Source organism: Emergencia sp., assembly GCF_048465375.1.
Lineage (GTDB): Bacteria > Bacillota > Clostridia > Peptostreptococcales > Anaerovoracaceae > Senimuribacter.
Genome location: NZ_DBFWLQ010000020.1, coordinates 56,653 through 113,046, shown reverse-complemented (window position 1 = coordinate 113,046; position 56,394 = coordinate 56,653). Strand labels below are relative to the sequence as shown.

Genomic DNA, 56,394 nt, shown 5'->3' with positions numbered 1-56,394 from the left:
TCAAGCTTCCATGGACATTGGCGGATGTGGATAACTGGAACAAGACACACCGTCTGGCAGGGGCGTTGTGGATATTAGCGGGTGTCTTTGTATTAGTCAAGCCGTTTCTGCCAATACAGTCAGGCCTTTGGTTTTTCTCTGTTCTGGCGGTCATGGTCTGCCTGCCAGTGCTCTACTCGTTTATTTTATATCTGCAAAAGGGGAATCGATAAATGGATCAAAAGCAAAGCTTGATGGACAGTTTTTGATCGCCATACTCAGCATCGATGGAACCGCCCATTTCTTCCGTCAATGCCTTTGCGATTGCAAGACCCAGGCCGGTGCTTTTCCGGCCGGTCTCGACAGTGAAGAAACGGTCAAATAGGCGGGCAGCGGTAACGGGCGACAAGTCGGAAGTGGTATTGGTAAAGGCGATTTCGCAGAAATCATTCATGGTAATTGCGAGGTCGCCTTCACTGTATTTTACTGCGTTACTGATGAGATTGGCAAAAATTCGTGAAAGAGCACCCGGATCCAGGTGCCGCAGCACTTTATTTTCGGGCAGTGTAATGACGGGGGTGATGCCCCTTGCTGTCAGTGCACTGTAACTGGCGGCGATGCTGTCTGCCAAAATGGCGTCAACTGCCACTGTCTCCGGTTTCAGATTTTCTTTGGTGGAGACTACGACAGAATAGCGGAAGAGTTCTTCCGTCAGCTGTTTCAAAACCTCCGTGCGGTTCTGGATTTGAGCCAGATAACGACAGGCATCCTTGGACTTTTCCTCGTCTTCCAGCATATCTAAATAACCGCAGATTGCTGTCAGCGGCGTGCGTAAGTCGTGAGAAATATTGGTAACTGCTTCCTTCAATTCTCTGTCGCCATGCAGATAACGCCGGCGCTCTTTTCGAAGCAAACGAAGCTCCCGATTGATTTCGGCTGCCAGCCGTTTCATGGCAGGGTCGCTGCTGGAAATACAGATCAAAGCGTTTGTCTCTTCTGTCAAAGCGAAATCAAGCTGCCTGCAGATTTCTTCCGCCGACTTCTTCATCAAGTGAACTTTAGCTATCAGGACAAGGGTTGTGATGCCGAGCGCCAGGCTCAGCAGTATGAGAACTGTTACCATGGGAACTCCTTATATCTGTTAAGATCAAAAACAAAGTAGTCCGATTTCGGACTATTTTGTTTTTGATAATAGGTATGTTTGTTTATCGAATGTCTTTTCTGCCAAATAAAAACATTCCAAAGGCGTTTGTGACAAAAATGATGACGGCTGAGTACAGCGGCATCAGCTTTAAGTGGAGGGCTGACTGTCCGGAAAGCTGCAAACACTGGCCAGAAGGCAGAAAATCGATGATAAATTGGAATATCTTTCTCGCGCTGCCTGCAATGTACTGCTTGTTGGGTACTGTTTCCGTGCGCGTCTGCCCATCGACCATCTGGTACACTTCAACCATAGGAGGACCTTCCAAACGCTTCATCAGGTAAAAACAGAGAAACATGGAAGCCATGACGATGATGAGAGCCAGACACACGCACACTGTTTTATTCTGCAGCACCATGGCAAGCATATTGAAGACTGCAGCGTAAGCGATGATAGCCAGCAGACCGTCTGCCATCAAAAGCAGCAATGTGCCGGTTTCTGATTGAAATCCTCCGAAAAGGGGAATACCGATCAGGGCGGTCACGACCAGATAAACCAGGTTGAAAAAAATACCGCAGAATACACAGGTAATGAAGTTGGAGAGATAGATGTCTTTCCTTCTGTGACCGACGATCAGTTTGTTGCGCAGAGTGCCGTCGCTGAATTCTGTGCCGATGAACATGGAACAGAAAGCGGCCATGACGATACCGGGCACCGCGACAAAGCCTGAAACTCCAAAACTGTTGAGGAAAAGGGCGTCCATGGGAATCTGCGTATCGTTGATATCCATGCTGCGCCAACCGGCGGCAATGGTGATGACGGCATATAAAATCGTAAATAGTAAAGCAACCTTGAATACAGTATCCTTTTTTAGACGGCCGAGATTGGCACTTAATAATCTACTCATGCTGTCCACCTCCGATCAAAGTCACATAATAGCTTTCCAAGCTTTCATCTTTTTCTCTGACGGCGTTGACTTTACAACCTTCGTCCGCCAAGGCCAGGGTCAGTTCTGTGATATTTATTTCACCGAACAAATCAGCCTGATTGCCTGGAAGAATGGTATACTCCAGCTGCAGTCTGTCGAGAACGCGGGCGAAAGCTTTCGTATCTGTCACTGTCAGTTCCATACATTTACGACAGGCCTTTTCCAAATCTGCTGCGCTGATTTCTTTGATCAAACGGCCGCTGTCAACAAATCCATAGTGGGTGGCCAGCTTTGATAGTTCGTCCAGAATGTGGCTGGACATCAGAACAGTCATCTGATATTTGTGGTTCAGCTTCAAGATCAGTTCGCGCATTTCAATGATGCCCTGAGGGTCGAGGCCGTTAGCCGGCTCATCCAGAATCAAAAAGTCTGGGTCTCCGGCCAGAGCGATGGCGATGCCCAGGCGCTGCCGCATGCCGAGAGAAAAGTTCTTGGCCTTTTTCTTGCCGGTGTTTTCAAGGCCGACGAGAGAAAGCAGTTCCTCGATCCCCTCAAAGGATGGCAGGCCCAGGACGCGATACTGCATTTTGATGTTGTCTTCTGCGCTGAGATCTTGATAGATGGATGGAGATTCTACCACCGCCCCTATGCGCCTTCGCACTTCGCTGATCTCGGGAGAAGTATTTTCCTGACCATAGAGGGTGTAAGTACCTCTAGTTGGATGCTGCAGACCGCAGAGAAGGCGAATCAAAGTCGTCTTCCCGGCGCCGTTTCTGCCCACAAGGCCGTAAATGGCACCTTTTCTGATGTGCATCTGCAGATTGTCAACTGCCTTGAAATCCCGGTATTGTTTTGTCAAATTATCAGTCTGTAAAACGTAGTCCATATTTTCATACCTCACTTTTGATTTGATACTGAGATTCTAGCAGGCAGGAGTTAAGAAAACGGTTAAGGTTCTGGTTAAGAAATCGTAAAGATTTATTTTTTCTGCAGTTGAAAACCGATGCCCCAAACCGCCTCGATGTAGTTTTTGCCTGTGCTCTGGCGGAGTTTTCTGCGCAAGTTGCTGATGTGAACCTTCAGAGAACTTTCCATGCAGTCGGGGGTGTCATCACTGATACGGTCCAATATTTGATTCTTCGTGATGACCTGGGCTGGGTTTTGCATGAGCATCTTCAGTATGGCATATTCCGTCTTCGTCAGGTGAATCATTTGACCGCCTGCAGTGACCTGGTGCCGATGAAGATCCAGAGAAAGTTCGTCAAAGTGCAGCACTGTCCGATTGACCGGCTTTTCTATGTTTCTAAGCTGGACCGCGATACGGGCCAGCAGTTCCTTGGTATCAAAGGGTTTTGTGATATAATCTGCAGCGCCGGACAGAAGCAGGTTTACTTTGTCCTGGGTATCTGCTTTGGCGCTGACGACGATGACGGGAACTTGTTCGATTTGCGAAAGAACCTCTTCGCCGCTGAGGCCAGGCAGCATCAGATCCAGAAGAATCAAGTCAGGCTTTTCGCCAGCCAGAAGCAGCAGCGCTTCTGTTCCAGAGTAGGCGCGCTGTACTTGGTAGCCCTCTCGCGTGAGAAGTTCCGCGAGCATATCGCTGATAGATACATCGTCATCGATGATGGCTATTTTCTTCATTTTGTATTACCTGCCTTTATTTTGATCTGTAACTGAGTGATGTATTCCGATTCGACGCTGGTGTCGTGATTGTCGATGATGTAAAGCTCCATAGGATCACCGTCTGCAGCCAATCCGCGCTTTTCAAGATCTGTAAAAAGGGATTTCCAGGCTACAGGAATGCGGTCATAACCGCCTTTGACGGTGGTGCAGAGGTAGTCTCCTCCGGCAATGACCGTGTCAAAATCATCATTTTCACCCATGATACAAAAGACTGAATTGAAGTGCCCGTAATTCCCCTGACGGATGTAATCCAAAGGGATGGTAGCACCCATATCGCCGTTGCCGATGATGTATAGCTGATCCTCATTTTCCTTTTGCAGCTTTTTGATGACAAAATCCAGGTCTGCATCTCGATAGACGTTCTCTGAGAGTTTGAGAATTTTCCGCGGCAAAAGCGATTTGATTTCTATTTGACCAAAAGTGGCTTCTGCCCGCAGGTGGTCCTGAATTTCTTCTATTCTGTCGGCGAGCTGGGTTTTCAGGCTTTCCAGGCTTTTCACTTTTTGGTCGATGGTGTCGATTTCCTCTTGAAATAGATTGAGGGTTTTGGCTACGTCAAAATCGGCGAGGTGATTTTTGATTTCAGCCATGGAAAAACCGATGGATCTGAGCTCTCGCAAAATATTCAAGGTCCTGATATCATTGATGCTGTACATCCTGTAACCATTATCGTCCCGGCGCGGTTTTAATATGCCGATTTCCTCATAATATCTGAGGGAATCTGTGCCAATCCCGTATAATTTGGATATTTCTCCAATTTTATAATATTCTTTCATATTTTTTAATAAACTCCTTTACATTGGTATTATACCAAGGTTTATATACGGTTGTAAACCTTTACAACTTGTTTAGACGGGACTATTATGATAAAATATGAATATAAGGAGTTGTGATATGAGAATATATTTGGATAATTGCTGTTATAATCGCCCATATGACGATCAATCACAAATGCGAATCAATTTGGACACGCAGGCAAAATTGTACATTCAATTAATGATTAAAGATAAAAAAATTGAATTGGTTACTTCATATGTTTTGGATTTTGAAAATAGTAAAAATAGAGTGATACAAAAGAAATTAGCAATTTCAACGTTCATGGAAGAAAATGAATCATATTATGTCGGAGAAGAGCGACAGGATGAAATCAGAACGATGGTCAGACAGATTATGGACACAGGTGTAAAGGAAAAGGATGCCGCGCACGTAGCATGCGCAATTTATGCCAAAAGTGACTATTTCATTACTACAGATGATCGCTTGCTAAAATACACATCTGATCAAGTTAAAATTTTAACGCCAGGAGAGTTTATCAGAGAAATCGAGGTGAAAGCAAATGAATAATACTGCAGAAATCATGGATATGGGGATAGCCTGCTTGATTGATCAACTGGGAGTTGTCAAAGCAGAGCAATTCATTGCTGCAATAAAGAGGGATGATTTTGACTATACAGTTTGGCAGAGAGAATACTTTGACGGTATGCAGCCGGGCGATTTTTTATTGAAAGCCGCGGAATACGGAAAAGAACATCCACATAAAGGAAAAGGAAGAAGGGTATAATAATAATTCTACTGAAAGCCGGGAATCTCTCTCGGTTTTTTATTTTTTTAAAAAACTCCTTTACATTGGTATTATACCAAGGTTTATACTGATAGTAAAGATAATGATAATACGACAGGAGTTGTTAGTATGACGAAGAGTACGAAAAAAGAAATAAAAAATAGATTTATCAAATATGTCATTCCATCGGTGGCAGCCATGTGGGTGTATACCATCTACACCATGGTTGACGGCATGTTCGTAGCCAGAGGCGTGGGAACGACAGCTCTGGCGGCAGTAAATATCGCCATGCCATTCATTAACACCGCCTTTGCTCTCGGCATTCTGTTTGCAGTAGGAGCAAGTACCAAGGCATCTATTTACAAGGGTCAGGGCAATATGGAAAAGGCGAACAAAGTGTTCACCATGAGTACCGTCACGGTCTTTGGATTAGCTTTGATCGTCGCCATCGCAGCGCTCTTGAACTTGGAGCGTCTGGCTCTGATGCTGGGTGCCGACGAGGCGACATTGCCATATGTAAAAGATTATCTGGGCATCATTATCCCTTTCGTCGTGTGCTATATGACCAGCTATAACTTGGAAGTGCTGATCAAAGCTGACGGCTATCCGCAGAAAGCTATCGCAACGACACTGGCAGGTGCAGCCACAAATATCATCCTGGACTACGTATTCGTCATGGTTCTCCACTGGGGTATCAAAGGTGCGGCTATTGCAACCGGTATCTCACAGCTGATGACCTTGTCCATCTTCTTGGCTCATTTCTTGTCTAAGAAGTCGCAGTTCAGTTTTGTTAAAATCAAGTGGAACTTTAAAGAAGTGGCTTCAATGGCAAAAATTGGAGTGGCGGATTCTGTGACAGAGTTCTCCGTGGGTGCGATCATCTTTCTGTTCAATAATACATTGATCAGAGTTTCCGGTAATGACGGCGTAGTGATCTACACAGTCATCGCTTACGTTTCGCAGTTGATTTTGATGACCATGATGGGCGTCAACCAGGGCATGCAGCCCCTTGTCAGTTACTATCACGGCAGAGAAGAACACAAAATCCACAAATATATTCTGCGAATTGCATTACTGGTTGCCGGCACAGCTTCTATCGTCGCTTTTGCCTGGGGCGTGCTCTATCCAAACCCTGTGGTTGCCGTGTTTATCGATAGGAGCGCAGACGCAGTATTATATGAAAATGCAGTGGATGCCTTTAAACTGTTCTCCTTCTCTTTCCTGCCGCTGGGTGTCGTGGTGATTCTGGCCGGTTACTTTACGGCGCTTGAGAGACCAAAGTCGGCTATGACCATTTCCATCTGCCGAGGCCTGGTGCTGGTAGTCATTTCCCTGGTCATCATGACGATGTTGTTTGGGGAAATCGGAATCTGGCTGTCCATGGGCGTTTCGGAAACCATCGCCCTCATTCTGGCAGTCACTATGTATAAGAAAAAACTCCAATAAAATAGTAAAATAAAATAAAATCCAGAAAAATGACGACGTGAGTCGTTATTTTTCTTTTTTGAATTGGCAGAATCTAGCTTGTTTGCTGAAAAGAAGTGAGTGGTAAAAGTGCACTATAGAATATGCAGTTCATGGTTATACTAAGAGATATAGAAAAAGAACATAAATTTTTAGGAGGATTTAAAAATGAATGAAGAGAATCGTATCTCATCAGATAATTCGCTGAGTCTCAGCAAGCTGGTAGCCATGATTATCGGCTCAACCATCGGAAGCGGTATCTTTACGACTACAGCAGACATGGCCAGCGGCGGCGCGCACACAGGCGCGGTACTAGTCGGCTGGGCAATCTGTGGTGTCGGTATGACTGGACTGACCATGTGTTTCTTTGGTTTAAATAAGCTAAGGCCGGATTTAACCAATGGCGTATATAGCTATGCCAGAGAAGGCTTCGGCGAGTTCGTAGGTTTTAATTCTGCCTGGGGTTATTGGGTCAGTGCGCTTTTGTGCAACGTGTCCTATACGACTCTGCTGTTTGGCGCATTAGGATATTTTTTCCCAATATTTGGTGAAGGCAATAATTTGATTTCGATTATCTGTGCTTCAGCAGTCATCTGGGCAATCAATCTATTGGTACTGCGCGGAATTAAGGAAGCCGCCGCTCTCAATGTCATTGCTACGATCAGTAAGATGGTCCCGCTTTTGGTCTTTGTGATTGCCGTAATTTTTGTCGGCGCATTTGACTGGGACACTTTTACGAGCAATTTTTGGGGAGATGGCACAATGCCAGTGATAGATCAGGTGAAGGCGACAACAGCTGCCACGGTCTGGTCCTTTATCGGAATTGAAGGAGCCGTAGTCCTGTCCGCCCGCGCGAAGAAATCCAGCGATGTGGGCAAAGCTTCTATGACTGGTTTCCTAGGCATCTTTATCATCTATGTATTGGTAGCGGTGATGAGCTTAGGCGTTATGACGCCGGAAGAAATGTCCACCTTGAAGAACCCGCAGATGGCTGGCATTTTAGAAGCTGCTGTCGGTCCGTGGGGTGCTACCTTGATCAATATCGGTGTCATTCTATCATTGGCTGGCGCGCTGCTGGGTTGGACGATTATCGCTGCGGACTGCCCATATTCTGCGGCAAAACAGGGCGTGTTCATGAAGGCCTTTGCCCGCGCGAACAAAAACGACTCACCATCTTTTTCGCTTTATATGACCAACGGCATCATTCAGCTGTTTCTGATCGTGATCTTTTTCAACGATTCCACTTATCAGGCATTCTATGGATTGAGCACGCTGATGATCATGGTGCCATATCTGTTCAGTGGTTTGTACTACGCCAAGGTTGCCTTTAAAAAGGAAGGTCTGGAGCAAAGTTCTGCCAGCCAGGTTGCCTGGGCCAGGTTCTTCGGCATCCTCGGTTCTGTCTATGGTTTCTGGATGCTGTATTCTTCGGGTCTGTATATGCTTCTGGTTACGACGGTACTCTACGCGCCGGGCATCATCGTCTACGCCCTGGGCAAAAGAGAGAACGGCAAAAAAGTCTTTGAAAAAAAATACGAGGTGTTTATCGCTATCGCCTTGGTCGCCTTAGCAATCCTATCACTGGTGCTGATCGCGAGAGGCACCATCAATCCGTTCTAAATGGAAACAAAGGATCACTTATTATTAGCTAGGAGACTCGCTGCGGCACTGCATTTGGGTTATGGTCAAAAAATCGCGTTCATACTTGGAAACTTAGTGCCGGATATCAACCCTCTGTCCTATTTATCGCTCAGCTGTGAGAAAAAATTTGACGGTCATTCTTACGAGTACAGAAGGGGGTTCATTGAAAAGTCTCTCAAGATGTCTAGCTGCAGCCGATGGATTGATTGGTATCGAGGTGGAGTTGCAGTCCACTACCTTGCAGATTCCTTTACCAGGCCTCACAATCGGAGCTTCTCCTACAGGTGGAAAGAGCATGTCACTTATGAGCACAGCCTCCATCAAAAGTTCCAAGGCCAGGTGAAAGAGCTGAAGAAACTCAATCTTGAATTTGGAGATCTGACAATACCGGGTTGGTATGAGGAGCAGCATGGGCGCTATCTTAGGGAGAGCAGGGGATGTAATGAAGACTGTCAGTTCATTATCCAGATCACGGCAGAATTCTGCAATCACCTTGACCGTTTATAAAAGAGCTTGATACGAAAGATCAAGCTCTTTCTTTATAACATAGGAAATATCGTCCAAAGGACGTATTTCCGTATGTTTCAAAGAACGTACCTTGCGAAGAGTCGCCCCCTTGTGGGCGACATGTGGAAATAGGAATCTTGGATTCCGTCATTTCCACGTTTTTTACTTCCATTGGTTCATAAATACAAAATGCGGGCACCTCATAGTAACATGAGATGCCCGCAGGATATACCGTGCCAATTTTGATATTAGTTCTTGCTCTTCTGATCGTTTATGATTTTGACGATTTGAATCAGCAGCGTCGGCGCAAAGGCCAGACCACAGATCCAGCCGATTTGTGCACCGGTCAGAGATGCAATGAGGAAAGCTTTTGCAAAGAACGGGACAAGCAGGATTGCAAATAATAAAATTGCACCGACAACAAATGCCCCGATGGTGTATATATTAGTAGTAATTCCAAGGCGGAAGATAGATTGTTTTCCCCTGGAGTTGAAACCGTGCCAGAGCCTTGCAAGGCATAGGGTTGCAAAAGCCATAGTGGATGCAGTCACTGCGCTGGTCTGCAGGCCTACATAAAAAGCTGCAATGGTGGCAGCACCGATTGCCAGCCCCTGCAGGCCGATCTGGAGCAGCGTTTCTCTGGTCAGAACTGACTCATTACGCGGGCGTGGTTTGTCGTGAATCAAGGCCGGGTTGGATGGCTCCATGCTGATGGCCAGAGCTGGCAGGCTGTCTGTAATCAGATTGATAAACAGAAGCTGTACTGCGGTAAACGGAGAAGGCAGTGCCATGATTGAGGCGAAAAGCACGACCAGAATTCCGGCTGTGTTCCCGGATAACAGGAACTTGATTGCGTTCTTAATGTTTGCATATATATTTCGGCCGTTGAGCACGGACTTGATGATTGTCGCAAAGTTATCATCAGTTAAGATCATGGAAGCGGAGTCCTTTGCAACTTCAGTTCCCGTAATTCCCATGGCGACACCTACGTCGGCACTCTTCAGCGCCGGCGCGTCGTTGACGCCGTCGCCAGTCATAGCAACGATGCAAGCTTGATCCTGCCAAGCCTGCACGATGCGGATTTTGTTATCCGGACTGACACGGGCATAGACGCTGATGTGAGAAAGCTTTTCATTGAGCTCATCATCGCTCATGGCATCTAATTCTGTACCGGTAACTGCGATATCCCCCTCTTGCAGGATACCGATTCGTTTCGCGATAGCAGAAGCTGTGATTTTGTGATCCCCTGTAATCATGATCGGCTTGATGCCGGCTTCCATGCAGTCAGCAACTGCCTGAGCAGATTCTGCTCTTGGTGGGTCCATCTCAGCAACCAGGCCGAGGAACTCGAAATTGGATTCATCGTCGAATTTTAACTCTCCATCGGAAGCCATGTTTTTGCGGGCGAAAGCCAATACTCGGAGCCCTTGGTTTGAAAGGTCAAAGTTAGACTGACGGATCTTATCCTTTTCTTCCTCACTGAGAGAAGCGGTACGTTCCAAAATGACATCCAGAGCGCCTTTGGTGTACATGATATATTGGCCTTCAATATTGTGAAGGGTGCTCATCAGCTTTCGATCTGAGTCAAAAGGCAGTTCGGACAGTCTCGGCAGAGCAGCTTTTACCTGTTCATAGTCGTCGTGTTTTGTCATATAATAGTCGACCAGGGCTGTTTCCGTTGGGTCGCCAGCAGTAGCACCATCCACAATGGCTGTATCATTGCAGAGAATGGATGCCTGCAGCAGGGCGTTTTCCTTTTCTCCATCTGCCAGCACCTGTTCCACTGTCATCTTGTTCTGGGTCAGCGTGCCCGTTTTGTCAGAACAGATGATGGAAACACAGCCCAAACCCTCTACCGCATTGAGCTGTTTGATGATGGCATTTTGATCCGCCATTCTCGAAGTCCCGATGGCAAGAGAAATCGTGATGATGGAGGAAAGCGCTTCTGGAATTGCAGCTACAGCCAGAGCCACGGCAAAGAGCAGAGAATCCGCAATGGCCATTCCTCTGTAGACGTTGAGTGCAAAGACGACAGCGCAGATCAACATAATGCCGATCGAAAGTTTCTTGCTGAAATTGTCCATCGTGATCTGCAGCGGCGTTTTTCTCTCGGCTGTGTTGTTCATCAGGTCGGCAATTTTTCCCAGTTCTGTATGGATGCCGACACCAGTAATGACGGCCAATCCTCTGCCGTAAGTAACTAAAGAGCCAGAGAAAACCATATTGGTCTGATCGCCTAAAGCAACTGCGTCACCATCGATGACTTCTGTCCTCTTATCGACCCCTTCTGATTCACCAGTAAGAGAACTTTCATTTACCTTTAGTGAGTAGCTTTCGATGATACGTCCGTCACCGGGAACAACATCGCCGGCTTCCAGTCTGACGATGTCTCCGCAGACTAGTTCAGCCGCGTCGATTTCCTGTGGCTGGCCATTTCTGATCACCTTTGCCACTGGCGACGACAGACTTTTTAAGCTTTCGAGAGATTTTTCCGCTTTCACATACTGAACGGTACCCAAAATAGCGTTCAGTATCAAAACGGCGATGATGACCGCGGTACTTTCAACATTTCCTGTAGACATGGATATGATAGCGGCGATAATTAAGATGATGACTAGCAAATCCTTGAACTGCTCAAGAAAAATCGTAAAAACACTCTTCTTCTTCTTTTCGTAGAGTCTGTTTTCCCCATATTGCTCTCGGCTTTTTGTCACCGCGCTTTCGTCAAGACCGTTCTTTGTGGTCTGAAACTCTTCTAGGATTTCTTGAATTTGTTTGTTGTAATACATGTTAACCTCCTCCTCTAAACTCATTATGCCCAAGTCTCTCAGATATTAAAAAAGAGACTTCTGAGATAGCCTAAAAAGCTATCTTAAAAGTCTCGCTATTTCAAGTAAACGCGGATTACCGTGGTAATCGTACTGACGCATTTTACTGCAGCATGTGCTGCCAGCTACTCCCCTTTAAACATAATACGCTAGGGTATTTATTTGTGTGATTAAGAATATATCACTTTTTGGCTGGCAGTGCAAGTGGTTTTTTGAAAAAAATGGGTTTCAGTCTAAAGTATGATAGAGACAAAGGTGCCATCTGCGGCTTCTACATGAACGATCTCCAGACCTTTGTTTTCTATAAGAATTTCTCTGCATATTTCGTAAACGAGAAGAAAATTCTCCCTGGAGACGAGCCGATCGTAGGGGAGGGGAACATTTTTTCTCATCGCGGCAAAAGCCTGTTCGGGCATGACTTTGATGGCAGCGCCGGCGAGGGCTGTAGGCACTGGCAGAAAAAATTTGAAGTTCCCTGACCGTATTCTGATTTTCATAACGATGCCCCTAGTCTACGAATACGCGGACGGTGGTGCCGTCTGCAGCAGATACGTTGACAAAATCGCCTTGAATTTCTTCGTCCAGACACTCGCCGATGGCATCCATCATAGAAGCCAGATCGACACCCTGCAGACTTTCTTCTGGAATCGGCAGCTTGCCAGTGACCTGCAGAATCTTTTTAATTGCGCCTACTGGAAACTGTACATTGACTTTGTCTCCCTGCACGCTGTCCACGATGATGCGAAACATTTTTTTATCGTAAGTCTGTTTCTGTGGGAGACCTGCTGTTTCCTCCACGCCCATAGCGCTCATCAGTTCGGCAGCTTCAGCTGCGGTAATGGTTCCGTCTTCTACCATTTTTAATATTCTCATTTTCTCTTCCATTATTGTTTCCTCCAATTCTCTATTTAAGCCGTGTAATCGCTTCTTCTGCGGTGATTTCACCCCGCTCCAGCAGCTTTAAAACTTCTTCTCTCTTCAGTGCTTCTTCGTCTTGATGTGCTTCTTTCTCATATCCCAGTTTTTTGATTACGCCATCTAGTTTGGAGCGTACGGTGGGATAGGAGATACCCAGTTCCTTCTCAACTTCTTTGATGTTGCCGCGGCATTTGATAAATGTCTCTGTAAAAAACAACTCTTCGTCAGACAAATAGTCGAATTTGCTGAGTGCAAAGTCATTTTCAATCACGGTCTGGCATTCGCTGCACTGTAAGCGTGTTACCTTGAGTTCGTGATTACATACAGGGCAGCGGCTGATAATCTTCTTCATAATGTCACATCCCTTCTGTAATTAATAATATAGTCCTATCGATTCAAAAAGTCAATATAAAAATTAATATTTTTAATTATATTATTAAATATATTAATTTTATGGTTGAAATATGAAAATTTTGGCGATAATGGATGAGAGACTCTTGACAAAATCAGTTAAAAGATCTAAAATGTATTAAATGAATCGTTCATTCATAAACTGCAAGCAATAGAAAAGGAGTCGGAGAGAATGGAAAGAAGAATTGATGTAATAAGAAGAGAGGCGACGAAACTGTTCCTACGTCAAGGTTATGCCAAGACGCAGATCAGTCATATCGCTGAGGCCGCCTCCGTTTCGGTGGGCACCATATACCACGATTTTGTCGGCAAGAAGGAAATCCTGCATTATATCTTGAAGTGCACGATAGAACCCCAGTTTGCGGAGCGGGAAATAAAGCGCCCTATTACTGATGAACTGTTTGCAGATCTCGATGAGGAAATCATTGCAACCCTCAGTGCATCGCAAAATTCCTTCTCTTCCCGTCTTCAGGATGACGATTATACTTTTGAGGAAATGGTATCTGATGCTTTTGACCTGTTATCAAAATATGCCGCCGGCTGTCTTTTTATCGAGAGAAACCAATACGAGTTTAAGACACTAGCTGGATATTACAATCAGAGTCGCGAACAATTTTTTAAGACCATGGAAAAGTATCTGCGGGGTTTTATTCAAAGAGGCCAAGTGCGCCAGGTTGCAGATGTAGCCTTGATGACGACTCTGATTGTGGAGCTGCTGACTTGGTGGACTATGGACAGGAAGTATATACCTTATACAGAAAATGACATTTCTGACCAGATGGCAAAAGCAGTCTGTCTGGATAACCTGATCGCAGCCTATCAGCTAGGCTGATTTTTAGCTGGGAGGCCGACGCCTTCCTAATTTATTAACAGGAGTGTGAATGAACTATTCATTCAAAACGAAAGAGAGGTAATAAGATGAATAAAAGAATGCTGTTGTACCCGATGCTGTGCATCGGTCTGCTCTTGTTGACAGGCTGCGGAGGGAAAGATACTTCTCTGATAGAGAATGAAATGCAGTTTTCATTGAGCAATATTTCAAAAGTGAAAATATCCTATGATGAGGAAAAAATCACATTTAAACGTGGCACGGACAATCAATTGGTCATAAAAGAATACATGAGTGAGAACAAGAAGCCCTATCGGGCAAAGGTCAGAGAAAAGGGCAGGTCAATCGAAATCCAGGAGGGCGGTAAGCCTCTTTTTGCAGGAGATTTTGAACGTTATATAGAAGTTTATCTGCCCCAGTCTTACGATCAGGAACTTGTGGTGACATCAACCGATGGAGATATCGACATGACTGAAATAGATCAAGAACTGGAATCCTTATCAATCGACAGCACAGAGGGCACAGTGAGGCTGGGAGATGTAGAGGCCACCGCGGTGAAACTGAGCACCACCAGGGGAACCTTGGATTTTGATCACCTGCAGGCTCAGCGCATCCATTTGGAGACGACGGAGGGAACCGTGCGAGGCGATGAGGCAGATGGCAATATCAGATATACGACAACCCACGGAGATTTTGATGTGAAAACAATCAGGGGCAGCGGAAAATTTATGGTAAATAATGAAGGCACGCTGCAGGTAGACTTTGCGGAGATAACAGGAGACATCTGGCTGTATAACAAAAACGATAAAGTTCGTTTATCCATACCGAAGGAGCTCTCCTTCTATTTTGAGGCTGCGACGAAGAACGGCAGCATTTCGACCAGCTTTGATAAAGAGCTGAAAGCTGGTGAACAAAGCCTTGCGGGCACAATCGGCGATAAAGCTGAGGTCACGATCAGAGTAGAGACTAGAAATGGTGATATAGATGTGATACAATAGTCCCCATGAAAGAAGATCATTTTTTACTGGGTCAAATAGAAGATAAGATAACCCAATGCGAAAACAAATACATAGCGACACATACTGGATTTCTGGACAGTCATCAGCAGTCTTTGGCTAGGATTTATTGCCGCAAGGCGCATATCCCTACCTTTGATGCCGAGCCGCAAGGAGACGCTCTTCCACCAACCCGTTCTATCTTTTATGGCGGTCATGAAGAAGCAGAACGGGTGATTTTAATCAATCTGCCAGATTACGCAAAACTTTCAGATTACGACCCGCTGACGGTGATCAGAGCTGCAAAGGCCGAAGGTGGCCGTGAGCTGACCCATCGCGATTATCTGGGATCTTTAGCAGCCTTAGGTATTAAGAGGGAACTGCTGGGTGATATTTTGGTGCGCGAAGACGGGGCGGATATCATCGTCTTAACAGATATTGCCGATTTCATTTTGATGAACTATTATAAGGCAGGGCGAACCAATCTTTCCCTGTCGCAGCATCCGGTCAGCGAGTTGATCGTACCGCCGTTAAAGCGCACGACGATGACCGATACCGTAGCATCTCTGCGGCTTGACAGCGTCATGGCATCAGCTTTTGGTCTGTCTCGCGGCAAGGCTGCCGAGGCAATCGGCCGGGGACTGGTCTTTGTAAACCATGTGGAGGTGATCAAGCCGGATTTCCAGGTGAGCGAGGGCGACAAACTGACCCTGCGCGGAAAGGGAAAGGCCTGCCTGATAGAGGTCGGCGGCAGATCGCGAAAAGACAGACAGTACATCACCATAGAAAGATATTAAAAACCCTGCACCGGCTTTGCGCCAGTGCAGGGCTTTTGATTTCTCGTTATATCTTGCAAGTGCTACATCTTCTTTTCTTCTTCATATCTTTTGACCTTGCCGGTAGTGGTTTTGATCATCTCCTCATCTGTGACGATGACACGGAGCATGTGTTTGTAAGTCGGCAGTTCATCGTTGATGGTGTCGATGTCTTTCTTGATGATGGCCTCGATCTCCGCCGGATCATCTGTACCATAAGTCTCTTTCATATAGTCTGGCTTGTAGACAATCTTAGCGCAGAGGGCCAGGTCTTTGTGGTCACCGTCTTTGTGGCGAGGCTGCCCAAAGACCATATTTTCTTCCACATAAGGGAGATTGCTGACCAGGATTTCCAGCTCTTCTGGATAGACGTTCTTACCGTTTTTAAGAACGATGACGTTTTTCTTTCTGCCGCGAATAAAGAGATAACCGTCCTCATCTACAGAAGCCAGGTCGCCGGTATGCAGCCAGCCATCTGTCAATACTTTTGCCGTTTCTTCTTCGTTTTCATAGTAGCCAGCCATGATGTTTGGTCCGCGGGCAATCAGTTCGCCGATGCCTTCCTCGTTAGGTTGGTCGATTTTTACTTCCACGCCTGGCAGCGGTTTGCCGATGGAGCCAGTCTTTCGCTCCCAGGTATTTTCCGCTGAAATAACTGGCGCGGCTTCTGTCATACCGTAACCCTGTACGGCGGTAATGCCGAAGTCGTTAAATCCCTCCAGCGCGACAGGGTCGATGGCGGAGGCGCCGCTGATAACATAACGCAGTTCTCCGCCCAGTTGGTCAAGAATCTGCTTAAACAGCTTGCGGCGCACGTCGATGCCAAAACGCAGTAAAAGCTTGGAAACCTTGAGGCCGAAGGCCACTTTCTTCTCTAGACCTTCTTTCTTGACCGTCTGCATGATCTTCTTGTAGATAGATTCAATCAAAAGCGGTACGCAGACGAACATGGAAACCTTGTATTCCACGATGTTTTTTTGCAGATATTTGAGGCCGTCACAGAAGGTGGTGGTCACGCCTGCCGCCAGCATGACGACCTGGCCTGTGGAACCGAAGGTATGGTGGTAAGGCAGGAAGGCCATGTTGATGTCACCGTGGCGAATGTCTTCTGTCTGCAGCATGGCGTAAACGTTGGCGGTGATGTTGTGCTGTGACAGCTGTACTGCCTTTGACAGGGACGTGGTGCCAGAGGTGAAGAGAATGATGGTGGTTCCATCGGCATCGATGGGCAGATTGAGATACTCGTCAAAGCCGCCCTCCAAGGCGCTGCGCCCGGTTTCCATCATTTTGTTGACGCTGTCATAACCTTCGATGTCGTCCATACAGATGTATTCGGTCACTTTGGTGTTGTTCTTTTCTTTCAGTTCTTCGACGGTATCCAGATGGGCTTTATCAAAGATGAGGATGTCTGCGTAGCTTCTCTCCAGGGAAGATTCCACCTCGTCATAGGGAAGTCCTTTGTCCAGGGGAACACAGATACCGATGCCGCATAGAGTCGCAAAATAACCCAGCATCCACTCGTAGCGGTTTTTACCAATGATGGCGATGCGCTTGCCCAGGTATCCTTTTTTTAGCATGGCGGTTCCCAGATAGTTGACGTGGTCGCGGAAGTTTTCAAATTTTATATGTTCGTAGGATATGTCTTTTTTATTTCGCTTGTGTTTTACGATGAAAGCATCGTCGCCTCTATAGGCGTCGGCTCCGTAATTGATCAATTCCCTGAAATCTTTGTGGAAAACAGATGCAAAGACGGGTTTCAAATGTTTGATCTCTTTCAATGTTATATCTCCTTATTACTCTGTACATAGTTATTAAAACTATATTACCTTATTAAAAACACTTTGTCAACGGTTGACAATGACTTTCTCATGTGGTATTCTTCATTTATCTGTGGAATATTCCACTTGACATTTATTTTACCTGCTTGTTCTGAGAATTGTAACATGCGCGCTGTTGGCTCACGGTACTTTTGTGCTTTTTGGAGTGATTGGAAGCCTCCTGCACAAAAATCGGCCAGAGTTCCTTTGCCTTTTGACGGATGAGGCTGAAACTTGCGACATGATTTGCTCTGGGAGGGCAGCTCGGTTATTTTTTACTTCGAATTGACGTTTTCTGATGAGCAAAAATATTATTAAAGATAACCGAAATGGTAAATAAATCTAAATATGCCACTAGTGTATGAAAGATCATGGGGATATTTTGTGCAGGATTTATAAAAATGTTTCAAAAAGTACAAAATCAGCGTGGAGAGACTCGCAAAAACCTCATGAGAGGTCACGGCAGACTCCAGCAAATCGTAATCGCTCATATAATCAATCATACACAGAAAGGATGAAGAATGGGTAGAACTAGAGGATTAGAACAATTTAGACTGCCGAGATGGGAGGAACTGCCTTCTATGGATCTGTATTTGGACCAGGTCCTTTCTCTGCTGGACGAATGGCTGGGCGACTATCTCTCCTTTGACGGAAAGAAGATCATGACGAAAACCATGATTAACAATTACGTCAAGCAGAAGTTTATCGCACCGCCGGTCAACAAGAAATACGACAGGGTCGCCGTGGCTTCTCTATTTGTCATTGCCATTTTGAAGCCTGTTTATACTATAAATGAGATATCTCGACTGATTAAAATGGCTTTGAGAGCTTCTGAGAAGGAAATATCTTATAATCAATTTTGCCAGCTGATCGAAGAAGCGGTAGAGCACGCTTTCCACGGAACTTCCATGCCAAAAAAAGCCAATCCAAACGATCCGCGAGACCTTTTCTGGAACGTCTGTAATTCCTTTGCCTGTCAGCTTTACGTGAGAAATATCTACTTGCAGTCCCACAAGAAAGATGATAAACTCAAAGAGAATGTTTCATTTTAGCGGGAGGAAATCATGAGTGTATTGACAGTTGAGAAGGTGTCCCACGGTTTTGGCGGAAGACAAATACTGGAGGATGCCTCTTTTAGATTAAACAAAGGGGAACATGTCGGTCTTGTGGGCGCCAATGGCGAAGGAAAGACGACATTTTTAAATATTATTACAGGTAAGCTGATGCCGGATGCGGGGACAGTCAGCTGGTGCAATCATATCACAACAGGTTATTTAGATCAGCGCAGCAGTCTGACGCCTGGCAAGACCATCAGAGAGGTGCTGCAGGAGGCTTTCGGCCACTATTTTGATTTGGAAGCGGAAATGCTGGCCTGTTACGACAAGATGGGATCTGCCTCTGACGAGGAGATGGGCAAGCTGATGGAGGATGCAGCGGAGATTCAGGATATTCTGGAGCACAGCGGTTTCTACACCATCGATGCCCGTATTGAGGAATTTGCCAACGGCCTCGGTCTGGGTGATATCGGTTTAGACAAGGATGTCAGTGAACTCTCAGGCGGACAGCGATCAAAGGTCCTCTTGACCAAACTGCTCCTCGAGAACCCGATGATTTTGATTTTGGACGAGCCCACCAACTATCTGGATGAAAATCACATCGTCTGGCTGACTCGTTTTCTGCAGAATTACGAGAACGCCTTTATTCTGGTGTCCCATGACATTTCGTTCTTAAATGATGTGGTCAATGTGATTTACCATGTGGAGGAAGCGGTACTGACCAGGTACACGGGCAATTACGACGACTTCATGCATATGTATGATATCAAACGGGCGCAATTGGAGCAGGCCTACAAAAAGCAGCAGAAGGAAATCGCTGATCTGGAGGATTTTATCGCCAGAAACAAGGCGCGAATCGCCACGTCCAATATGGCGAAGTCCAGACAGAAAAAGCTGGACAAGATGGATAAAATTGAATTATCGAAGGAGAAGCCGAAGCCTGTGTTTCAGTTCGACTATTCCAGAGCGCCTGGCAAGTATGTCATCGAGGCGGAGAATCTGGTGCTGGGTTACGACGAGGCTTTGACAAATCCGCTGACCTTCCACGTGGAGAGGGGTAAGAAGATTGCAATCAAAGGAGTCAACGGCCTGGGAAAATCTACGTTGCTGAAGACCATGCTGGGTTTCATCCCGGCTTTTGACGGGGAAGTGAAGCTGGACTACTATGCGGAGCCGGCTTACTTTGAACAGGAGCATGATGGCAGCAGCAAAACGGCTCTGCAGGATTTTTGGGACGATTTTCCATCCTTGGATAACGGGGAAGCCCGCCGTGCGCTTGCCAAGTGCGGTCTGACCAACGAGCATATCGAGAGCCAGGTCAGGGTGCTCTCAGGCGGTGAAAATGCCAAGTTCAGGCTCTGCAAGCTGATGCAGAAACCCATGAACCTGCTGGTTCTGGACGAGCCTACCAATCACCTGGACCCTGTAGCTAAGGATGTGCTGAAAGAAGCTATTCGGGATTTCAAGGGTACAGTGATTCTGGTCAGCCATGAACCGGAATTCTATGAAGGTATAGTCACTGACGTTTGGAATATCGAGGATTGGACTAATAAGGTAGTATAAGGCGCTGCCGGCTCTTGTCAATGACATAGAGCTGGCAGCTTTTTTGTGCTAATTCGATGCGCTGCGCCTCCTCCTCCCCTTGATTTTTCCCATGTACCCTCGATTTTTGCCAAAATGACGTTTTTTTGTCGGATTGGAAAAAAGTTTTTGCGCAAGTGTTTGCAACGGTTTCAGAGATTTTTTTAAAAAAATTCTGCCGAAATCGAGTGATAAATGGCTGAATTTCAATGGTTACAGCAGTTTTTCCAAAACAGTCTTATTTCGTGATTTCAGCAAAAAACAGTGCAGCATGATGTAGATTTGGGGCGCACAGCAATTCTATATTGACTTTTTATGTAATTTTATGTAAAATAGTGGTAGAAACGGGAGGGGCTTTGATGAATTATAGAGACGCAACGGTGGCGCAGCTGGCGTATCTGCGCCACATAGTCAAAATTGAAAAACGAGAACTCAGAGCCATGCCATCCGGAAACCTGAAAAGAAAGAAGAGCCATGGCAGGACGCACTATTACCTTGAGAAAAAAGGAAATTTGATCAGTTTAAGAAAACAGCCAAAAGTAAAGGAAACTTATCTTCTGAAAGAACAGCTGACGCAGAGAATTCACAATGCAGAGATGGATATCCCCTTGTTGGAGAGGCTGCTCAAACGTTACCAGCCTGTTATCGAAACAGATGAATATTGGAACAAATTGCAGCCGGATAAAGACGAGTATAGAGAGAAGGAAAAGATCCATCGATTTAAAGGCATAAAGTATCGCTCCAAATCCGAGATCATCATCGCTGAGATTCTCCATTCTTATGGAATTGCGTATCAATATGAGATAAAAGTGAAAGTAAATGGAAGAAAGTATAGATCAGATTTTCGCATCAAAAGGCCCAAGGACAATAAAGAATTCATCTGGGAGCATTTTGGCCTGACAGACGATGAAAACTATTTGCAGAGAACTTACAGCAAGTTAGAAAATTATCACGATCAGGGGATTGATCTCTGGGACAACCTTTTGATCAGCTTTGATCAGGTGGATGGAGGCATCGATGTGGATGTAATAGATAAAATCGTAAGAGTCTTTCTGTTGTAGTAACGCAATAATCACCAAAAAAAGTGGTGTATTATAATAGAAGGGTTATTCATGCAGGGGAGGCGATGAAAGAATTGAGAAAGCATAGCAGAAGGAAGATAGGTATTTTGGGTTTGCTCCTTGTGACCATTGTGACGTTGTCTGGCTGCGCAAAAGAGGGGCTTGCAGATATCGACAACGGGGAACTTCGTTTTGAGGAGATTATGGCAATAAAGGTAAGCGCGATGTTGGCAGATGAAGAGGTTATCGGTCTTAACGACGAGGAGATCAAAGACTTTGTCAGTTTGGTGAACAGCTTTGATCTGAAAAGGGATGACGAGGCTCAATCTGATAAGTATGGCGCGCCTTTTGTCTTTACACTGGAGCAGTCTGATGGCGGCAAAACAAAGCTGCAATTCTTTGACAATATCCTGATGGTGAACAGCAAAGCGCGTTACAGAATCAGCGAGGGCGACGGCACCATGTTGATGGAGTATTGTGACCGCGTTTACCAGTACGAGCCAGAGCTGGTGAAGATCTGCAGACAGTATATCGAGGGGAAGAAGGAATTTTCTACGAAGGCCGGAAACATCGACTATTCTATCTACCGGATCGAAGAGATGACCTTCGATGATTACAAATCCGCAGCCTTTCAAACCGACGAGAAAGTCACAGAGAAAAATGTCGGCGATTATCGCATGGTAACTGTGGGTGATACCCAGCCGGACGAGATCGGCATGCACAACTATGCGGTGCTGCTGGTAGATACAAGGGATAAAGAGGTCAAAGGCTATGCGCCGACAAAATAAGAAAATAATTGCCAAAACGCGGACAGGTCTTGCACGGAAAACCTGTCTGCGTTTTTTAATTCTTAATAATTCTTAATTTTACCTAGGTTATATTGACTTTAAGAAAATAACAGAATAAACTGAAAATATAAAGAACTGGTTGAATTCCAAAGGAGGAGGGGATAGCACATGGATGAGAAGCTGTGAAGCGGCAGGAGATATTTCTTTTTCACTACCATAGCCGGATGCCTTTTGCTTGGGTACATACTGTTCCTCACTTTTCGTTTTGAAGATGCCATCCTTTATCTTGGCGAAAAACCGTATCAGTGGTCGGAAAATCCTTCCACCTGGTTCAATGACGAACTGAGCTGGTTTCGGATCGCCAGTGTAGCTGCTACGGGAGCAGGTCTAGGCAGGCTGATTAGTATGAGGAAAAGACCGTGGTCTCTGGTTGAAAGCAAACAAGCTGCCTGGATATTTTTCATCATGGGGGTGATTTTGCTGGCCAACGGGATTTACGAGCTGAATGTATACCATGGCAGGGAATTGTACACCTTTGACGGTTCCTACGTCAGCAGCGCGGGAGAGACCTACGTCTTCGATACCTTTATGTATCTGCCGATGGCTTTTGCCGCGGTTGAAACCGCAGGCGGCTTGTGGACGCTGTATAAGTTGTACTTGAAGAGGTCAGTGGAGAACTAGTGATAAAAGAAGAGGACGAGATAGGAGTGATGTCCAGATGAAGACCAAAAAAGTATTGATTGCATTACTGGCAGTCTTTGTCGTACTTTCCATAGCGATGTCTGTGATCTGTTTTAAGCAATATGACCAGCTGCAACGGCAGAAAATCTATTCCATTACGAATGCTTTTATGCTGATGCAAAAGGACCTCGACGTAGCGGCAGAGAACGATTACAAATCTTGGTATCCTTCGGGAACATTGGAGCTGCTGGACGGGCAGATTCCCGTTGAAGGCTATGATTCTATGGGGGATTACCAGAAGATTCACGATGTGATACACAAAGTCATACGGATGGATGGGCGCAATGCAGAGGAGATTGCCTATTTCGATCAGGTGCGACAAATGAGGATTTCTACCAGCACCGAGACTTGGAAATGGGCGGCCTATTTGAAGCAGGGTGACTGATACAAAGGGTGTGAAACAAATGAAAAAAGATGGAATAAAAAAGTGGCTGATGATCGGCGTGATCATAGAGGCTGTCGTCATATTAGCCCTTGTTGGACATACTTATCGCCTGAATCAGAATTTGTTAAACAGCAGACTGACGCTGTTAACTGCAGTATATCACGACCTGCAGTGCGATATCGCAAGGGCAGAGCAAAATGATTTTGCCAACTGGCCGAGTAATACTGATGCAACTGGCCGTATCTATATTAGTCCAGGCAGTTATGCTGACGAGGCAGACGATCAACAGTTGATTGAGTCGATTATTAATTATGCGTATTCTTCTGGCAGATTGAAAAAAGAGGAACGTCGTTTTCTCAGCGAACTGAAGGATATGGAGGCCGCAATGCAAAACGATGGCAAGCGCTTTTCAAAGAGCAGGGTTATATTTTTCGAAGATGAGGACAGAGAAAAGGTAAAAGTGTTTCTGGAGAAAAAGGGGCGTTTTTGAAGGCGAGCGGATTGGGTCGATGATTGGGAAAGGATAAGTGCTGATGAATGAGGAATTACAGAGCAGATGTAAAAAATATTATGGTTTCTGTTTGATTATCGGAGCGATGATGATGTGCTATTACTTATTTCTTTTCTTTCATTTTATTGATGGCAGAATCTATTTTGGCGAAAAACCTTATATGTTTGGCGTGAATTCTTCCGTTTTGTTTGTTGATATCATCAACTGGATTGGAATTGCAAGCGGAGGGATGATGGGAATCGGAGGTTGCTCACTGCTTTTAAGCAGTAAAAGGCCATGGTGTCTTTCAGAGGAGAGAAAGATTGGGTGGATCTGTATGATCGGTGGGATGATTTGCTGCATATATGGCGGCTATCAGTTTTTCAAGTATCAAGGAAGAGAACTTTACTGCGATACCTATCCCATTCCAGACAGCGCTGGGAAACCCTATGTCATTGACGTTTTCCTATATGTGCCGTTGGCTGTCGTAACCGTGGCAACCCTGTGGAGCAGTTGGCGACTCTATCACTTGCATCGCAAAAAGTGGAAAGGGGAAAGCCATGAAACTCAATAAGAAAATCGTTACGGGAGTTTTGATATCTGTCGTGGTAATGGCGGGGTTGTAACGCTGCATTATACCATTGAACGCAGACTGATCGGAAAAGATGTGGTCAAATTAAGTCTGCCGTCTGATGCTGCATCGGATGCGAAGGATTTTGACGGGGAGGAGTTCGAAATACTGTCCGATGGCGAGCTGCGGGCTGCGAAAAAGTATGCGGCTATAGACAAAGATGAGGTTTTCGAGTTAAAGGAGCCTATTTTGTGAAGGAGGTGCTGTTATGAGAAAAGACGGTAAAATAGGACTGAGTCGAAGGACTTGGATTATCATACTCATCATAGTATGTGCAGCGGGATTTTTGATCTACTCGACGATACTCTTGCTACTGAACCGCTTTATGCATCCAGCAGATTTAGCCGGAATGCCAAATTATATGGAATTAATTGATCAACGCTTGGAAATTCGCATATTTGCAGAAAAGGTACACGGGTTTTGCGCATCGATAGCCTTATTGGGCGGCTGCATGGTGATTTATGATTTTATCAAAGTCGGTTCGGCAGTGCCGTTTCAAAAACTGTTCGCTTTGTTTGGTGGAATCGCGGCTGGATTGTTAGCTTGTGCCGGCATTTTCTCGTTGCTGGATCAAAGTGCCTATGGGGACTACCTTTTTCAAATATACGAGACCGGTATTTATCTGATCATCGCATTTGTAGTAGTAATGATTTTTAACTTTGGTAAACAATGGCGGTTAAGACAGAAATAAAGGGAGTCATCTGGGATATAGGGGGGATAAATGATATGAATGGAACTCGCAAAAGAGTATTACTGGTAGCTGTGGGGGTCGCCGCCGTGGTGATTATATTAGTTGTTATCTATCACGTATCGCAAAGAGAAACCTACTTGTCGAACGACCCGCTATTCGGCTCTTTTACGATCGGCAATAGGGAACTAGTAGACAATATCTATCCAGCTGACTTTTTGCTCTCTATTGATGTTGCGGAAGATAATGAAACGCTGGTCGAATGCGCGGAAAAAAGCAATGTCGATATCTCAAAAGGCTGCTGGGTCTATAGCTTTGGTGAGAACAAAGTTTTCAGGGCAGAGAAAGAGGGGAACAAGCTGAATGCCTATGAGAATGGCAAGGTAATCGGCGTGTTTACGCACACTTCTGACAAAATTTTGTGGATCGACTATAACGAGAAATACGCAGTAAATTGGAGAGGACGGAATTTTGATCTGACAAAGATTTTGCAGGGCTTTATTTATCCTTAAAAATGTTCATGCGATTCGTTCTATAGGGGAGGATGATTGTTATGAAAGAGAATTTCATCTTTAGGCTGCGACAGGAAAAGGGATGGACGCAAAGTGAACTGGCCAGGATTTTGTCCGTCTCAGAAAAAACGCTGGCAAAATGGGAGGATGGCATTGGATTTCCGAATATAAAGACTTTTGAGCTTTTGATTCGCGTATCTGGCAAAACCGTGATGGAATTATTGGGACAGGAAGGGCAGGATGATGCGCTTTTAGAGGCAATTGCAATATATAAAGGCGAAATCAAAACGAAAGATCGCATAATAGTCATTCTTTTGGGGACGTTGATCTTTACCATGGTTTTTCTGTTGGACGCAATGGACTTGACCGGATTCGTTTTTCTATGCCTGCCAGTTCTCATCTCTCTCATAGGAATCATGCTCCTTTTCATTGGGCAGCAGCAGAAACGAAAGAGAAACAAATCGCTTTGGCTCTTCATCCTGGGCGGCTGCTTTTTAGCATCTCCTCTTGTATTTTATGTGTTTCTTCTTATCATCGTACCATTTGCTTATGGCGGACCGGTTCCAACGTAAGAAATTTATTGTTAATAGGTGGACCTTCGAGGAAATATGATACAGTAAGGAAATCATGATGAAAAAAATCATATTGGTCATCGGAACTGGCGTAATTCTTCTTTGGACATACTTAAGAATTCCGATTTCGTTTGGTGAATTGAATGGTGATCGACTTGAAAGCAGGGACTTGAAGCAGCATGAAAAAATAACTGCTGCTTTGCCGGAAAACACGCGAGAGTATTTTGATAAGCTGATTTGGGACCAGTATCAGTGTTTCTTTATCTGGCTTCAATTTGAGGACGATTATTACGGATTGGTCAATGACATGTCTGACAATAAGGGGATACTGTTAAAACTAGATTTGAAAAACGGTAAAGAAAAGGAGTTGCTTTCCGTTGGAGGTTTTGCCTGTGGAGTGAAAATGATGGATGACCATAAACTGGTGTTTGCTTCCAGAAATGTTGATTATTGCCTGGCAAGAGGACTGCTGATGTTTATAGATACTCCACCAAGTGTTAAAGTCCTGGTAGATCCTATGTATTGGGAATATGATGTTGAAAAAGAGAGGCTAAAAGAAATAAATGCGTGGGATTACTGGTTTGGGTGAGCAGGGAATTCTTACAAGCCTAAAACATCTGTTGAATGTTTGAGAATGAAACAAAGGGACTCATGAGCAGCTATATCAGCGCGCTGTGAGTCCCTTTAATAATATCACACAGGAAATACCATCCCCCTAAAGCGGTATTTCCTTATGTAACGAAGAAATGATGGAAGCTTGTTTATACTGCGGTAACCGTGCCGCTTGGTGAACACTTCAGCCCAAGCTCGACATTTTTGGTCATTGTCAGATACTTGAATGTGCCTGTACCTTTTGCTGTAGCCCCAGTCGTCCAACTGTCTCTTGATGTGCACTTCCAACCATCCACATAAATCTTATAGCTGGTTGAAGCGGCGGTCGCTTTAGCTGTTTTCTGGTCGTAGCTAAAGGTGCCTTTCAGAATGAAGTCCCATGCGTGTTTCCCCTGGACATTGTAGTATTCATAAGTGGTCTGTACGGTCTTTGATTTAGCCGTTGCAAAAGGTGTGATATTAGGTTCCTCTTCAATGGTAATGATTGCGTAAGAGCCATCAGGGAAATGTTCGACTCTTGTCTCCATGCTGGATGAACCTGTCGCAAATGATGGGACGGCGCTTACAATAAGCAGGGTGATGACTGTAAGTAGTACGATTAATTTTGATCTCATTTTAGAACCTCCTGTTCGTTTTACCGTTTACTCTTCTATTACTTCAATAGTCTGTACTGCTTTTGCCTGTGTTTGGCTATGTATCACATATAGATAACCTAGGGATACGACTAATACAACAATCAGCGCACCAATGATGATATTTCGTTTTCTTTTTGACTTGGCTATCTTTTTTGGATGCAGCTCTTCTGTATCTTCCAAGAACTCTTGTGCGATGGTTCCGGGATCGCCAAATTGTGAAATCAATTCCTCTAACGTACAACTTTCGGAAGTGCTCAATGCCTCTTGGAGTTCCTGCCTTAGGCCTTCGAGAAAAGTCTCGCATGGTACAAGGTTATGAATCGCTTTGCGGATATCTAGTAAGTATTGTTCGATTATTTCATCAGTCTTGTTCATCATTACCTCCATCAAATAGCGCTGTCCCCAATGGTGTGTGTAGTTCTTTCCCATATACGACAGACCAGATTACCTGGTCAAGTTCAGCATACAGCTGTTTTAGATTTTCTAAATGAGCAAGTCCGTCATCGGTGATTTTGTAATAGATTCTTACACGGTTATCCTCAGAGATGACCTTATTGCTTTCTGTAACGAATCCCTGCTCCTGCAGTTTATTTATTGTGGTGTAGAGCAGGGGCATCTTATACCTGCCATCGCTTCGCTGCAAAGAAACCTGTCCGATCTCGTAAGCGTACATCTCCCGTTCTGACAGTATCTTTAGCACCATCAGTGTCAGAGTGGCTTTCTTAAACTGTGCTTCGAAGTTTTCGGAAATATCTCGTTTTTGACTGTTCTTAGTGTCCTCTTTTTTCATCGCATTCTCGCTTTCCCCTTCTAATAAGGATTATATCAGAAAAATCGTAAAAATCAATACAATATGCAAAAAAGAAAAATACAAATACAAAAAATAGATATATATTATTGACGTATATAAATGTATGTGGTATCATTAAGAAAAGTTAAAGAAAATTCTGAAATCAGCCCTGTGCTATAAAAGGAATGCAGGATTATATGCAGGAGAGGAGAGATTCTGATGTGGAAATTATCATGAAAAAGAGATTTGTTTGAAAAATTAAGAAAGTATATAAGGAGGTAAAACAAATGAAGATGAGATGTATGCGACTATTGTCACTTATAATGCTAGTATCACTTTTGGCGACATGTTTCTCATATGCAGCAACAAAGGAAACTAGTTCAGTTTCACAAGAAATGAAGGGCTTTTCATACAACATTTCTGGTGAGCACTTAGACAAAGTTCTCAGATACTCTATAGCAACAACCTTTGAAGAAAGGATTGACTATGCATTGCTGAGTATAAATGACATATCAGAGAACTTAATTAATCAGGATGTAACCCGACTAAGTAAAAATGAAAGGACAATGCTTAATCATCCTTTAGAAGTTAAGCTGAAAAAGGTCTATGAAAATGTTTATACTGCAGAACTTTCAAATAATGTAAGTATAAATCTCACTGTAGAAGAGGGTAAGATTAAATTACTTGATTTCATTGTTGGCGAAATGGTATATGCTTTTGGCAGCAATAGGTTGCAGGCAGTAGAAAATGAGTGCCGAAAAATCAAAAATGAAATGTTGTCAGAAGAAAACGAGAATACGATTACGGATAATAAGCAGTTAAACGCAACAGGCAAAAACACTTTGATAAACTCGAAGACATCGGAGTATATTTATATGGCAGCATCTTGGAATCCTGAAAATGGTAATAATCGGATAGGTATTCGCATTCAGACAAGAAAAAATCAGGCGGTTACATTTTTGAGCAAGGTGCAGTTAACAGGTCGAGTTTATCATATTATAAATGCAGATACTGTAAATCGAAGGATTATATCTGTAAATCCAACAATACCTAATCCAAAGCCTGATTGGATAAAAATTATTGAATGGTTAACATCAATAAACCCAATTGGTATATCCGTACCATCTTTTCCGAGCAATAATTCATATGGGGGCTATAATGAGAATACCTTCACATTTAATTTTGCTGGAATGAATGCTCAATGGAACTCAATGCAGAGCACAGCGAACGTTAATGGTACTAAAGGGTTAGCATTTCACGTATATGTGGAAAATAAGAATACCTTGTCGTTGCCTAAACTAAATGGAACAGTAAAGCTATATCAGTTTGTGTCTACTGTTGGATCATTTACAAGGAGCATGAACTATTCTTTCTAAAAGGATGTGATTGAAAGTTGAAAAAGAATAAGGCTGAAAAAATACTCATAGCTTTTTTGTCCATAGCAACAGTTGCTATATTGATACTTTCAATTAGTATCTATCGCTCAAATTTGAATTTGACGGCTAGCAGGTTAATATTATTATCTGCAACCTATCATGACTTACAATGCGATATTGCACGGGCAGAGCAAAATGATTTTAGAAACTGGTCCGAAGATACAGATGCTACAGGACGTATATATCTGGATACTAGTTGCTATTCGAGCAAGGAAGATGATCAACTGTTGATTGCTTTGGCCATTGATTATGCTTATTCTGCTAGTAAATTGAATCAAGACAAAAAAATTTTCCTTAGTAAACTACAGAAGGCGGATGTAGCCGTACAATGGGAAAACAAATGGTATGGTAATATAAGCAGAATTGTCTTTTTTAATGAATCGGATAGAAGGATGGTAGAACAATTTCTTACTAAACAAAATTTATTGAAGTATTAAATTCATAAGTTTGTTGTAAGGTAAGTTAAAGTTAATCTCCATGTAGAGAAGCTAATTTATATGTAATGTCATATTTTAAATCCTCTCACTCCAAAATCACTATTTTGAAGTGAGAGGATTTTTGTTACTGTGTATTTTGTTCCAAGTTCACAAAAAAGAACAATAAATTTTGTGAAAAACCCTTGATTCTCACAAAAGGATGTGTTAAAGTAGTAACATCAAATCCAAGAAGGAAATCCACAGTCATGAGAAACTTATATTTCGCAGCAGAATATTACTTTTATTACTTTTTCTTTAGCGCAAGGGAAAAGTCGGTTTTGCTGCACAAAAAAGTTTTGAGTGATTGTCTATAATTAAAATCCTAAAATAATGACAAATTACTAGAAAAACTCCTGTAGCTTACCGGCCACAGGAGTTTTTTCATTTTTCCCCGAAGAAAATGGCGACAGCCATGACATTTTGCCAAAGAGCCAGCGGCAATCTGTCCGGAGTAAAATTTTGAAGGCAAGAGAAAGAGAGAGGTAAAGACATGATCACTACATTAAAACCAGAAACAACAGAGGAACAGAGAAACCAACTGATTCAGTGGTTCGAGGCCCAGGGGGTACAGGTACACGAGTTCATCGGCGCATACCAGACAGTCCTGGGGCTCATCGGAGATACCAGCGGCATCGACGTAGAGATGCTGGAACTTTTAGACATCGTAGAGAAGGTAACACTGATTTCCGATCCGTTCAAGAGCGCCAATAGGAAGTTCCATCCAGAAGATTCCGTTATCGACGTGCTGGGCGCAAAATGCGGCGGCGGACATTTCGCAGTTATCGCAGGACCGTGTTCCGTGGAGACACCGGAGCAGATCAGAGAAGTGGCAGAAGGCGTCAAGGCTGCCGGAGCCACCATGCTCAGAGGCGGCGCTTTCAAGCCTAGAACTTCCCCATACGACTTCCAGGGCATGAAGGCAGAGGGCATCGAGCTGCTGCTGGAGGCAAAAAAAGCCACCGGCCTTCCCATCGTCACAGAGATCATGAACGCCAACCACCTTCCGCTTTTTGAAGACGTAGATGTGATCCAGGTCGGCGCGAGAAACATGCAGAACTTCGAAATGCTCAAAGAACTGGGCAGAACCAAGAAGACCATCCTCCTCAAGAGGGGTCTGGCCAACACCCTCAAGGAGCTTTTGATGAGTGCCGAATACATCATGGCAGGGGGCAACGAGAACATCATCCTCTGCGAGAGAGGCATCAGAACCTTTGAGACGTATACCAGAAACACTTTGGACCTTTCGGCAGTACCGGTGCTGCACAACCTGACCCATCTGCCGGTGGTCATCGACCCGAGCCATGCGACGGGTCATGCAAACCTTGTAAAACCAATGGCCCTGGCGGCAACCGCATGCGGCGCAGACGGCCTGATGATAGAAGTCCATAACAACCCGGCAAAGGCGCTCTGCGACGGACCGCAGTCGCTGACTCCGGCACAGTTCAAAGACGTTATGGACCAGGTAAGAAAGATAAGAGAGGTGATCTAAATGAATATCGGAATTGTAGGACTAGGGCTGATCGGAGGATCTCTGGCAAAAGCCTATAAAAAAGCCGGTGCTACAGTTCTGGGGAGCGATCAAAACAATCTGACTACTGAATTTGCCAAGATGGCGGAGGCCATCGACGGAGAACTGGACGAAGCACACTTTAGCAAGTGCGACGTCATCTTTATCGCAATCACTCCGGTGGAAGCAATCAAGTGGATGGAACAGAATGCACCCAGACTGTCAAAAGAAACAATCATCATCGACTGCTGCGGAACAAAACGCAACGTATGTAAAGCCGGTTATGAACTGGCAAGGCAATACGGAATCACTTATCTGGGCGGGCATCCCATGGCCGGAAAAGAAAAGGGCGGATTCAAGCACAGCAGCGCGGACCTCTTTGACGACGCGCCTTTCATCCTGGTGCCGGACGATCACAATGATCTCAATCTGATGTGCAAAGTGAAGAAAATCCTGCAGATGGCAGGATTTGGAAGAATTTCCTTCTCCACTGCGGAGGAACATGACAAAGTCATCGCCTTCACATCTCAGATGCCCCACATTGTTTCCAACGGATTTATCAAAAGCAAAACAGCGATTTTGCACAACAAGAATATGGTCTCAGCCGGAAGCTACAAAGACTTTACCAGAGTAGCTTACCTGGACGAGAAAATGTGGACGGAACTATTCATCGAGAACAGAGATAATCTGGGGGCGGAGCTGGCAGGACTGATTGCAGAACTGCAGAAATACCAGCAGGCGCTGGCAGACAACGATCCGCAGGAACTGATCCGTCTGCTGAAAGAAGGAAAGGAATGTAAGAGCGAGGTAGAAAAATTATGCGACTTGAACAGCTTGGAAGCGAAGCAAGAAAAATTATCAAAGGCGACAGCCTCGTCGTAGTAACAGACAAAAACGTAGAAAAACTATATCTGGACAGATGCGTGGAAAGCCTCAGAAGCGCAGGCTTCGATGTCAAAAGCTATGTGGTTCCGCCAGGAGAAGACTCCAAAAGCGGTCAGACTTATCTGGAACTTTTGAACTTCCTGGCGGAAATTCCCCTGACCCGCGCAGACGCTCTGGTCGCCCTGGGCGGCGGCGTCGTAGGAGATTTGACCGGCTTTGCTGCGGCCACATACCTCAGAGGTATCAAAGTGATTCAGGTGCCGACCACATTGCTGGCGGCGGTGGATTCTTCTATAGGCGGGAAGACGGCGATTAATCTGCCGGCGGGGAAAAACCTGGCCGGGGCCTTTCACCAGCCCGCCCTGGTGTGCCAGGACGCGCAGCTCCTTGACAGTCTGCCAGATAATGTCTGGCAGGACGGCATGGCAGAAGTGATCAAATACGGCTGCATTGCCGATGGAGCCCTCTTCGAACTGCTGCAGGATAGAGCGGCAGCCGAAAATCGCATGGAGGGCATCATCCAGCGCTGTGTGGCAATCAAGAAAAAGTTTGTTGAGGAAGATGAGCTGGACACCGGCGTCAGACAGCTGCTCAACTTCGGACACACCATCGGCCACGCCATCGAAAAGGCGACAGATTTTGCGGTCAGTCACGGCAGAGCAGTGGCCAAGGGCATGGCGATGATGTCCGAGATTTCAGAAAGACAGGGATGGTGCAGCCGGGAAACGAAGGAGCAGATTACCAGCCTGCTTCGTGTGTACGAGTTCGATTTGACAGTTGCACAATCGGGAAAAGTGCTATATGATATCTGTATGGCTGACAAAAAGAGAAAAGGAAACTTCATCGACATTGTGGTGCCTGAAGGAATTGGAAAATGCAGGCTTCAGCGTCTGACGACAGAAGAACTGGGAGAGCTGTTATGCGAAAGATAAACATCATACCGTCAAAATCGGACGCCCACAGAGCGCTGATCTGCGCAGCTCTTTCGGCAAAACCCTGCCAGGTGGTCTGCCAGGCAGAATCCAAGGACATCAAGGCGACCAGAGCGTGTCTGGAGGCGGTAAAGGAAGGCAGGGAAGAGATGTACTGCGGTGAAAGCGGCTCTACTCTGCGGTTTCTCCTGCCCGTCATGGGAGCGCTGGGATATAAAGCGTCTTTTTATCCGGAAGGAAGACTGCCGGAGCGTCCCCTCAGCCCTCTTTACGAGGAACTGATCGCTCACGGCTGCAAGCTGAGTCCTCAGGGCAGCATACCTTTTACCATAGAAGGACAGCTGGCCAGCGGAACTTATCACATCCCGGGGGATGTGTCCAGTCAGTACATCAGTGGTCTGCTCTTCGCACTGCCCATTCTGAAAGGCGATAGCCGGATCGTCGTCAAAGGGGTTCTGCAGTCAAAGTCTTACGTGGATATGACGGTGAAGGCTCTGGCGGATTTCGGCATAGAAATCGTAGAGACGGCGGAAGGTTATCTGATTCCAGGCGGGCAGGCCTATCAAGGACCAGAAAACTACCAGGTGGAGGGCGACTGGTCCAACGGCTGTTTCTGGCTGGCGGCAGGCGCTTTGCTTCCTGAGGGTGTATGCGTCAAAGGTCTCAATCCGCACTCCTTACAGGGGGATAAACAGATTTTGGAAATTCTTGCGCAGTTTGGCGCAGTTGTAAATATAGAAGAAGAGGGAATCACCGTCAAAAGAGGAGTGCTGAGAGGCATCCGCATCGATGTGAGGCAGATTCCCGACATGGTGCCGGCTTTGGCAGTGGTCGCAGCGGCAGCCACGGGCACGACGGAAATCGTCAATGCCGAGAGACTGAGAATCAAAGAGAGCGACCGGCTGCAGACAGTGGCAGAAAATCTGAAGAACCTGGGCGCTGACATCGAGGAACTGCCTGCCGGATTGATCATCCGGGGAAGCGGCGATTTGTCAGGCGGCCGTGCAGATTCTTACAACGATCACCGCATCGCAATGATGGCGGGAATCGCATCCATCCTCTGCACAGAGACAGTCACCCTGAAAGGGGCAGATGCGGTAAACAAATCCTATCCCGGCTTCTGGGCTGATTTAGAAGCACTGGAGCTGGCAGACAAGATAGAAAGGGTATAAACGCATGTCTTCAACTTATGGAACAAAGGTGAAAATTTCGATATTCGGCCAATCTCATTCTGAGGCCATCGGCGTGACTGTAGACGGCCTGCCGGCAGGTTTCAGAATCGATATGGAAGCGCTGCAGGCATTTATGGATAGGCGGGCACCGGGAAAGAGCAAATATTCCACACCGCGGAAAGAGGCGGATCGTCCGGAATTCCTCAGCGGCTTGGCAGGCGGTGTGACCTGCGGGGCGCCGCTGACGGCGATCATCCGCAACACCAACACCCGCAGCGGCGACTATGACAATATCCGTGATATTCCAAGGCCGGGACATGCGGACTATACAGCTCACGTCAAGTACGGCGGCCACGAGGATGTCAGCGGCGGCGGACATTTTTCCGGCAGGCTGACAGCGCCTCTCTGCATCGCAGGGGGCATCTGCAAACAGATTTTGGAGGCAGAGGGAATCACTGTCCAGGCAGCCATCAAAGAAATCGGCGGAAACAGTGAGGATCCTTACAGCGCCATCGACCAGGCGAGAGCTGTGGGAGATTCTGTAGGCGGGATCATCGAATGCACCGTCACCGGCATGCCGCCGGGAGTGGGCGAGCCCATGTTCGACGGACTTGAGAACAAAGTGGCCCAGGCAGTCTTTAGCATCCCTGCCGTCAAAGGAATCGAGTTCGGCAGGGGTTTTGATGCAGGCCGCATTCGCGGCAGCGAAAATAACGATGAATTTTATTTTGATGGAGATACGGTAAAGACCCGTACTAACAATCACGGCGGCATTTTGGGCGGCATCAGCTCTGGCATGCCGGTAGTGTTCCGCGTGGCAGTCAAACCGACGCCCTCCATCTCTATAGAGCAAAACAGCATCAGCTACGCCAAAGGAGAAGATGCGAAGCTGGCTGTTCGGGGCCGGCACGACCCCTGTATCGTGCCGCGAGCGGTACCCTGCGTAGAAGCGGCCGCCGCCATTGCAATTTATGATTTAATCAGGTAAATAAGAGAGGTAAAGAAAAATGAGCAACATAGAAGACTATAGAAAGAACATCGACAATATTGACAAAGAAATCGTAGAAAAACTGGAAGAGAGAATGAGAGTGGCAGAAAACATCGCTAAATACAAACAAGATAACAACCTGCCAGTCGTAGATATCATCAGAGAACGAGAAAAACTTGAGGAAATTACAGAAATGGCCTCAGATGATATGGCATCTTACGCCAGAATATTATATAATACTATTATGGAGATGAGCAAAGACCATCAGAGGAAGATCACCGATCAGGATACGCCTTTGGTGAAATCTATCAAAACTGCTCTAGAAGAAACACCGAAGATATTCCCGGCCAAGGCAACCGTTGCCTGCCAGGGAGTGGAAGGCGCTTATTCACAGCAGGCTTGTGACAGATTGTTCAAAATGCCAAAGATCATGTATATGAAGAACTTTAACGGCGTCTTTGCCGCCATCGACCAGGGGCTTTGTCAGTACGGAATTCTGCCAGTCGAAAACAGTACGGCCGGTTCTGTCAACCAGATCTACGATTTGATGATGAAGTATAATTTCTATGTTGTAAAAAGCGTCAAGCTGAAGATTGACCACAGCCTTCTGGCAAAGAAGGAAACCAAGAGAGAGGATATCAGAGAAATTTTCTCCCACGAGCAGGCCATCATGCAGTGCGACGAATACCTCAAGGCTTTCCCAAATGCCAAGATTACCATCTGCGAGAATACAGCAGAGGCCGCCAAGATGGTTGCCGAATCTGAGAGAAATGATATCGCGGCATTGGCTTCTTATTCTTGTGGCAAGCTTTACGGTCTGACCTGCCTGCAGGAGGCTGTACAGGACAACGGAAACAATTATACCAGATTCATCTGTATCAGCAAAAAGCTGGAAATCTATCCTGGCGCTGACAAGACAAGTTTAATGTTAATCGTATCCCATACACCGGGATCGCTTTATAACGTATTGGCCAGATTCAACGCGCTGGGCATCAATATCTTCAAACTGGAGAGCCGTCCGCTTCCACAGAGAGACTTCGACTACATGTTCTATTTCGACATCGACTCAGAAGTACACTCAGAGGAATTCGTAAGGCTGATTAACCAGCTGGAAGAACTGAGCCATGAGTTCAAGTATTTAGGAAGTTATATGGAGATTTAAGATGAAAAAATTTGGATTAATTGGTGAGAAACTGCCACACAGTTATTCACCACTAATTCATAGCAAATTTGGCGACTATGAATATGAACTATGTGAGGTGCAGGAAGAAGAGCTGGAGGCTTTGCTGGGGTCAGAGGAGTACGGCGGCTTCAATGTGACGATTCCCTACAAGAAAAAAGTCAAGAAATACTGCGATGAGATTTCTGACACGGCTAGGCGGATCGGCAGCATCAATACCATCGTTCGCGGTTCGGATGGAAAGCTTACAGGCTACAATACAGATTACGACGGCTTTATCTACCTCTTGAAAGCGGCCGGCATCGAAGTCAGGAACATGAAATGCATCGTCCTCGGCAGCGGTGGTGCATCGCTGACAGTCCAGACGGTCCTTGCGGATATGGGAGCGGCGGAGATTGTAGTCATTTCTCGCAGCGGCGAGAACAACTACGAAAACATTCATCGCCATTTTGACAGTGAGATTATTGTGAATACCACTCCGGTGGGCATGTATCCGGGTAACGGCAGGACACCTGTCAATCTGGACGATTTCAAAAACTGCCGGGGTGTGGTGGATCTGATCTACAATCCAAATAAAACAAAACTTGTTCTGGACGCCATGGCCAAGTCCATACCTGCCACGGGAGGACTGGAGATGCTGGTTGCTCAGGCAAAGGAATCCAGCGAATTCTTTCAGAACAAGAAGATAGAAGACGAAGAAATCGAAAACGCCATCGACGAAATCAGAAGTGAAACCCTCAATGCCATTCTGATCGGCATGCCCGGCGCAGGCAAGACCCTGCTGGGAAATGAAATCGCCGCCAGGATGCACCGGAAATTCGTCGATATCGACGACATGATTGAAGAGCACGAAGGAATGTCTATTCCAGAAATTTTCGAGAAGAAGGGTGAGTCCTATTTCCGCAAGGTCGAAACGGAGATGTTAGAAAAGGCCTGCGTGCAGACCGGCCTTGTCATCGCTACCGGCGGTGGTATTGTCAAAAAGAAGATAAACTATAATATCATCAAGCAAAACGGCGTTGTCATTTGGATCAAGAGAGACCTTGACAAGCTGGAGACAGACGGCAGACCGCTGTCCCAGACGATGCCTCTCGATCAGATGTATGAGGAACGGAAAGACGCTTACTCCTATTGGAGTGATTTCTTTATCAATAACAACGAGGAGAGAGAATGATGAAAATTCTGGTAATCAACGGACCCAACATCAACATGCTGGGTATCAGGGAGCCGGAAATATACGGAAAAGGTACATATCGTGATTTGATCAGCGTTGTAGAAAGCGCGGCGGCCCGTCTCGGCGTGACCGCCGCTTTTTTTCAATCCAACCACGAAGGCGCTATCGTAGACGCCATCCAGGAGGCTTACGGAAATTATGACGGCATCGTCATCAATCCGGCAGCTTATACCCACACCAGCGTGGCAATTCTGGACGCCCTCAAATCAGTGGGAATTCCCACTGTAGAAGTGCATATTTCCGATGTTTCTGAGCGAGAAGATTTTAGGCAGGTTTCTTATGTGAGAGCCGCCTGCATCAAAACCATCATGGGCGAAGGCTTTGCTGGTTATATCCACGCTATGGAGGTGCTCTGTGAAGAAAGAAAAAAAGAAGAAGACTAGCATTCCCTGGCTGCAGCTGCTGGCGGGAGCGCTGCTGGGCGTGTTCTTTGCAGAAATCATATTTACTACTACGCGAAGCCTGGAATGGTTTATCGTTGGGTTTGCCTCTTTCATCATATCCTTTTACCTGCATATGATTCTCCACGAAGGAGGTCATTTGCTGGCAGGGCTTTCCAGCGGCTATAAATTCGTCTCCTTCCGCATCGGCAGCGTCATGTGGATCAAAATTCAGGGTAAGATCTGCAGGAAAAAACTCAGCATTCCCGGTACTGGTGGACAGTGTCTGCTGGATCCGCCGGAACCGACAGGCGGACAATATCCGGCCGTATTTTATAACTTAGGCGGCGGATTAGCCAACTTGCTTCTCGCCGCCATTGCCAGTGTCTCTGCTTTTGCCATGGGCACCGTGGCATCCAAGGTGATTTTGCTGCCCTTTGCCCTTATTGGCATCTATCTGGCTTTGATGAACCTGCTGCCTCTGAAAATAGGGGGCATCGCCAACGATGGCTACAATATCAAAACCTTTCGCAAAGATGCAGACAGCGCCAGAGCTTTTTGGATTCAGATGAAGATCAACAAGCAGCAGAGTGATGGCGGCAGGCTGCGGGATGTGCCGGAGGAATACTTTGATCTGGCAGATTCCGAAGAGAAAGGAAATCCTCTGATAGACGCGATCAAAGTCTTCCGCTTCCAGAGACAGATTGATGAAAAGGATTTTGCCGGAGCGCGCGAGTCTGGTGAAAAGCTTTTAGCCGAAAAAGACTTGCTCAGTGTCTATCGGAATCTGATCAAAAGTGACTTGTTATATCTGGAACTGATCGGCCCTTGCAGGACGGAAGTGGTGGAAAGGCTTTATACGCCGGAGTTTGAAAAATACCTCAAGCTGGTCAAAAGTTATCCCAGCGCTCAAAGGCTGCACTATGCCTATGCAGTGCGCTATGCCCATGATGAAGCCGCGGCGGCATCTGCCAGGGAGAAATTTGAAAAGGTGCTGAAAGATTATCCGATGCTGGGGGAAATTCAGCTGGAGAGAGAATTGATGGAGGAAATATGAGAGTTTACTGTTATTCTAAGTGTTCAACTTGCAAGAAAGCCCTTGCCTGGCTGGACGACAATGCTGTAAGTTATGAACTTATTGATATCAAAGAGGACAACCCGGGGATTGACGAACTGAAGGCGGCTTACGAGAAGAGCGGGCTGCCTCTGAAACGGTTCTTCAACACTAGCGGAAATCTTTACAAAGAAATGTCACTGAAGGACAGGCTGCCGCAGATGAGTGAGGAAGAGCAGCTAGCCCTCCTTGCCACAGACGGCATGCTGGTAAAGAGGCCGCTGGTCATCGGGGAAGATTTTGTTTTAACAGGCTTCAAAGAAGCGGAATGGAAGGAAAAGGTGTTATAAATGGACAGGGGACAGGAACTGAGAGAAATCAGGGAAGCGATTGACGCGGGAAATCTGACACTGCAGTATCTGAACCGGGCGAGGGAAGAATTGAACGCTGCTTCTAACTTCGGCATCGCCGATATGTTGGGTTTTGATTTTATCGGCGGGATCGGTAAACATATGAAGCTCAGTAACGCGCAGAAAGAGATGGAAGCGGCAAAGAGACAGGTCATGTGCTTCCAGAAGGAGCTGAGAGATGTAAGCACCATCTTGAATTTTCAGGTGGACATCGGCGGCTTTCTGACCTTTGCTGACTTTTTCTTTGACGGCATTCTGGCAGACGTCTTTGTCCAGTCTAAGATCAATGACGCGAAAAAACAGGTGGACAATGCCGTCTATCACATTCATCAGATTATGACGGATTTATACAGAATGGAAGCCAATGCGAGGTAGAGATGGTGTATTTGGAAGAATTTGAGCTGCCTGACATAGTGAGTGAAGAATGCTTTCTTGGCGGCATCATGATGACCTGCTTTGAAAATTTCTATCCTTTCGGGATTTTCCCGCCAAAGGAGCTGGGAACTCTATCTTTTGAACCGATTACGATTCTCTACGGCAGCAATGGCTCTGGCAAGACCACCTTGATCAACGTCATGGCAGAGCGATTGAATGCCTTGCGGGGTGCGCCCTATAACAAGAGCAGCTTCTTTGACGATTATGTAAAGATGTGTGACCTCCGGTGGAAGACGGCCTATCACGACAGCACAGTGATTACCAGTGACGATGTCTTCGACTTTATCTTTGACGTGCGCAGACTCAACGAAGGAGTGGATGATAAGCGGGACGAACTGATGGAAGAGTATCTGGAACTGAAGACGAAGCCTTTTCAGATGCGTTCTTTAGATGACTATGAACACCTGAAAAGGGTGAATCAGGCCCGTAAAGGTTCCAAATCAGAATTCATCCGAAAAAGCCTGGTGAAAAATGTACCTGAGCGATCCAACGGGGAAAGTGCGCTGATGTATTTTACAAACAAAATCCAGGAGAATCAGATTTATCTATTGGACGAGCCAGAAAACAGCCTGTCGGCAGAATATCAGCAGGAACTTCTGCAGTTTATCGAGGATTCCGCCCGTTTTTTTAACTGTCAGTTCATCATCGCAACCCATTCACCGTTTCTTCTGGCGGCAAAGCATGCAAAGATTTATGATCTGGACGCCAAGCCTGTGGCCGTGAAAAAGTGGACGGAACTGGAAAACGTGCGCAGGTATTTTGACTTCTTTATGGCTCACGTAGAGGAGTTCTGCAAGTAGCGGGTGGAAATCCCAGAGGACATGGCACAGAAGACTGGATTTGAGTGCTATGATTCTGTCAGACCGCCATGTTGGGTACCACATTCTAAAGTGACTTGCGCGATAAGCTGATTTTGATGGCTTTTCCGCCATGTTCTGGCGGAATCAGCAAAGTGACTTGCGCAACCCCCTTTGCAAAAAGAGCAAAACCTCGGTGGTTTTACAATAACTTCTAAATAAGGCGCAAGTAGATTTTTGAAAACCAAAGAAACATGGCGATTTTACACCCGGATTTGACGATTTGCGCAAGTAGAGAGTGGGAATTTGGGAGAACATGGCGCAGAGAACTTTTGCAGGCGAAAGTCCTCTGCGCCATGTTTTTCGTCTTTTTTCGTCTATACCGGCAGCCCCTTTTCTATGTTCGGCGGTGTCTTTTGACCAAACCGATAGCGAAGAGCAGGGCTGCCGTAAGAGAGGAGAAGAAGGTCAGATAAAAGCCGCAGTGGGCTGTGCTGAAGCTGACGGAAAGGTCGATTTTGCCTGTGATTGTCATGACGTGCCAGGTTAGAAACTGGAAAATGCAGGAGGATGGAATGAGCAGCAGGGCGACCAGGTTGACGATATTGACCATTTGAGAGCGCTCCCGGAGCAGGCTGAGGACGATGGAGCCGACCAGACCGGAGAAGAACAGCGGCGCAACAAGAAAGTCCAGACCTGTGGTGTAATCTACGCTCCGATCAAAATACAGCCACGGCAGGAAAAGACCGGCGACGCTGAAAAACAGCAGCACCAGGATTAATTTATTAAACGGATAGTTTGATTTCTTAACGCTCATCGTAAGACCCCTCCAACTTTGTCGAATTCTCAAAATCAAATTCTTATGACATCAAGACATGCGCATATAAAGGCATCAGAGTCATAATCAGACCGAATACAGCAATGATCAGCGGTATATAGTAATGTTCATTGCCGTTGACTTTTCTTGCGATGCCTGATGCTAAACCGAATACAAACATTCAGGGCCAGAGAATGATACCATAAAGGGAAATCACCAGGAGTAATTGGGGCATTGGCATGATTGTTCCTTTTCTTTGCTTTGTTTAAAAACAGTATAGCATGATATGTATTAGGTGTCAGTAGCAGATGGAAAAATTAAGAATTATTAAGAATTTGACGCTGGATAGCCGTTGTCGAATCCTGCGGTTATCGCCGAATGTACAGGCCTTTCAGAGCAAGAAATCGAAACCCTATAATATAGAATGTAAAGTAAAGCTGCCCCGCAGGCCATCGCTGCTGAAAAGGCAGTTTTTTCTAAAAAGAAACGTAGATTTAGTCATATCTTGTCGTTTTATACGAATTATGATATAATTTGTATAAAATAATTATAAAATATTTAAGGAAATTGGAGATTAACAATGAAAATTAAACCGTCCAGTTATATCAGAAATGATTATGCAGATTTATCTTCTTACTGCAGGGAAACTGGAGAACCAGTCTATTTAACCAAGAATGGAGAGGGAGATATTGTGGCGTTGAGTGTAGATGCTTATGAGCAGCTGCAGAACAGGATCAAGAATTTGGAAGCTAAGTTATTTTTGATGAGAGAATTTAAAAATGCAGAGGAGTATAACCACCTTCATCAGAGAACTTACACGCAGCAAGAAGCAGAGGAATTACTGGAGGTTTATTTAAGTGAGAAAGAAGCGAGAGAATAGAATCGTCTTTGATGAAAGCTTCATCAAAGACATGAGGGAATTGTTGGATTACATATCTGAACGCAGTCTCTCGTCTGCCAGACAAATAAAAAGCCGTATTTTTAAGGGGGTTTCTTTCCTCACGGAATTCCCTCAACTTGGTAAAAGTGCGGATGAGGTTCTGATGCCAGGGCGAAGATACCTGATTATTGAGGAATACATCTTTTTGTATGTGATTTCTGAAAAAGAAATCCACATACAGAGGCTGATCAGTGAGAAGCAAGACTATTTTAGATATCTTTAATTGCCCAACGTCCTTTTCCGCTCCAGTAACCAGGTCATCAACAGTGCAGACACGGGTACCACCAGGCAGCAGCCGATGCCGCTGATGGAGATGGAGATGAATTCCTGGCAAAAAGATTTGCTGTTGATCAGTTTGACGAAAGAGTATTCACCTGCGTACTGAATCATTAAAGTCATGTACTCCGCAATATAGATGTAGAAGATCGTATGAATTGATGTGCTGAGCACTGCTTTGCCGACGGAGAAGGCAGAGGTCAGAAGCTGCGCTTTGGAGATATTCTCGTTTGACTGTTGTATTTCGTAAATAGACGATGTGATTGCAACTGCAATGTCCGTGACTGCTCCAATCAAAGCGATGATCATGACAGAAATTTGCAGAGAGAGCATGTCGATACCGATATTTCTAGTATAGCCGTTGGAATCGGTAATTTCATATTGTTCGCTGGTAAAGCCCTGAATAGAGGCGCGTCCAGCGATATAGTAGACAAAAGGCACTACGACAAGAATGACAAGGACCACAGAGAGAAGAGCGGTCTTTGATTTGATGTCGGCCTCTTCTGGAACAAAGAGAGTGATACAGGCGATGAGGATGCAGACAGCAATGGTAACGAAAATCGGATTCAGTCCTCGATAAATCAAAAAAATCGCAAAGAGCAAAAGACCTGCGTTAATTGCGGTGGAAAGGATGGACTTAGACCCTTTGTCGCCGCATATCAGTAGGATTAATACAATTAAAATAGCGGTCAATATGATTAACATGTTTTTGCCTTTCTTCGAAGTTTATAATAATAGGCAGTCAGAAATCCAGAAATCGGAATGGACAGCACGACGCCGATGCTTCCGACCAGGAATCTGGCGAGCTCAAAGAATACGTGATATTTCAATATCGTCAGCACTGCGATACCGTTGCGCATGGACAAGATGAAAAAAGGCAGGCTTGCTGCGATATTGGTGAAAAACATGATGTTGATCATAGTTCCAACCACGTCATCCCCCACATTGCGACAGGACTTTATCAAGATTTTGCTGTTCAAGTCCGGCGTATGGGTTACCATTTGGTTGATTGTCATGACGACTGTTACGACCACGTCCATGATTGCGCCAAGACAGCCGATGAGCAGTTCTGACAAAAAGATGTAACCGGCATCTACAGGATCAAAAGGCTGCTGCAGATAATCCATAAATGTGTAGTCTATCTCACTGAACTTCATGACAACGGCTGCGATTGCTGTTGTCACCGCCACAGTAATGATTGTCGCAGCAAAAGAGAGCAATGTTTTCTCGCTGACGCCGTGCATGAAGAACAGCAGCATAGCAGTAAAGAAAATGACCATTGGAATGGACAGTGCGAGGATATTGACCCCGTGATTATACAGGACCAGCATGTAGTAAAATACAATCATATTCAGCACCAGGCTGAATATGGTCAACATGCCTTTCTTTCCGTCAATGAGAAGGAAAAGCCCGAAAAGAAGGGTCAGCACTAAAACCACATAATGGTCTCTTTTGATACCGGCAGCTTTTCCAACCAGCGTATCTTCTCCGTCCGTACTTTCTAACGATTCGACAAAGACATCGTGCCCCACTTGATACTTGGTATCATAAACGGTGGATTCGGCATAGGTATTGGCCAATTGAACGCTCTTTCCCTTGTGGCTTCCGTTCATCAGCTTGGCCGTAATTTTCTGATCGTAATATTTCTCTTCATATTCATGAGTTCCGTCAAAGCCTGTCTTCGTCTTGACAAGGGTATCTTCTACCGCAGTGACTTTTCCGATGGTCGTCTGATAGAGACCGTAGTCGTTCTTGACCAAAAAAAATATGACAGCTGTAATCACGATGAACAGCAGCAGGCTTCTGAGCCATTTTTTCTTTTTTTCATCTATATTCAAGAGACACCTCCATAAAAATCCAAAAACAATCATACCACGAAACTGTGAAGATATGATAAAATTTTGCATTTTTCTCCAAAGTAAAGGAGAGGCATTGAGACGACGTTTCTGTCGTACAAGCCTCTCCTTTTATTTAGAAATACTTATATGTTGTATTTGATCCAGTACGGTTTGTTTACGGATGTATAGATGAAATTGCTGAAGGAGGTAGTCTCCTTTGGTACTAAGAAAAATGCATACATCTGTGAACTGCCACCGCCGAATAAGGATAGTCCGGCCGTATCGAGGTTACCATTAGCGTTTAAGAAATATAGCTGATGGAAGTTTGATATTGACGCTTTACAATTTCCATCGTACAACTCGAATTCGCTGATAATTTCAGAACCCCGCAGAGGATATGTCTCAAATCCGGATTTTGCATTTACTTGGAATTGCAGTCCTATGATTTCAAAATCGGGATAAGCAGGCACACTGTATTCTTCGTGTTGATCCCAAGCTTTTGGATCCAGTTCTTTAAATTTCGTCATGGCATCAACACCTTTGTAGACATTCTCAAGCTCAAAAGACATTGTGCCAGCCGAGGTCTTTATGGTCACACCTTTTGTCGGGTCAGCAGGATTTAGTCTGGAACCGATGGGATTTTTGACCGTCACTCTGCAAGTATATTTTTTCTTCCCGATTTTTCCCGTAATCACGGCAGTGCCAGCTTTTTTAGCAGTAATTCTAGCTGTTCTGCTGCCTGTAGATTTTACTGCAGCAACTGACTTCTTGTTAGTCGTCCAGGTGACCTTTTTTGTGGTGTTGAGGATTTTTACTGACGCAGTTTTGCCTACATCCAGAGTGAGTTTTGATTTGTTGATTTTGATACTGGCAGCTGAGACAAATACTGTAGTCGTTAAAATCATCGTAATTGTCAGAATTCCGGTTAAAAGCAAATTGAAACTTCTATTTTTCTTCATTTTCTCACCTCTTTCTTTGCCTTTGGTACCGCTCTGTAAGCCTTGGTAGACCAACTGGTATAATACCGTTTACCATTTATTTTTACATAACCCCTTATCTTGTAATAGTATTTGGTGCCTTTTTTCAGGGACTTACTGTTGGTATAGTGGGTATTTTTTGTTTGGAAAAACGGTGTTTTTCCATAGCCGCTGTTTCGCTTTGTTGAGCGGAAGACCTCATAACCGTCCAGCCCTGCCAGAGAACCTTTGACTGCTTTCCATTTTACATATATATGATTTTTCTTTGTCAGACTGGAATTAGCTTGTAATTTGATTTTGGCTACCGAAGCGATGTCTCTCGTAAATACCACTTTGATTGTATGAGATTTTTGGACGGACTTGAAAGTGTACCGTCTTACTGCTCCTACGCTTTGACCGTCTACAATTACATCCTTAATAACATAACCTCTTTTAGGTGTCATTGCAAAGGTGATCTCTTTGCCTCCTTTGACAGTGATCTGACCTGAAGGGGAGATGGTGCCGCCGGTAGTATGACTGGTCTTTATGGTGTAAGATCCTGTGTTGTGCGGCGGTGTTGGTGTTGGATTCTGCTCTCCAGTCTCCTTGTACGCGATGGCGTAAGGCGAGAAACGGCTGCTTTCTGCGGTCAGGGTCGCCTCGTCGTCATCCAGGTCTGGCAGCACCTCTACTTTTCCATCGTATTTGTGGAGCAGGTAGTAATGGCGGTTCTTAGCCTGCAGTTCCTTAGGAATGGCAAAGATCAGTCTGACCGGCAGCTTCAGCGGCGTTGTGACGGTTTCCGTTTTTTGGACGTTGTCATCTTTGTCTTTGATCTCCTTCACCACGGAAATGTCCATGTGGGAGCCGAGGTTGTAGTCCTCTGCTTCGTTATCTTTGATTTTGTCCTCCTCGCCCTTTATGTCGGAGACGACCAGCTTCAAAACCACCTTTTCGATTTGATTTTCTTTTAACTGCTGAGCTTCTTCTTTCGTGATGGCGCTCGCCAGAGGGCTGAGATCTTCTGCCTCCACGTTGTCTGCCTCTTCTCCCTGCTCTATTTCCACTACCAAGTCGATGTCAACCTCGCCCAGGTTGGCAAGCTTGTCGTGGAGGTCCTTGATGATATCTGCTGATACCTTTTCCTTTTCCTCATCTGTAAGGGCTTCATAGTTAATCTTGGTGTCGAGGACGGTTTCCTTGTATTCTTCTTTTTTGTCTTCTGGTGCGTCAGGTGCAGGCGGTTTGATCTCCTCGACGGCATCCTTTACATCTTCCGCCGTCATTTGTACAAAGGAGACGGCCAAGGCATGGTCTGCTTGGACGTCCTTGAAAGTATATGTATTGCTGGATACGGTTACGTCCTCTCCGTCTACTGTGACTTTATCCACCTTATAGCCTGCTTCCGGTTTGAAGGTGAAGGTCTTATTGCCGCCGTGGGTGACACTGACATCACCGGAAGGGCTGATCTCGCCATGTTCGCCCGTAACGTTCGCGGTGATTTTATGTGCCGCGGCAATTTTCCAGACCGAACCTCCGTCTGCATCGCTCTTTTGCAGGGCAAAGCCTTCGCCGTTGTATACAAAGTTTCCATTACCCTTGCTTTTTTCCGTGACATAGGTTTGTCCCGCTGTCGGCGTACCATCAATCTCAAGTCTCGTATCGCCAGACACTGTCCCATCGACGGTGAAAGTTTTTCCAGCGTTCATGACCAAGGTACCGCCGCCCGTAAAGCTGCCAGAGATGGACTCGTCCTTCATATGATCTTGATTAACAACCGATAAGTTCAATTTTCCATCTTCATCTATCTGCAAGCTTTTTGCATTCCACAGCAATTTGTTAGAACTGCCACTTCGTATTAATGAAGCATTTTTTGTAACATGCAGCGATATATTAGAATCGTAGATTATAGGAGTACTCACTTCTGTATCCGTAATTCCATCGCCCACCTTTACAAAAAGACCGTTGCTTATGTCACCTCCCTTCCAGATGCCACCATTCAATGTAACTTTCCCAATTAAATTGATATCTGCCTTGGAAACTGTTCCGTTAACGGTAGCTCCACTTACGCTATTTTCAATATAGGCTCCGCCGTAAACCAACTTATTGATACTATTATTTCCTATAAAATTAATCGATGTCGTTCCAGAAACATCAGCAATACCCCTGTTTCGCACCTTTCCACCGCCATAAATTGGTGGCACTATATAGGCGTTATCCTCTATATAGATAGCCGTATCGCCTAATACACTGGCCTGCACGGGCATTTTATCGTATTCCTCGTTATTAGTAGTTTGCGTATCCCCTTTAGCGTAGCCTCCACCAATAATTGGAACTTGGTAATAATCGGAAACTCTTGCTCCACTCTTTATTGTAAGCTTTGTGCTACCCACATTGGCGCTGCTTACAACTGCGATATATGCGCTAGAGCCGTCCCCTGCAAGTCCGCCGCTCACAATCCCGTTTGCATTTTCATAATTTGATTTCTGACCGTCAATAGGTATGATTGTAGTTCTTGCTTCTCCAGAGACATTTGCCGTTCCCCCATAGGACGCCCATCCTCCGCCTACAATACCAAACCTTGCTTCAAACGATGGCCTGCCTGTAACAATTGTGGTATTACCGCCTACATTTGCTACCGTTTCAGGTCCGGTGGCTACCCCTCCGCCGAATAAGCGAGTGAATGCCCTCTTTGTAGGCTGAGAGCTTGCTGCATCTGCGTCTGTCTCTGCCGATACCCTTATATCACCGTCAACGTTTGCTTGTGCATAGCTGTTCCACATAGGTACGCCGGTACCAGTTTTAGCATGCCCACCTCCATATGCGTGCATACTGGAACTACTACTACTATGTTCACCAAATACGATAGATACACTTCCCGCTACATCTGCCACCGCTTTGTATGCCGTAAAATCTTTTAGACCGCCTCCTGCAGTGCCGCCGCCATAAACATCTCCTACGATGCCATCCAAATTCAGTTCTGAGGATCCCCCGACATTAGCTGTCATATAATAGACGACATCATCTGATGCAGTTTTATTTCTTACGTCTGCACAGCCACCACCGGTAATTTCCATCGGAACCTCTCCAGTGTCTGTCACAATTATCTTTGTATTCCCAGTTACATTAGCTTGAAAATATAGAGGGTTTGTCTTATCGTCAGATTCACATTCCGATTCACTCCTGCCAGCATAGCCACCGCCATGCACGGCTCTTGCACGTCCATTAATGATAATTTTTGTGTTGCCATTTAAATCTCCGTTATAGCCGCCACCATAAACTTGACAATTCAATAAGGTACCATCAATAGTAATTATTGGGTTACCTACGACTTCTTTATTATAGCCACCTCCAAATATGTAACGATCGAATACTTTATCGGTGATCGTTATATTTTTACCAATAGTTAAGTTTTTGCCATTTGCAAATAACGCACAGTAAGGAAGAGCGCTACTATAAGGGCTACTGTCGACAGTTCCGCCAAGGGAGAGACTGACAGCATTGTCTGCTAAGAAAGTAAGCGAGTCGAAGTTGTCGGGTATTTCTAAAATTTCGCCTTGTTTATAATGGGTTATACTATCAGACAATAAATTTACAACGATGTCACCGGTTAAACTTTCGTCAGCAAACAATTCCCATAAATCTTTATAGGTTGCACCAGTGTCAGCATTTCCCAACGTTACCTCGACGCTATGCTCTGCCTTCATTTCATAGTTATTTTGTTGGGTTCGTGTTTGATTTGTTTTTGGGTTACTACTATCTTCTAAAGCAAAAGAAAAAATATCCCAGCTGACTGCGGAAACGACCATTCCTACACTCAACAGCAGGGCTAAGAAGCGAGAGACGTTCTTTCTCACAATAAGACCTCCAATCCTTACGCGTAACAGAAAGCAGACTTACTGTGACAAAAATGATATAATTGTCGAAGGCAGTCTTATGCTAGGAATATTTAAATTTTAATAAAAAAATTAGGTGTAACAGAAAGTCTACTTTCCGTTACCTTTTTCAAGCTCTTTACATCTTCTAGAAAAGGTCATATGGGATATTCCTAGGATATTGCCCGCCTCACGAAGAGAGATTTGCCCCTTTTCCCAGGAGGATTTGACCTTTTCAAATTCCGCGGGGAGCGGGAGTTTTTCCCTACCAAATTTAATCCCTTTTGCCTTTGCCTCTGCAATCCCTTCCGATTGACGCTGTCTGATAAACTCTCTTTCAGTTTGTGCAACATAAGAAAGGATTTGCAGGACTAGATCAGCAATAAATATACCGGTTAAATTTTTTCCTGTGCGCCTGGTATCCAGCAGGGGCATATCGATAACGAGGATATCGGCACCGATTTCTTTTGTTATAAAACGCCACTGCTCTAGAATTTCGTTGTAATTACGACCCAGTCTATCAATTGACTTTACAATGAACAGATCTCCCTCTTTTAGAGAATGCAGCAGCCGTTGATAAGCCGGGCGCTCAAAATCTTTTCCAGTCTGTTTATCTACAAAAATATTTTTTTCCTCAATTTCATATTTTTCTAAAGCTCTATACTGTCTGTCTAGATTCTGATCTTTGGACGAAACTCGAATATAACCATACTTCTTCATAATTCACCTCCTCCCATAACAAAATAGATTAGAAGACTCCATCTAAGAGTTCCTAACCCTAATTATATCAAAATCCTAATCCTTCTTTGAGAAAATAATGGTTGACTAAATTACAGTGTCACCTAAATTAATAAATAGAAGACTCGAAGAATTTTGCATTTTCTTTCCTTTTGATGTATGCTATACTGCATAATAGATTAATTTTGGAGATGCAATAGAAATGAAAAAAAGGGTATTGGCGTTAATCGCCTTAGTTGCCGCAACCACTGCCTCTGCTGTAGCGGCTTTTGCACTGGAAATCAATCCACCTATGACCAACGTCATCGGCGCGTACGGTTCGATCTTAGCTGCACTGATTGCGGCAAAGATTTTTAAGGTCACAGATGGGCTCTATTACGCCGGTCTGGCTTTCGTATTTTTTGCCTCGCCTATGGGATCGGTTATGGACCTGTACAGGTCTTTTGGCCCTTATGACAAAATTGTTCACTTTTTCAGCGGAATTTTGCTGGCCACTTTGGGCATGATGATTATTACATATCTATTCAGGCATTTTGGACGTACGGACGAAAACCAATTGAAAAAACTGCTGATTCCTGCAGTTTGTTTTGCTTTTTTCTTTTCCAGCGCTGGGGCTGGAATCTGGGAAATCTTTGAATTTACCGCAGACAAGCTGGCTGGCGGCGGCATGCAGAGAGGCATGGTGGATACTGTTACCGATATGATCGCTGGAAATATAGGTGCCTTGGCTTATGCTGCCTTTTCAATGATAAAATACCATGGCAGGAAAGAAAAAGGTGAAGCGAAAGAAGCCATATCGTAAAGCAGCAGCGCAATGTTATAAGTGAAGCAGCGTAAGGATGCATTTGCGAAAAGCGTCTTTTTCAAAGTGAAAGGCTTGAAACGCGTCGGCATTGCGCATAGAATAGGTGTTCATCAGGCAGTGCATGGCGTTGGCAGTGGTCATCGCCTCTTCCTCAGTGAAATCAGTACAGTATTTTTTAATCAACTGATACAGCATCTGCCGGTATTTCTTTGACGATTGATTGATATGGGGGAAAGAATTTAATTTTTTAGATACCGCGAGGGATGCGTAGATGGCATACAGTTTGTTCGTAACCTCGTTTTTCGAAAAGTTCTCGTTTTCTGCAAGCAAATAGTCCATGGCAGAGAGCAGGGAGGTCGTCTTTTCCACTTCATTTAAAGTGTGCTCAATATTGGTACCTGCGTAATCATCCCAGATTTCCGCAAAAATCGCTTCCTTTGATGCAAAATGCCGATAGAAAGCACCGACGGAGAGACCGGTTTTTTGTGTAATTTCTTGTATTGATGACGCTTCATATCCTTTATTTAAAAACAGGTCGAGAGCCTGTTTTTTTAATTCTTCATGAGTCCTTTGGTACTTTGGTGATGTTCCGTTCATTGTATTCTCCTCAGTTTTCTTCATTGTGTTTCAGTATAGCACTGAAAAAGCAGCACTGTCAATTATCTGAAGAAAATAAGTGAATTAAATTCACAAATGAATTGCAATGCATGATATCTCGTGCTATAATGAAACCATAAAAGCGAATAACGTTCACAAATGAGAGGAGGAACCTGTTATGAGCCACACAGAGTTTTCGAAATTATTGTCGCCAGGAAAGATCGGTACCATGGAGATGAAGAATCGAATCGTGCTGCCGCCGATGGGCACAGATGCAGGAGAGGAGGGTTTTGTTACTGAACCGATTATCAACCGCTATGCCGCCAACGCGAAAGGCGGGACCGGTCTGATTATCACAGAGGTAACTTGCGTAGATCCGCCACTGGGCATCAATACGGTACACTATATCGCCCTCAGTGATGACAAGTACATACCAGGGTTTAAAAAGCTGACAGACACCATTCATAAATATGGAGCGAAATGCGCCATTCAGTTAAGTCACGCAGGCAGAGGCGCAAATCTGTCTGTCCTTCATGAGCTGGGGCAACCAGCGGTAGCGCCTTCCGAAGTAGCGATGCCCTACAGCTTTGTCACCGGCCTGAAAGGCGAGACGCCGCGCGCTTTTACCCATGAGGAAATCATCGCTTTGGAAGATAAATATGCAGATGCAGCAGTTCGCGCGAAGAAAGCGGGTTATGATGCTGTTGAGATTCATGGAGCCGGATACTATTTGGTTGCTCAGTTTTTCTCGTCTACAGCCAATCAGCGCACCGATGAGTATGGAGGAAATGCATATAATCGTGCCAGGTTTGCCTGCAATATCATCAGGAAAATCAAAGAACGCTGTGGCAAAGATTTTCCAGTCATGATCAAGATGAATGTCATCGACGGCGGTCGCAACGGCGGTGTTACCCCGTTAGACGGATTGTATAACTGCTATCTGGTGCAGCAGGCAGGAGCCGATGCTATCGAAGTCATCGCCTGTAATTGGGACGATGTAGCAACCCTTGAGGACGTACCCGCTGGCGGTCAGGCGAAGGGCATGGCTCTGCCACTAGCTGGCATGGTCAGAAAAGCCATGATAGCCGAAGGAGAGGAACGACCTAATATGGAAGGCAGAGGCACGCCTGCCATCACCATTCCGTTGATTGCCGGAGGCAGAACCTATGATCCTGTCATGGCGGAAGGTGCATTGGCTAACGGCGTAGCCGATTTCATTCATATGGGACGCGGCATGATTACCGAACCGGATCGGCCGAACATGATTGCTGGCGGCACTTATCCATATGCGCGGCCGTGCATCGGATGTCAGAAATGTATGGACAATCAGCTGATGAACGATGGAGAACTGATCTGTTCTGTCAATGCGGTTTTAGGCCACGACAACAACGACGATTCTCTGCCTACTGCGGAGATAAAGAAGAACGTCATGGTCATTGGCGGCGGCCCTGCCGGCATTGAAGCTGCCAGAATCGCTGCCATGAGAGGTCACAACGTAACTGTCTACGAAGCGGAGGACCATCTGGGCGGCCAATTGATACCTGCTGTCGTACCACCGTACAAAGAAAATTTAGCGGATTATATTCCTTATATGGAGAAACAGGCGGAGTACAGGAACTTTCAGGTGGTGACTGGTAAAAAAATCGATAAAGAAGATGTAAAGGCATTACAGCCTGATGCGGTCATCGCCGCTACGGGGGTAGTCCCGGCAGTTCTTCCAATACCTGGTTTTGAGAAACCTCATGTTTATAATGCGAAAGAGGTATTGCTGGGAGCACCTGTCACAGACGATGTGGTCATCATCGGCGGAGGAACTGTGGGCTGTGAGACTGCGGAATACCTGCTGAAAGCTGGGAAACGTGTAACAGTAGTGGAAATGACGAATCAGTTGATGACGAATATGGTGGAGACGACCAGATTTGTTTTGCAGTCACACATCAAAGAACTGGGCTGCGAGATCTTACTGGAGACAAAGTGCAAAGAGATCAGAGACGAAGAAGTCGTGGTAGAAGGACCTGCAGGTGAAAGATCTATATCAGCTGACACCGTGGTCATCGCCACCAAAGACAGGCCGAACCATCAGCTGGCTGATGAAATCAAAGAAATCTGTCCCGAGGTCTATGTCATCGGTGATGCCGGAGAAGTAGGGAGCGTGATGGAAGCGGTACGTACGGGTTACGTGGCCGGAAAGCAAGTATGATAATGGAACTGATGATAAAGAAAACTGCCGGCCAGGCAGTTTTCTTTTGCACTATGAATTGTGGCGGTAAAGGAGAATGGAGGAAGTAAAGACTTTTTGATCGTGGGAGAACTCGGCGATGCCGCCATACCTTTCGGCGGAGGCTTTGATGCTGGAGAGACCGATGCCTTCTGCATAATATCTGCCGGCCTTTGTCGAAAGGTAGGTGCCGTCGTCTTGAAGCACGATATTTCCAAAGCTGTTTTCCATACGGATGAATACCCTGTCGTCTTTTTCAATGACTTTGAGTCGAATGAACGGGTCTGCGTCAGTGTCGAGGGCGGCGGCGATAGCATTCTCCCAGAGGTTCCCTAGAATGATGGCCAGATCACTGCTTGATACACCAGGATTTTTTGATAACGCCACAGCGAGTTCAACTCTGAGTCCAGCCTGTTTTGCCAGGGCTTGATAGCGGCGGCAAATCGCATCGGCTGCAAAATTTTCACATAAAGGAGGCTGTACATTTTTACTGATCGAAGTCTCATAATCTTTTAAATATTCTCGTGCTTTTTCCACTTCACCGTTTGATAAGAGTCCTTTCAACACTTCTACATGTTGTCTCCTATCGTGACGGATTCTTCTCATTTCCTCGGCATGGGTTTCCAACTCCTCCATGCGTGTCTTCTGCAAATCGAACTGATGGGAGAGAAACTTTGTTTTCTCTTGTTGTTTGACAATTTCTTCGGCACGATTAAGAGCACTGACCATCTGTGTATAAGCCAAAAATGCGCAGAATATGATAAATCCTTCCATAATGCAGCTGGCACTGACTCCGACCTCTTCAACTGGAATCAATAGGCGCTGGGCCCATATACATACTGAAAAGAGCAGAGGAATCACACCGATTTTCCACATATTGGGCAAAGAGAGCTTCCTTAACCTTGTATAGAGACTGCGCATAAACCATGCGAAAGGGATCCAACAGAAGAGGAGCGGAAGGCCAAAAGCTATAATATCCTCATAAACATAGAACCCGGTGGTATATTGCGGCATCCATGCGACGTAGATTGCTGAGGTAATGGAACTACAGAAATAGATAAAGCTGAACGTCATACATACCAGGAAAAAAAGTTTGACGTGATTTTCTCCTGTTATCTTATGTAGATACCACCATCCGCAGACCAGACACAGCCCATATATAGGAAGGTAGTAGTTTTCATTATAATTTGTCGCGAAAATAGAGAAAATCACGCTATTAGCACATACAAATAGCAGCGTATGTGTCAATAATAAAGGGAGGCGGATTTTTATAGTATCACGCACGACATAAAGACAGAGAGACGCAGAACTGATAGCTTGTAGGGCTGTTATTGAAAATGATGATAAGTAAGCTTCTAACACTTTTCTTCCTCCATCTTACTGAACATGTAATCCAAATAGCGACTCTTAATCTGCACGCGATTATCTCTGGAAATGGGGATTTCCCGATTGTCTTTCATGAGAAAAGAATCCCCCTCGATGCGCTGTACGTGATTCATATTGATTAAAAAACAGCGATAGCATTTGAGAAAGGAATCCCTCGGCAAAACCTGCTCCAATGCTGCCAGTGATTGGGTAACGCTTATCTCACCCCGCAGGGTGTTGATGATGGTCTTGTGACCGTAGACTTCAATATAGCGGATGCCTTCGACATCCACGTTGAGTTCAGAACGTCCGATATTGACCCTGATGGATTTTTTCTCTAGCTCTGTAATTTTATTACAACGGCCAGCCGCCTTACAGAAGGCCTCCCAGGAGATCGGCTTTATCAGATAATGGGCCGCCGCAAGATCGAACCCTTCAGCGTAGTGCTCGCGGCTGGTAGTCGTGAAAATAAGGGTGCCTTTATATCCTTTGCCCCTGAGGATTTTTGCAGCGTCGATACCCGAGGCGCCCTCCATGTAAATATCCAAGAACAAAATATCTGCTTTCAGCACGTCTTTGTTCTGCAGTAAAGCGCCAGCATTTTCATATTGTAAAGTTTGTATTTTTAATTTCTTTTCTTTCCCGTAGCGGTCACAGTATTCTGCAAGTACTCTGCGATCTTCTGCAAGATCATCACAAATCAAAGCCAGCATAAGGACACTTCCTTTCTCAATGAACGTTTTTTATTATGTAGGAAATATCGATGAAGTCGATATTGACGGAATATCAAAGAACGTACCTCACGAAGAGCCGCCCCCTGCGGGCGACATGTGGAAATAGGAATCTTGAAGCCCTAGCCCGATTTACTTTAAGTAAATCGTTGGCAGGTCTCATGCGAAAAGTCCCCAAATCTCGATTTGACGGACTTGACCGCTTGATTCCGTCATTTCTACGTTTTTTATAGTATATCATGATTTACGTCGTTTTTCATACGGTTTAAGCCATTATCCTACGGCTTATGA

62 protein-coding genes (1 of these 62 only partly in view) are annotated in these 56,394 nt (G+C 45.3%); 40 read left to right on the top strand and 22 right to left on the bottom strand.

Annotated features, from left to right (window positions below; all coding sequences use genetic code 11):
• Positions 1–212, top strand: partial view of an SdpI family protein gene (locus ACMQ5W_RS13485; RefSeq protein WP_419025618.1) — the end only. 430 nt of this gene lie to the left of the window's left edge; only the last 212 of its 642 coding nucleotides appear in the window; its start codon lies off the left edge, out of view; its stop codon occupies positions 210–212.
• Between the two features lie 5 nt (positions 213–217).
• On the opposite strand, the gene ACMQ5W_RS13480 is transcribed toward ACMQ5W_RS13485, so the two are convergent.
• The 5 genes from ACMQ5W_RS13480 to ACMQ5W_RS13460 all read right to left on the bottom strand — a co-directional run bounded on the left by ACMQ5W_RS13480 (position 218) and on the right by ACMQ5W_RS13460 (position 4,510).
• Positions 218–1,102, bottom strand: coding sequence for a sensor histidine kinase (locus ACMQ5W_RS13480; RefSeq protein ID WP_419025617.1), 885 nt, complete (start codon positions 1,100–1,102; stop codon positions 218–220).
• An 82-nt stretch (positions 1,103–1,184) separates the two neighbouring features.
• The gene (locus ACMQ5W_RS13475) at positions 1,185–2,027 is read right to left on the bottom strand and encodes an ABC transporter permease subunit (protein WP_419025616.1); all 843 of its coding nucleotides are present in this window, start codon (positions 2,025–2,027) and stop codon (positions 1,185–1,187) included.
• Positions 2,020–2,934 (bottom strand): ABC transporter ATP-binding protein, encoded by a 915-nt coding sequence (locus ACMQ5W_RS13470; protein WP_419025615.1) that lies wholly within the window; start codon positions 2,932–2,934, stop codon positions 2,020–2,022. Before ACMQ5W_RS13470 ends, ACMQ5W_RS13475 begins: the two co-directional genes overlap by 8 nt.
• Positions 2,935–3,026: 92 nt before the next feature.
• Positions 3,027–3,692, bottom strand: a complete 666-nt coding sequence (locus ACMQ5W_RS13465) for a response regulator transcription factor (RefSeq protein WP_419025614.1) — start codon at positions 3,690–3,692, stop codon at positions 3,027–3,029.
• Positions 3,689–4,510 carry a MerR family transcriptional regulator gene (locus ACMQ5W_RS13460; protein WP_419025613.1) on the bottom strand — a complete coding sequence of 274 codons (822 nt, stop codon included), beginning with the start codon at positions 4,508–4,510 and terminating at the stop codon, positions 3,689–3,691. Before ACMQ5W_RS13460 ends, ACMQ5W_RS13465 begins: the two co-directional genes overlap by 4 nt.
• Positions 4,511–4,628: 118 nt before the next feature.
• Between ACMQ5W_RS13460 and ACMQ5W_RS13455 the strand changes: the two genes are divergently transcribed.
• The 5 genes from ACMQ5W_RS13455 to ACMQ5W_RS13435 all read left to right on the top strand — a co-directional run bounded on the left by ACMQ5W_RS13455 (position 4,629) and on the right by ACMQ5W_RS13435 (position 8,907).
• On the top strand, positions 4,629–5,078 hold the full coding sequence (locus ACMQ5W_RS13455; protein ID WP_419025612.1) for a hypothetical protein: 450 nt from the start codon (positions 4,629–4,631) through the stop codon (positions 5,076–5,078).
• Positions 5,071–5,295: a hypothetical protein gene (locus ACMQ5W_RS13450; RefSeq protein WP_148492448.1), complete on the top strand. Its 225-nt coding sequence runs from the start codon at positions 5,071–5,073 to the stop codon at positions 5,293–5,295. Before ACMQ5W_RS13455 ends, ACMQ5W_RS13450 begins: the two co-directional genes overlap by 8 nt.
• A 129-nt stretch (positions 5,296–5,424) precedes the next feature.
• Positions 5,425–6,741, top strand: coding sequence for an MATE family efflux transporter (locus ACMQ5W_RS13445; RefSeq protein WP_419025611.1), 1,317 nt, complete (start codon positions 5,425–5,427; stop codon positions 6,739–6,741).
• 186 nt (positions 6,742–6,927) lie between these two features.
• Positions 6,928–8,379 carry a basic amino acid/polyamine antiporter gene (locus ACMQ5W_RS13440; protein WP_419025610.1) on the top strand — a complete coding sequence of 484 codons (1,452 nt, stop codon included), beginning with the start codon at positions 6,928–6,930 and terminating at the stop codon, positions 8,377–8,379.
• A complete protein-coding gene (locus tag ACMQ5W_RS13435) occupies positions 8,380–8,907 on the top strand; it encodes a zinc dependent phospholipase C family protein (protein ID WP_419025609.1) in 528 nt (175 codons plus the stop codon).
• Positions 8,908–9,155: 248 nt separating this feature from the next.
• On the opposite strand, the gene ACMQ5W_RS13430 is transcribed toward ACMQ5W_RS13435, so the two are convergent.
• The 4 genes from ACMQ5W_RS13430 to ACMQ5W_RS13415 form a co-directional block, all read right to left on the bottom strand.
• A complete protein-coding gene (locus ACMQ5W_RS13430; protein WP_419025608.1) occupies positions 9,156–11,696 on the bottom strand; it encodes a cation-translocating P-type ATPase in 2,541 nt (846 codons plus the stop codon).
• Positions 11,697–11,968: 272 nt separating this feature from the next.
• Positions 11,969–12,232: a hypothetical protein gene (locus tag ACMQ5W_RS13425; protein ID WP_148492453.1), complete on the bottom strand. Its 264-nt coding sequence runs from the start codon at positions 12,230–12,232 to the stop codon at positions 11,969–11,971.
• A 10-nt stretch (positions 12,233–12,242) separates the two neighbouring features.
• Positions 12,243–12,620 carry an SHOCT-like domain-containing protein gene (locus tag ACMQ5W_RS13420; RefSeq protein ID WP_148492454.1) on the bottom strand — a complete coding sequence of 126 codons (378 nt, stop codon included), beginning with the start codon at positions 12,618–12,620 and terminating at the stop codon, positions 12,243–12,245.
• A gap of 19 nt (positions 12,621–12,639) precedes the next feature.
• Positions 12,640–13,005 (bottom strand): DUF2089 domain-containing protein, encoded by a 366-nt coding sequence (locus ACMQ5W_RS13415; protein ID WP_148492455.1) that lies wholly within the window; start codon positions 13,003–13,005, stop codon positions 12,640–12,642.
• A gap of 231 nt (positions 13,006–13,236) precedes the next feature.
• Here ACMQ5W_RS13415 and ACMQ5W_RS13410 point away from each other — a divergent pair, with 231 nt between their 5' ends.
• The 3 genes from ACMQ5W_RS13410 to ACMQ5W_RS13400 all read left to right on the top strand — a co-directional run bounded on the left by ACMQ5W_RS13410 (position 13,237) and on the right by ACMQ5W_RS13400 (position 15,685).
• Positions 13,237–13,896 carry a TetR/AcrR family transcriptional regulator gene (locus tag ACMQ5W_RS13410; protein ID WP_419025607.1) on the top strand — a complete coding sequence of 220 codons (660 nt, stop codon included), beginning with the start codon at positions 13,237–13,239 and terminating at the stop codon, positions 13,894–13,896.
• An 86-nt stretch (positions 13,897–13,982) separates the two neighbouring features.
• Positions 13,983–14,891: a DUF4097 family beta strand repeat-containing protein gene (locus ACMQ5W_RS13405; RefSeq protein ID WP_419025606.1), complete on the top strand. Its 909-nt coding sequence runs from the start codon at positions 13,983–13,985 to the stop codon at positions 14,889–14,891.
• A gap of 5 nt (positions 14,892–14,896) precedes the next feature.
• A complete protein-coding gene (locus tag ACMQ5W_RS13400; protein ID WP_419025605.1) occupies positions 14,897–15,685 on the top strand; it encodes an RNA-binding protein in 789 nt (262 codons plus the stop codon).
• A gap of 62 nt (positions 15,686–15,747) precedes the next feature.
• Here the strand turns inward: ACMQ5W_RS13400 and ACMQ5W_RS13395 are convergent, their stop codons facing one another.
• A complete protein-coding gene (locus ACMQ5W_RS13395; RefSeq protein ID WP_419025604.1) occupies positions 15,748–17,481 on the bottom strand; it encodes an AMP-binding protein in 1,734 nt (577 codons plus the stop codon).
• Between the two features lie 560 nt (positions 17,482–18,041).
• On the opposite strand from ACMQ5W_RS13395, the gene ACMQ5W_RS13390 reads away from it, so the two are divergent.
• From ACMQ5W_RS13390 to ACMQ5W_RS13330, 13 genes are all read left to right on the top strand, one after another.
• Positions 18,042–18,572 carry a DUF1836 domain-containing protein gene (locus ACMQ5W_RS13390; protein ID WP_419025603.1) on the top strand — a complete coding sequence of 177 codons (531 nt, stop codon included), beginning with the start codon at positions 18,042–18,044 and terminating at the stop codon, positions 18,570–18,572.
• Between the two features lie 12 nt (positions 18,573–18,584).
• Complete coding sequence (locus ACMQ5W_RS13385) at positions 18,585–20,138, top strand: ABC-F family ATP-binding cassette domain-containing protein (RefSeq protein ID WP_419025602.1); 1,554 nt, start codon at positions 18,585–18,587, stop codon at positions 20,136–20,138.
• A gap of 377 nt (positions 20,139–20,515) precedes the next feature.
• Positions 20,516–21,217: a hypothetical protein gene (locus tag ACMQ5W_RS13380; RefSeq protein ID WP_419025601.1), complete on the top strand. Its 702-nt coding sequence runs from the start codon at positions 20,516–20,518 to the stop codon at positions 21,215–21,217.
• Positions 21,218–21,282: 65 nt separating this feature from the next.
• Entirely contained in the window at positions 21,283–22,005 is a 723-nt protein-coding gene (locus tag ACMQ5W_RS13375) for a hypothetical protein (RefSeq protein WP_419025600.1), read from the top strand.
• 231 nt (positions 22,006–22,236) lie between these two features.
• Positions 22,237–22,686, top strand: a complete 450-nt coding sequence (locus ACMQ5W_RS13370; RefSeq protein WP_419025599.1) for a hypothetical protein — start codon at positions 22,237–22,239, stop codon at positions 22,684–22,686.
• A 37-nt stretch (positions 22,687–22,723) separates the two neighbouring features.
• Positions 22,724–23,131, top strand: coding sequence for a hypothetical protein (locus ACMQ5W_RS13365; protein ID WP_419025598.1), 408 nt, complete (start codon positions 22,724–22,726; stop codon positions 23,129–23,131).
• Positions 23,132–23,150: 19 nt separating this feature from the next.
• The gene (locus tag ACMQ5W_RS13360; protein ID WP_419025597.1) at positions 23,151–23,621 is read left to right on the top strand and encodes a hypothetical protein; all 471 of its coding nucleotides are present in this window, start codon (positions 23,151–23,153) and stop codon (positions 23,619–23,621) included.
• A 43-nt stretch (positions 23,622–23,664) separates the two neighbouring features.
• Positions 23,665–24,195, top strand: coding sequence for a hypothetical protein (locus ACMQ5W_RS13355; protein ID WP_419025596.1), 531 nt, complete (start codon positions 23,665–23,667; stop codon positions 24,193–24,195).
• Between the two features lie 93 nt (positions 24,196–24,288).
• Positions 24,289–24,447 (top strand): hypothetical protein, encoded by a 159-nt coding sequence (locus ACMQ5W_RS13350; protein WP_419025595.1) that lies wholly within the window; start codon positions 24,289–24,291, stop codon positions 24,445–24,447.
• A gap of 13 nt (positions 24,448–24,460) precedes the next feature.
• A complete protein-coding gene (locus ACMQ5W_RS13345) occupies positions 24,461–24,943 on the top strand; it encodes a hypothetical protein (protein WP_419025594.1) in 483 nt (160 codons plus the stop codon).
• A 35-nt stretch (positions 24,944–24,978) separates the two neighbouring features.
• A complete protein-coding gene (locus ACMQ5W_RS13340) occupies positions 24,979–25,452 on the top strand; it encodes a hypothetical protein (protein ID WP_419025593.1) in 474 nt (157 codons plus the stop codon).
• 41 nt (positions 25,453–25,493) lie between these two features.
• A complete protein-coding gene (locus ACMQ5W_RS13335; protein ID WP_419025592.1) occupies positions 25,494–26,024 on the top strand; it encodes a helix-turn-helix transcriptional regulator in 531 nt (176 codons plus the stop codon).
• A 55-nt stretch (positions 26,025–26,079) separates the two neighbouring features.
• Positions 26,080–26,613 (top strand): hypothetical protein, encoded by a 534-nt coding sequence (locus tag ACMQ5W_RS13330; RefSeq protein ID WP_419025591.1) that lies wholly within the window; start codon positions 26,080–26,082, stop codon positions 26,611–26,613.
• A gap of 172 nt (positions 26,614–26,785) precedes the next feature.
• Here the strand turns inward: ACMQ5W_RS13330 and ACMQ5W_RS13325 are convergent, their stop codons facing one another.
• From ACMQ5W_RS13325 to ACMQ5W_RS13315, 3 genes are read right to left on the bottom strand one after another with little or no spacing between them, the layout of a single operon-like run.
• On the bottom strand, positions 26,786–27,250 hold the full coding sequence (locus ACMQ5W_RS13325; protein WP_148492471.1) for a hypothetical protein: 465 nt from the start codon (positions 27,248–27,250) through the stop codon (positions 26,786–26,788).
• Positions 27,251–27,277: 27 nt separating this feature from the next.
• Positions 27,278–27,646, bottom strand: a complete 369-nt coding sequence (locus tag ACMQ5W_RS13320; RefSeq protein ID WP_419025590.1) for a hypothetical protein — start codon at positions 27,644–27,646, stop codon at positions 27,278–27,280.
• A complete protein-coding gene (locus ACMQ5W_RS13315; protein WP_419025589.1) occupies positions 27,633–28,061 on the bottom strand; it encodes a PadR family transcriptional regulator in 429 nt (142 codons plus the stop codon). The genes ACMQ5W_RS13320 and ACMQ5W_RS13315 overlap by 14 nt, the downstream gene beginning before the upstream one ends.
• Before the next feature lie 287 nt (positions 28,062–28,348).
• On the opposite strand from ACMQ5W_RS13315, the gene ACMQ5W_RS13310 reads away from it, so the two are divergent.
• From ACMQ5W_RS13310 to ACMQ5W_RS13245, 14 genes are all read left to right on the top strand, one after another.
• Positions 28,349–29,437, top strand: a complete 1,089-nt coding sequence (locus ACMQ5W_RS13310; protein WP_419025588.1) for a hypothetical protein — start codon at positions 28,349–28,351, stop codon at positions 29,435–29,437.
• Positions 29,438–29,454: 17 nt separating this feature from the next.
• Positions 29,455–29,934, top strand: coding sequence for a hypothetical protein (locus ACMQ5W_RS13305; RefSeq protein WP_419025587.1), 480 nt, complete (start codon positions 29,455–29,457; stop codon positions 29,932–29,934).
• Between the two features lie 529 nt (positions 29,935–30,463).
• Complete coding sequence (gene aroF / locus ACMQ5W_RS13300; RefSeq protein ID WP_419025586.1) at positions 30,464–31,462, top strand: 3-deoxy-7-phosphoheptulonate synthase; 999 nt, start codon at positions 30,464–30,466, stop codon at positions 31,460–31,462.
• Entirely contained in the window at positions 31,463–32,362 is a 900-nt protein-coding gene (locus ACMQ5W_RS13295; protein ID WP_419025585.1) for a prephenate dehydrogenase, read from the top strand.
• Complete coding sequence (aroB, locus tag ACMQ5W_RS13290; RefSeq protein ID WP_419025584.1) at positions 32,299–33,297, top strand: 3-dehydroquinate synthase; 999 nt, start codon at positions 32,299–32,301, stop codon at positions 33,295–33,297. The genes ACMQ5W_RS13295 and aroB overlap by 64 nt, the downstream gene beginning before the upstream one ends.
• Positions 33,285–34,469 (top strand): 3-phosphoshikimate 1-carboxyvinyltransferase, encoded by a 1,185-nt coding sequence (gene aroA, locus ACMQ5W_RS13285; RefSeq protein WP_419025583.1) that lies wholly within the window; start codon positions 33,285–33,287, stop codon positions 34,467–34,469. Before aroB ends, aroA begins: the two co-directional genes overlap by 13 nt.
• Positions 34,470–34,473: 4 nt before the next feature.
• Positions 34,474–35,457: a chorismate synthase gene (locus ACMQ5W_RS13280; RefSeq protein ID WP_419025582.1), complete on the top strand. Its 984-nt coding sequence runs from the start codon at positions 34,474–34,476 to the stop codon at positions 35,455–35,457.
• Between the two features lie 19 nt (positions 35,458–35,476).
• Positions 35,477–36,619, top strand: a complete 1,143-nt coding sequence (gene pheA, locus ACMQ5W_RS13275) for a prephenate dehydratase (RefSeq protein ID WP_419025581.1) — start codon at positions 35,477–35,479, stop codon at positions 36,617–36,619.
• A gap of 1 nt (position 36,620) precedes the next feature.
• Positions 36,621–37,811 carry a shikimate kinase gene (locus tag ACMQ5W_RS13270; RefSeq protein WP_419025580.1) on the top strand — a complete coding sequence of 397 codons (1,191 nt, stop codon included), beginning with the start codon at positions 36,621–36,623 and terminating at the stop codon, positions 37,809–37,811.
• Entirely contained in the window at positions 37,808–38,254 is a 447-nt protein-coding gene (aroQ, locus tag ACMQ5W_RS13265; RefSeq protein ID WP_419025579.1) for a type II 3-dehydroquinate dehydratase, read from the top strand. The genes ACMQ5W_RS13270 and aroQ overlap by 4 nt, the downstream gene beginning before the upstream one ends.
• On the top strand, positions 38,226–39,308 hold the full coding sequence (locus ACMQ5W_RS13260) for a hypothetical protein (protein ID WP_419025578.1): 1,083 nt from the start codon (positions 38,226–38,228) through the stop codon (positions 39,306–39,308). The genes aroQ and ACMQ5W_RS13260 overlap by 29 nt, the downstream gene beginning before the upstream one ends.
• Complete coding sequence (locus tag ACMQ5W_RS13255) at positions 39,305–39,655, top strand: arsenate reductase family protein (protein ID WP_148492484.1); 351 nt, start codon at positions 39,305–39,307, stop codon at positions 39,653–39,655. The genes ACMQ5W_RS13260 and ACMQ5W_RS13255 overlap by 4 nt, the downstream gene beginning before the upstream one ends.
• Positions 39,656–40,090 (top strand): hypothetical protein, encoded by a 435-nt coding sequence (locus tag ACMQ5W_RS13250; protein WP_148492485.1) that lies wholly within the window; start codon positions 39,656–39,658, stop codon positions 40,088–40,090.
• Between the two features lie 2 nt (positions 40,091–40,092).
• Positions 40,093–40,950, top strand: a complete 858-nt coding sequence (locus ACMQ5W_RS13245) for an AAA family ATPase (protein ID WP_419025577.1) — start codon at positions 40,093–40,095, stop codon at positions 40,948–40,950.
• A 394-nt stretch (positions 40,951–41,344) separates the two neighbouring features.
• Here the strand turns inward: ACMQ5W_RS13245 and ACMQ5W_RS13240 are convergent, their stop codons facing one another.
• Positions 41,345–41,764 (bottom strand): hypothetical protein, encoded by a 420-nt coding sequence (locus ACMQ5W_RS13240; protein ID WP_419025576.1) that lies wholly within the window; start codon positions 41,762–41,764, stop codon positions 41,345–41,347.
• Positions 41,765–42,344: 580 nt separating this feature from the next.
• Between ACMQ5W_RS13240 and ACMQ5W_RS13235 the strand changes: the two genes are divergently transcribed.
• The gene (locus tag ACMQ5W_RS13235) at positions 42,345–42,644 is read left to right on the top strand and encodes a type II toxin-antitoxin system Phd/YefM family antitoxin (protein WP_419025575.1); all 300 of its coding nucleotides are present in this window, start codon (positions 42,345–42,347) and stop codon (positions 42,642–42,644) included.
• A complete protein-coding gene (locus tag ACMQ5W_RS13230; RefSeq protein ID WP_419025574.1) occupies positions 42,622–42,927 on the top strand; it encodes a type II toxin-antitoxin system RelE/ParE family toxin in 306 nt (101 codons plus the stop codon). The genes ACMQ5W_RS13235 and ACMQ5W_RS13230 overlap by 23 nt, the downstream gene beginning before the upstream one ends.
• On the opposite strand, the gene ACMQ5W_RS13225 is transcribed toward ACMQ5W_RS13230, so the two are convergent.
• The 5 genes from ACMQ5W_RS13225 to ACMQ5W_RS13205 form a co-directional block, all read right to left on the bottom strand.
• Positions 42,924–43,685: a YibE/F family protein gene (locus ACMQ5W_RS13225; protein WP_419025573.1), complete on the bottom strand. Its 762-nt coding sequence runs from the start codon at positions 43,683–43,685 to the stop codon at positions 42,924–42,926. The two genes, ACMQ5W_RS13230 and ACMQ5W_RS13225, sit on opposite strands and share 4 nt — an antisense overlap.
• Positions 43,679–44,818 (bottom strand): YibE/F family protein, encoded by a 1,140-nt coding sequence (locus ACMQ5W_RS13220; protein WP_419025572.1) that lies wholly within the window; start codon positions 44,816–44,818, stop codon positions 43,679–43,681. Before ACMQ5W_RS13220 ends, ACMQ5W_RS13225 begins: the two co-directional genes overlap by 7 nt.
• A 143-nt stretch (positions 44,819–44,961) precedes the next feature.
• Positions 44,962–45,777, bottom strand: coding sequence for an Ig-like domain-containing protein (locus ACMQ5W_RS13215; RefSeq protein WP_419025571.1), 816 nt, complete (start codon positions 45,775–45,777; stop codon positions 44,962–44,964).
• Positions 45,774–49,631 (bottom strand): InlB B-repeat-containing protein, encoded by a 3,858-nt coding sequence (locus ACMQ5W_RS13210; protein ID WP_419025570.1) that lies wholly within the window; start codon positions 49,629–49,631, stop codon positions 45,774–45,776. Before ACMQ5W_RS13210 ends, ACMQ5W_RS13215 begins: the two co-directional genes overlap by 4 nt.
• 129 nt (positions 49,632–49,760) lie before the next feature.
• Positions 49,761–50,369, bottom strand: a complete 609-nt coding sequence (locus ACMQ5W_RS13205) for a recombinase family protein (protein ID WP_419025569.1) — start codon at positions 50,367–50,369, stop codon at positions 49,761–49,763.
• A gap of 220 nt (positions 50,370–50,589) precedes the next feature.
• Here ACMQ5W_RS13205 and ACMQ5W_RS13200 point away from each other — a divergent pair, with 220 nt between their 5' ends.
• Positions 50,590–51,189 carry a DUF2238 domain-containing protein gene (locus ACMQ5W_RS13200; protein WP_419025568.1) on the top strand — a complete coding sequence of 200 codons (600 nt, stop codon included), beginning with the start codon at positions 50,590–50,592 and terminating at the stop codon, positions 51,187–51,189.
• A 15-nt stretch (positions 51,190–51,204) separates the two neighbouring features.
• Here the strand turns inward: ACMQ5W_RS13200 and ACMQ5W_RS13195 are convergent, their stop codons facing one another.
• Positions 51,205–51,789, bottom strand: a complete 585-nt coding sequence (locus tag ACMQ5W_RS13195) for a TetR/AcrR family transcriptional regulator (RefSeq protein WP_419025567.1) — start codon at positions 51,787–51,789, stop codon at positions 51,205–51,207.
• A gap of 178 nt (positions 51,790–51,967) precedes the next feature.
• Here ACMQ5W_RS13195 and ACMQ5W_RS13190 point away from each other — a divergent pair, with 178 nt between their 5' ends.
• Positions 51,968–53,989 carry an FAD-dependent oxidoreductase gene (locus ACMQ5W_RS13190; RefSeq protein ID WP_419025566.1) on the top strand — a complete coding sequence of 674 codons (2,022 nt, stop codon included), beginning with the start codon at positions 51,968–51,970 and terminating at the stop codon, positions 53,987–53,989.
• A 51-nt stretch (positions 53,990–54,040) separates the two neighbouring features.
• Here ACMQ5W_RS13190 and ACMQ5W_RS13185 read toward each other — a convergent pair whose 3' ends face one another.
• The gene (locus ACMQ5W_RS13185) at positions 54,041–54,883 is read right to left on the bottom strand and encodes a sensor histidine kinase (RefSeq protein WP_419025720.1); all 843 of its coding nucleotides are present in this window, start codon (positions 54,881–54,883) and stop codon (positions 54,041–54,043) included.
• A gap of 479 nt (positions 54,884–55,362) precedes the next feature.
• Positions 55,363–56,085 carry a LytR/AlgR family response regulator transcription factor gene (locus ACMQ5W_RS13180; RefSeq protein WP_419025565.1) on the bottom strand — a complete coding sequence of 241 codons (723 nt, stop codon included), beginning with the start codon at positions 56,083–56,085 and terminating at the stop codon, positions 55,363–55,365.
• Positions 56,086–56,394: the final 309 nt, after the last annotated feature.

Bases quoted from the DNA above. Each gene is read 5' to 3' on its own strand.
- ACMQ5W_RS13430 (WP_419025608.1), bottom strand. From the start codon at position 11,696: ATGTATTACAACAAACAAATTCAAGAAATCCTAGAAGAGTTTCAGACC.
- ACMQ5W_RS13475 (WP_419025616.1), bottom strand. From the start codon at position 2,027: ATGAGTAGATTATTAAGTGCCAATCTCGGCCGTCTAAAAAAGGATACT.
- ACMQ5W_RS13405 (WP_419025606.1), top strand. From the start codon at position 13,983: ATGAATAAAAGAATGCTGTTGTACCCGATGCTGTGCATCGGTCTGCTC.
- ACMQ5W_RS13420 (WP_148492454.1), bottom strand. From the start codon at position 12,620: ATGGAAGAGAAAATGAGAATATTAAAAATGGTAGAAGACGGAACCATT.
- ACMQ5W_RS13225 (WP_419025573.1), bottom strand. From the start codon at position 43,685: ATGTTAATCATATTGACCGCTATTTTAATTGTATTAATCCTACTGATA.
- ACMQ5W_RS13215 (WP_419025571.1), bottom strand. From the start codon at position 45,777: ATGAAGAAAAATAGAAGTTTCAATTTGCTTTTAACCGGAATTCTGACA.
- ACMQ5W_RS13415 (WP_148492455.1), bottom strand. From the start codon at position 13,005: ATGAAGAAGATTATCAGCCGCTGCCCTGTATGTAATCACGAACTCAAG.
- aroF (WP_419025586.1), top strand. From the start codon at position 30,464: ATGATCACTACATTAAAACCAGAAACAACAGAGGAACAGAGAAACCAA.
- ACMQ5W_RS13240 (WP_419025576.1), bottom strand. From the start codon at position 41,764: ATGAGCGTTAAGAAATCAAACTATCCGTTTAATAAATTAATCCTGGTG.
- ACMQ5W_RS13465 (WP_419025614.1), bottom strand. From the start codon at position 3,692: ATGAAGAAAATAGCCATCATCGATGACGATGTATCTATCAGCGATATG.
- ACMQ5W_RS13355 (WP_419025596.1), top strand. From the start codon at position 23,665: ATGAATGAGGAATTACAGAGCAGATGTAAAAAATATTATGGTTTCTGT.
- ACMQ5W_RS13250 (WP_148492485.1), top strand. From the start codon at position 39,656: ATGGACAGGGGACAGGAACTGAGAGAAATCAGGGAAGCGATTGACGCG.
- ACMQ5W_RS13280 (WP_419025582.1), top strand. From the start codon at position 34,474: ATGTCTTCAACTTATGGAACAAAGGTGAAAATTTCGATATTCGGCCAA.
- ACMQ5W_RS13380 (WP_419025601.1), top strand. From the start codon at position 20,516: ATGAATTATAGAGACGCAACGGTGGCGCAGCTGGCGTATCTGCGCCAC.
- ACMQ5W_RS13360 (WP_419025597.1), top strand. From the start codon at position 23,151: ATGAAAAAAGATGGAATAAAAAAGTGGCTGATGATCGGCGTGATCATA.
- ACMQ5W_RS13295 (WP_419025585.1), top strand. From the start codon at position 31,463: ATGAATATCGGAATTGTAGGACTAGGGCTGATCGGAGGATCTCTGGCA.
- aroQ (WP_419025579.1), top strand. From the start codon at position 37,808: ATGATGAAAATTCTGGTAATCAACGGACCCAACATCAACATGCTGGGT.
- ACMQ5W_RS13365 (WP_419025598.1), top strand. From the start codon at position 22,724: ATGAAGACCAAAAAAGTATTGATTGCATTACTGGCAGTCTTTGTCGTA.
- ACMQ5W_RS13335 (WP_419025592.1), top strand. From the start codon at position 25,494: ATGAAAGAGAATTTCATCTTTAGGCTGCGACAGGAAAAGGGATGGACG.
- ACMQ5W_RS13425 (WP_148492453.1), bottom strand. From the start codon at position 12,232: ATGAAAATCAGAATACGGTCAGGGAACTTCAAATTTTTTCTGCCAGTG.
- ACMQ5W_RS13385 (WP_419025602.1), top strand. From the start codon at position 18,585: ATGAGTGTATTGACAGTTGAGAAGGTGTCCCACGGTTTTGGCGGAAGA.
- ACMQ5W_RS13390 (WP_419025603.1), top strand. From the start codon at position 18,042: ATGGGTAGAACTAGAGGATTAGAACAATTTAGACTGCCGAGATGGGAG.
- ACMQ5W_RS13310 (WP_419025588.1), top strand. From the start codon at position 28,349: ATGAAGATGAGATGTATGCGACTATTGTCACTTATAATGCTAGTATCA.
- ACMQ5W_RS13375 (WP_419025600.1), top strand. From the start codon at position 21,283: ATGAAAGAATTGAGAAAGCATAGCAGAAGGAAGATAGGTATTTTGGGT.
- aroB (WP_419025584.1), top strand. From the start codon at position 32,299: ATGCGACTTGAACAGCTTGGAAGCGAAGCAAGAAAAATTATCAAAGGC.
- ACMQ5W_RS13315 (WP_419025589.1), bottom strand. From the start codon at position 28,061: ATGAAAAAAGAGGACACTAAGAACAGTCAAAAACGAGATATTTCCGAA.
- ACMQ5W_RS13205 (WP_419025569.1), bottom strand. From the start codon at position 50,369: ATGAAGAAGTATGGTTATATTCGAGTTTCGTCCAAAGATCAGAATCTA.
- ACMQ5W_RS13445 (WP_419025611.1), top strand. From the start codon at position 5,425: ATGACGAAGAGTACGAAAAAAGAAATAAAAAATAGATTTATCAAATAT.
- ACMQ5W_RS13470 (WP_419025615.1), bottom strand. From the start codon at position 2,934: ATGGACTACGTTTTACAGACTGATAATTTGACAAAACAATACCGGGAT.
- pheA (WP_419025581.1), top strand. From the start codon at position 35,477: ATGAGCAACATAGAAGACTATAGAAAGAACATCGACAATATTGACAAA.
- ACMQ5W_RS13450 (WP_148492448.1), top strand. From the start codon at position 5,071: ATGAATAATACTGCAGAAATCATGGATATGGGGATAGCCTGCTTGATT.
- ACMQ5W_RS13190 (WP_419025566.1), top strand. From the start codon at position 51,968: ATGAGCCACACAGAGTTTTCGAAATTATTGTCGCCAGGAAAGATCGGT.
- ACMQ5W_RS13480 (WP_419025617.1), bottom strand. From the start codon at position 1,102: ATGGTAACAGTTCTCATACTGCTGAGCCTGGCGCTCGGCATCACAACC.
- ACMQ5W_RS13455 (WP_419025612.1), top strand. From the start codon at position 4,629: ATGAGAATATATTTGGATAATTGCTGTTATAATCGCCCATATGACGAT.
- ACMQ5W_RS13325 (WP_148492471.1), bottom strand. From the start codon at position 27,250: ATGAGATCAAAATTAATCGTACTACTTACAGTCATCACCCTGCTTATT.
- ACMQ5W_RS13195 (WP_419025567.1), bottom strand. From the start codon at position 51,789: ATGAACGGAACATCACCAAAGTACCAAAGGACTCATGAAGAATTAAAA.
- ACMQ5W_RS13400 (WP_419025605.1), top strand. From the start codon at position 14,897: ATGAAAGAAGATCATTTTTTACTGGGTCAAATAGAAGATAAGATAACC.
- ACMQ5W_RS13185 (WP_419025720.1), bottom strand. From the start codon at position 54,883: ATGTGGAAAATCGGTGTGATTCCTCTGCTCTTTTCAGTATGTATATGG.
- ACMQ5W_RS13435 (WP_419025609.1), top strand. From the start codon at position 8,380: ATGGAAACAAAGGATCACTTATTATTAGCTAGGAGACTCGCTGCGGCA.
- ACMQ5W_RS13460 (WP_419025613.1), bottom strand. From the start codon at position 4,510: ATGAAAGAATATTATAAAATTGGAGAAATATCCAAATTATACGGGATT.
- ACMQ5W_RS13345 (WP_419025594.1), top strand. From the start codon at position 24,461: ATGAGAAAAGACGGTAAAATAGGACTGAGTCGAAGGACTTGGATTATC.
- ACMQ5W_RS13270 (WP_419025580.1), top strand. From the start codon at position 36,621: ATGAAAAAATTTGGATTAATTGGTGAGAAACTGCCACACAGTTATTCA.
- ACMQ5W_RS13255 (WP_148492484.1), top strand. From the start codon at position 39,305: ATGAGAGTTTACTGTTATTCTAAGTGTTCAACTTGCAAGAAAGCCCTT.
- aroA (WP_419025583.1), top strand. From the start codon at position 33,285: ATGCGAAAGATAAACATCATACCGTCAAAATCGGACGCCCACAGAGCG.
- ACMQ5W_RS13340 (WP_419025593.1), top strand. From the start codon at position 24,979: ATGAATGGAACTCGCAAAAGAGTATTACTGGTAGCTGTGGGGGTCGCC.
- ACMQ5W_RS13330 (WP_419025591.1), top strand. From the start codon at position 26,080: ATGATGAAAAAAATCATATTGGTCATCGGAACTGGCGTAATTCTTCTT.
- ACMQ5W_RS13440 (WP_419025610.1), top strand. From the start codon at position 6,928: ATGAATGAAGAGAATCGTATCTCATCAGATAATTCGCTGAGTCTCAGC.
- ACMQ5W_RS13410 (WP_419025607.1), top strand. From the start codon at position 13,237: ATGGAAAGAAGAATTGATGTAATAAGAAGAGAGGCGACGAAACTGTTC.
- ACMQ5W_RS13320 (WP_419025590.1), bottom strand. From the start codon at position 27,646: ATGAACAAGACTGATGAAATAATCGAACAATACTTACTAGATATCCGC.
- ACMQ5W_RS13245 (WP_419025577.1), top strand. From the start codon at position 40,093: ATGGTGTATTTGGAAGAATTTGAGCTGCCTGACATAGTGAGTGAAGAA.
- ACMQ5W_RS13235 (WP_419025575.1), top strand. From the start codon at position 42,345: ATGAAAATTAAACCGTCCAGTTATATCAGAAATGATTATGCAGATTTA.
- ACMQ5W_RS13180 (WP_419025565.1), bottom strand. From the start codon at position 56,085: ATGCTGGCTTTGATTTGTGATGATCTTGCAGAAGATCGCAGAGTACTT.
- ACMQ5W_RS13200 (WP_419025568.1), top strand. From the start codon at position 50,590: ATGAAAAAAAGGGTATTGGCGTTAATCGCCTTAGTTGCCGCAACCACT.